The 53637-nt window shown below is 44.5% G+C and carries 44 protein-coding genes, 1 other RNA gene, 1 pseudogene and 1 riboswitch; of the genes and pseudogenes, 22 read left to right on the forward strand and 24 right to left on the reverse strand.

The window, feature by feature from the left end:
• Window positions 1-78: 78 nt before the first annotated feature.
• The 4 genes from csdE to AB4589_RS14910 all read right to left on the reverse strand — a co-directional run bounded on the left by csdE (window position 79) and on the right by AB4589_RS14910 (window position 3311).
• A complete protein-coding gene (csdE, locus tag AB4589_RS14895; RefSeq protein WP_009848361.1) occupies window positions 79-507 on the reverse strand; it encodes a cysteine desulfurase sulfur acceptor subunit CsdE in 429 nt (142 codons plus the stop codon).
• A 37-nt stretch (window positions 508-544) separates the two neighbouring features.
• Window positions 545-1354, reverse strand: a complete 810-nt coding sequence (tcdA, locus tag AB4589_RS14900; protein WP_102250040.1) for a tRNA cyclic N6-threonylcarbamoyladenosine(37) synthase TcdA — start codon at window positions 1352-1354, stop codon at window positions 545-547.
• 113 nt (window positions 1355-1467) lie between these two features.
• Complete coding sequence (mltA, locus tag AB4589_RS14905) at window positions 1468-2580, reverse strand: murein transglycosylase A (RefSeq protein WP_017101899.1); 1113 nt, start codon at window positions 2578-2580, stop codon at window positions 1468-1470.
• Between the two features lie 257 nt (window positions 2581-2837).
• A complete protein-coding gene (locus tag AB4589_RS14910) occupies window positions 2838-3311 on the reverse strand; it encodes a DUF2850 domain-containing protein (protein ID WP_102250039.1) in 474 nt (157 codons plus the stop codon).
• A 161-nt stretch (window positions 3312-3472) separates the two neighbouring features.
• Between AB4589_RS14910 and argA the strand changes: the two genes are divergently transcribed.
• Window positions 3473-4810: an amino-acid N-acetyltransferase gene (gene argA, locus AB4589_RS14915; RefSeq protein WP_135444946.1), complete on the forward strand. Its 1338-nt coding sequence runs from the start codon at window positions 3473-3475 to the stop codon at window positions 4808-4810.
• A 281-nt stretch (window positions 4811-5091) separates the two neighbouring features.
• The gene (locus tag AB4589_RS14920) at window positions 5092-5283 is read left to right on the forward strand and encodes a hypothetical protein (protein WP_009848356.1); all 192 of its coding nucleotides are present in this window, start codon (window positions 5092-5094) and stop codon (window positions 5281-5283) included.
• Window positions 5284-5384: 101 nt separating this feature from the next.
• Here the strand turns inward: AB4589_RS14920 and recD are convergent, their stop codons facing one another.
• The 5 genes from recD to AB4589_RS14945 form a co-directional block, all read right to left on the reverse strand.
• Window positions 5385-7610 (reverse strand): exodeoxyribonuclease V subunit alpha, encoded by a 2226-nt coding sequence (gene recD, locus AB4589_RS14925; protein ID WP_372100954.1) that lies wholly within the window; start codon window positions 7608-7610, stop codon window positions 5385-5387.
• Window positions 7610-11284, reverse strand: coding sequence for an exodeoxyribonuclease V subunit beta (recB, locus tag AB4589_RS14930; RefSeq protein WP_371709377.1), 3675 nt, complete (start codon window positions 11282-11284; stop codon window positions 7610-7612). Before recB ends, recD begins: the two co-directional genes overlap by 1 nt.
• A 260-nt stretch (window positions 11285-11544) precedes the next feature.
• A complete protein-coding gene (locus AB4589_RS14935) occupies window positions 11545-11706 on the reverse strand; it encodes a hypothetical protein (RefSeq protein WP_167851843.1) in 162 nt (53 codons plus the stop codon).
• A gap of 6 nt (window positions 11707-11712) precedes the next feature.
• Complete coding sequence (gene recC, locus AB4589_RS14940) at window positions 11713-15189, reverse strand: exodeoxyribonuclease V subunit gamma (RefSeq protein ID WP_372100957.1); 3477 nt, start codon at window positions 15187-15189, stop codon at window positions 11713-11715.
• A 127-nt stretch (window positions 15190-15316) separates the two neighbouring features.
• Complete coding sequence (locus AB4589_RS14945) at window positions 15317-16312, reverse strand: TDT family transporter (protein WP_017098030.1); 996 nt, start codon at window positions 16310-16312, stop codon at window positions 15317-15319.
• Between the two features lie 161 nt (window positions 16313-16473).
• On the opposite strand from AB4589_RS14945, the gene AB4589_RS14950 reads away from it, so the two are divergent.
• The 6 genes and pseudogenes from AB4589_RS14950 to dapD all read left to right on the forward strand — a co-directional run bounded on the left by AB4589_RS14950 (window position 16474) and on the right by dapD (window position 22070).
• The gene (locus AB4589_RS14950) at window positions 16474-17370 is read left to right on the forward strand and encodes a LysR family transcriptional regulator (protein WP_009848350.1); all 897 of its coding nucleotides are present in this window, start codon (window positions 16474-16476) and stop codon (window positions 17368-17370) included.
• A gap of 88 nt (window positions 17371-17458) precedes the next feature.
• On the forward strand, window positions 17459-17752 hold the full coding sequence (locus AB4589_RS14955; protein WP_004735185.1) for a YebG family protein: 294 nt from the start codon (window positions 17459-17461) through the stop codon (window positions 17750-17752).
• A gap of 153 nt (window positions 17753-17905) precedes the next feature.
• A riboswitch (Fluoride riboswitch) is annotated at window positions 17906-17989 on the forward strand.
• Between the two features lie 194 nt (window positions 17990-18183).
• Window positions 18184-18919: pseudogene (locus AB4589_RS14960) on the forward strand (iron-sulfur cluster assembly scaffold protein).
• A gap of 23 nt (window positions 18920-18942) precedes the next feature.
• The gene (locus AB4589_RS14965; RefSeq protein WP_372100959.1) at window positions 18943-19932 is read left to right on the forward strand and encodes a GGGtGRT protein; all 990 of its coding nucleotides are present in this window, start codon (window positions 18943-18945) and stop codon (window positions 19930-19932) included.
• A gap of 200 nt (window positions 19933-20132) precedes the next feature.
• On the forward strand, window positions 20133-20774 hold the full coding sequence (locus AB4589_RS14970) for a MarC family protein (protein WP_371709374.1): 642 nt from the start codon (window positions 20133-20135) through the stop codon (window positions 20772-20774).
• Between the two features lie 264 nt (window positions 20775-21038).
• Window positions 21039-22070, forward strand: a complete 1032-nt coding sequence (gene dapD, locus AB4589_RS14975) for a 2,3,4,5-tetrahydropyridine-2,6-dicarboxylate N-succinyltransferase (protein WP_371709373.1) — start codon at window positions 21039-21041, stop codon at window positions 22068-22070.
• Between the two features lie 98 nt (window positions 22071-22168).
• Here the strand turns inward: dapD and AB4589_RS14980 are convergent, their stop codons facing one another.
• Window positions 22169-22702 carry a DUF3332 domain-containing protein gene (locus AB4589_RS14980; protein WP_371709372.1) on the reverse strand — a complete coding sequence of 178 codons (534 nt, stop codon included), beginning with the start codon at window positions 22700-22702 and terminating at the stop codon, window positions 22169-22171.
• Window positions 22703-22947: 245 nt separating this feature from the next.
• On the reverse strand, window positions 22948-26874 hold the full coding sequence (purL, locus tag AB4589_RS14985; protein ID WP_371709371.1) for a phosphoribosylformylglycinamidine synthase: 3927 nt from the start codon (window positions 26872-26874) through the stop codon (window positions 22948-22950).
• 329 nt (window positions 26875-27203) lie between these two features.
• Here purL and mltF point away from each other — a divergent pair, with 329 nt between their 5' ends.
• Both mltF and AB4589_RS14995 read left to right on the forward strand, forming a co-directional pair.
• Window positions 27204-28772 (forward strand): membrane-bound lytic murein transglycosylase MltF, encoded by a 1569-nt coding sequence (mltF, locus tag AB4589_RS14990; protein ID WP_371709370.1) that lies wholly within the window; start codon window positions 27204-27206, stop codon window positions 28770-28772.
• Window positions 28773-29064: 292 nt separating this feature from the next.
• Window positions 29065-29199, forward strand: a complete 135-nt coding sequence (locus AB4589_RS14995; protein ID WP_010438952.1) for a hypothetical protein — start codon at window positions 29065-29067, stop codon at window positions 29197-29199.
• 61 nt (window positions 29200-29260) lie between these two features.
• Here AB4589_RS14995 and tadA read toward each other — a convergent pair whose 3' ends face one another.
• The 7 genes from tadA to AB4589_RS15030 all read right to left on the reverse strand — a co-directional run bounded on the left by tadA (window position 29261) and on the right by AB4589_RS15030 (window position 36227).
• Window positions 29261-29899, reverse strand: a complete 639-nt coding sequence (tadA, locus tag AB4589_RS15000; protein ID WP_065678527.1) for a tRNA adenosine(34) deaminase TadA — start codon at window positions 29897-29899, stop codon at window positions 29261-29263.
• A gap of 76 nt (window positions 29900-29975) precedes the next feature.
• A complete protein-coding gene (locus AB4589_RS15005; protein WP_372100961.1) occupies window positions 29976-31265 on the reverse strand; it encodes a hemolysin family protein in 1290 nt (429 codons plus the stop codon).
• Between the two features lie 236 nt (window positions 31266-31501).
• Window positions 31502-33064, reverse strand: a complete 1563-nt coding sequence (locus AB4589_RS15010) for an AbgT family transporter (protein WP_012603342.1) — start codon at window positions 33062-33064, stop codon at window positions 31502-31504.
• A 297-nt stretch (window positions 33065-33361) separates the two neighbouring features.
• Window positions 33362-33811: a prepilin-type N-terminal cleavage/methylation domain-containing protein gene (locus tag AB4589_RS15015; RefSeq protein WP_372100963.1), complete on the reverse strand. Its 450-nt coding sequence runs from the start codon at window positions 33809-33811 to the stop codon at window positions 33362-33364.
• Window positions 33801-35111, reverse strand: a complete 1311-nt coding sequence (locus AB4589_RS15020; protein WP_372100964.1) for a hypothetical protein — start codon at window positions 35109-35111, stop codon at window positions 33801-33803. The genes AB4589_RS15015 and AB4589_RS15020 overlap by 11 nt, the downstream gene beginning before the upstream one ends.
• The gene (locus AB4589_RS15025) at window positions 35108-35740 is read right to left on the reverse strand and encodes a PilW family protein (RefSeq protein WP_009848335.1); all 633 of its coding nucleotides are present in this window, start codon (window positions 35738-35740) and stop codon (window positions 35108-35110) included. The genes AB4589_RS15020 and AB4589_RS15025 overlap by 4 nt, the downstream gene beginning before the upstream one ends.
• A complete protein-coding gene (locus AB4589_RS15030) occupies window positions 35721-36227 on the reverse strand; it encodes a GspH/FimT family pseudopilin (RefSeq protein ID WP_372066145.1) in 507 nt (168 codons plus the stop codon). Before AB4589_RS15030 ends, AB4589_RS15025 begins: the two co-directional genes overlap by 20 nt.
• Window positions 36228-36278: 51 nt before the next feature.
• On the opposite strand from AB4589_RS15030, the gene AB4589_RS15035 reads away from it, so the two are divergent.
• Window positions 36279-36761, forward strand: coding sequence for a type IV pilin protein (locus tag AB4589_RS15035; RefSeq protein ID WP_009848333.1), 483 nt, complete (start codon window positions 36279-36281; stop codon window positions 36759-36761).
• A 171-nt stretch (window positions 36762-36932) separates the two neighbouring features.
• Here the strand turns inward: AB4589_RS15035 and dnaJ are convergent, their stop codons facing one another.
• The 4 genes from dnaJ to grpE form a co-directional block, all read right to left on the reverse strand.
• On the reverse strand, window positions 36933-38078 hold the full coding sequence (dnaJ, locus tag AB4589_RS15040; RefSeq protein WP_009848332.1) for a molecular chaperone DnaJ: 1146 nt from the start codon (window positions 38076-38078) through the stop codon (window positions 36933-36935).
• A gap of 284 nt (window positions 38079-38362) precedes the next feature.
• Window positions 38363-40276 carry a molecular chaperone DnaK gene (gene dnaK, locus AB4589_RS15045; RefSeq protein WP_009848331.1) on the reverse strand — a complete coding sequence of 638 codons (1914 nt, stop codon included), beginning with the start codon at window positions 40274-40276 and terminating at the stop codon, window positions 38363-38365.
• 337 nt (window positions 40277-40613) lie between these two features.
• The gene (locus AB4589_RS15050) at window positions 40614-41888 is read right to left on the reverse strand and encodes a dicarboxylate/amino acid:cation symporter (protein ID WP_009848330.1); all 1275 of its coding nucleotides are present in this window, start codon (window positions 41886-41888) and stop codon (window positions 40614-40616) included.
• Between the two features lie 388 nt (window positions 41889-42276).
• Window positions 42277-42858 carry a nucleotide exchange factor GrpE gene (grpE, locus tag AB4589_RS15055; RefSeq protein WP_009848329.1) on the reverse strand — a complete coding sequence of 194 codons (582 nt, stop codon included), beginning with the start codon at window positions 42856-42858 and terminating at the stop codon, window positions 42277-42279.
• Between the two features lie 143 nt (window positions 42859-43001).
• On the opposite strand from grpE, the gene nadK reads away from it, so the two are divergent.
• The 3 genes from nadK to bamE all read left to right on the forward strand — a co-directional run bounded on the left by nadK (window position 43002) and on the right by bamE (window position 46372).
• The gene (gene nadK, locus AB4589_RS15060; RefSeq protein WP_372100967.1) at window positions 43002-43886 is read left to right on the forward strand and encodes an NAD(+) kinase; all 885 of its coding nucleotides are present in this window, start codon (window positions 43002-43004) and stop codon (window positions 43884-43886) included.
• Window positions 43887-44180: 294 nt separating this feature from the next.
• Window positions 44181-45845 carry a DNA repair protein RecN gene (gene recN / locus AB4589_RS15065; protein ID WP_017098044.1) on the forward strand — a complete coding sequence of 555 codons (1665 nt, stop codon included), beginning with the start codon at window positions 44181-44183 and terminating at the stop codon, window positions 45843-45845.
• Window positions 45846-46012: 167 nt separating this feature from the next.
• Complete coding sequence (bamE, locus tag AB4589_RS15070; RefSeq protein WP_009848326.1) at window positions 46013-46372, forward strand: outer membrane protein assembly factor BamE; 360 nt, start codon at window positions 46013-46015, stop codon at window positions 46370-46372.
• A 199-nt stretch (window positions 46373-46571) separates the two neighbouring features.
• Here bamE and AB4589_RS15075 read toward each other — a convergent pair whose 3' ends face one another.
• Window positions 46572-46883: an RnfH family protein gene (locus AB4589_RS15075; RefSeq protein WP_009848325.1), complete on the reverse strand. Its 312-nt coding sequence runs from the start codon at window positions 46881-46883 to the stop codon at window positions 46572-46574.
• 3 nt (window positions 46884-46886) lie between these two features.
• Window positions 46887-47315: an SRPBCC family protein gene (locus AB4589_RS15080; RefSeq protein WP_004735157.1), complete on the reverse strand. Its 429-nt coding sequence runs from the start codon at window positions 47313-47315 to the stop codon at window positions 46887-46889.
• Between the two features lie 119 nt (window positions 47316-47434).
• On the opposite strand from AB4589_RS15080, the gene smpB reads away from it, so the two are divergent.
• The 8 genes from smpB to AB4589_RS15120 all read left to right on the forward strand — a co-directional run.
• The gene (gene smpB / locus AB4589_RS15085; RefSeq protein WP_004735156.1) at window positions 47435-47920 is read left to right on the forward strand and encodes an SsrA-binding protein SmpB; all 486 of its coding nucleotides are present in this window, start codon (window positions 47435-47437) and stop codon (window positions 47918-47920) included.
• A 66-nt stretch (window positions 47921-47986) separates the two neighbouring features.
• Window positions 47987-48353: a transfer-messenger RNA gene (gene ssrA / locus AB4589_RS15090) on the forward strand.
• Between the two features lie 179 nt (window positions 48354-48532).
• A complete protein-coding gene (locus tag AB4589_RS15095) occupies window positions 48533-49777 on the forward strand; it encodes an integrase arm-type DNA-binding domain-containing protein (RefSeq protein ID WP_372100968.1) in 1245 nt (414 codons plus the stop codon).
• On the forward strand, window positions 49767-50720 hold the full coding sequence (locus AB4589_RS15100) for a hypothetical protein (RefSeq protein WP_372100970.1): 954 nt from the start codon (window positions 49767-49769) through the stop codon (window positions 50718-50720). Before AB4589_RS15095 ends, AB4589_RS15100 begins: the two co-directional genes overlap by 11 nt.
• 175 nt (window positions 50721-50895) lie before the next feature.
• On the forward strand, window positions 50896-51204 hold the full coding sequence (locus AB4589_RS15105) for a helix-turn-helix transcriptional regulator (RefSeq protein ID WP_372100972.1): 309 nt from the start codon (window positions 50896-50898) through the stop codon (window positions 51202-51204).
• Window positions 51204-51692: a hypothetical protein gene (locus AB4589_RS15110; protein ID WP_372100974.1), complete on the forward strand. Its 489-nt coding sequence runs from the start codon at window positions 51204-51206 to the stop codon at window positions 51690-51692. Before AB4589_RS15105 ends, AB4589_RS15110 begins: the two co-directional genes overlap by 1 nt.
• Window positions 51680-51970: a hypothetical protein gene (locus AB4589_RS15115; protein WP_372100976.1), complete on the forward strand. Its 291-nt coding sequence runs from the start codon at window positions 51680-51682 to the stop codon at window positions 51968-51970. Before AB4589_RS15110 ends, AB4589_RS15115 begins: the two co-directional genes overlap by 13 nt.
• The coding region (locus AB4589_RS15120; protein ID WP_372100978.1) for a type IV secretion system DNA-binding domain-containing protein at window positions 51967-53637 on the forward strand (1671 nt) is incomplete at its 3' end. The genes AB4589_RS15115 and AB4589_RS15120, both read left to right, overlap by 4 nt.

Raw genomic sequence — 53637 nt, forward strand, 5'->3', positions numbered from 1 at the left:
AGCGAGTAGCGAGTAGCGAAATTATGTAGAGTTGGCGTTTAGCGTCAACCCTTTTTGTTTCTGTGTATCTAAGAAATGTTAAGCACTTAGCTCTTGGATTTGAGCAACAATCGCTTTTAATCCATTGCCGCGAGATGGGCTTAGATGGGTAATTAAACCGATTTGTTCAAAGTATCCATCGATATCGAACGCTTGAATCTGCTCTGATGTTTTTCCATCATACGCAGCCATCACTAATGCAATCAGACCGCGAACGATACGCGCATCAGAATCAGCACAAAAGCGCCAAACACCGTCGATATTTTGAGAAACCAACCACACTTGGCTTTCACAACCAGATACGACAACCTGTTCACTTTTCAGTTCATCAGGCATGCTAGGCAGTTTCTTACCCCACTGAATCACCTGGCGATAACGATCTTCCCAGCCGCTGAAAGTCTGCATTTTTGCGACAATATCATCACTGGTAATTTCTTTGCCGAATGGAAAGCTTGGGAATGTGGTCATTTTAATATCCAGTCGATTGTTAATTGAGAAGAAGACGTTACTTAGCGTGCTTTTGAACGATCTTTTCTACGATACGTGAAACCGCCACAAAACCAAAGGTAGCCGTGACAACCGTTGCTGCACCAAAACCCGTCGCACAATCCATTCGCTTTGGACCTTCTGCGGTTGCTTTCGCAGCACATACACTGCCGTCAGCTTGTGGGTACTTAAGTTGCTCAGTCGAGAACACACAATCGATACCAAACTTACGCGCAGGGTTCTTAGGGAAATTATGATGACGACGCAATGTGTCTTTCAATTTCTTCGCTAACGGATCTTGAATCGTTTTAGTCAGATCAGCCACTTTAATTTGAGTCGGGTCAACTTGCCCACCCGCGCCACCCGTAGTGATCACTTTGATTTTGTTGCTACGGCAATACGCCAACAACGAAGCCTTAGCTTTCATGCTATCAATCGCATCGAGCACAAAGTCGAACTCTTTCGATAGGTATTCAGCCTGATTATCAGGACCAATAAAGTCGTCGATCAGGTTCACTTTACACTCAGGGTTAATCAGCTTAACGCGCTCTGCCATCACTTCGATTTTACTCTTACCAACCGTGCCCGACATTGCGTGGATTTGACGGTTAATGTTCGTCACGCACACATCATCCATATCGATCAATGTCAGCTCACCTAAACCAGTACGAGCAAGCGCTTCAACCGCCCATGAACCGACACCGCCAATACCGATCACACACACGTGTGCTGCTCTAAGTATATCTACTTCACTATTGCCATACAGGCGACGAGTGCCACCAAATCGTTGGTCATAGTTTTCTGAAGCTGGAGTGGTCAATTCACGCATTGTTGCCGCCAATTTATTTCTGAGAAAAAGAAAAGAGTGCGTTTTATACGCACTCTTGAATTAAAAGTCTAGGGGATTAGCGATTCGCTTTCAATGCCCCATTTTATTGTTGTTTACTCGACCTTTTCAGGAGGCAAAGCCCAAGGCGCTTCGGTTGCGCTGCCATCTAGACCCAGCTTCCACACCCGACCAAAATGCTTGTAATGACCCGCTTCAGTTCCTGCTCGTGGGCCCATACCATGGTAGAGGTCCAAATGGTTTTGCTTAACCGCACCACCGGTATCTAAAACCAATAGTAGTCTTAGTTGGTGCGCGCCGCTCCAAGTACCATCAGCATTCAGTAACGGAACCTCAGCCAGGATAGGTGTTCCCATTGGTAAGATAGAGCGATCGCCCGCTACCGCCGCCATCGGTAATAGAGGAATGCCAGCGCTACCCATTACGGATAGATCATCTCTCGCGCTAAAGAAGACGAAAGATGGGTTTTGCTCAAGCAGTTCTTTTACCACTTCAGGATCGTTTACCAAGACCCACTCTTTGATAGCTTTCAATGACATTTTTTCGCGTGGCACTAAACCTCGCTCGATCAAAACACGGCCAATACTCACGTAAGCTTTATTGTTCTTACCCGCGTATGCAAAATACTGCAGCGTGTCATCATCTCCGAAATGCACAAAGCCGCTGCCCTGTACTTCCATCATAAATGGGTCGATACGGTTTGCTGAATAACCTAACTCAAGACCTTGGCCTTCTAATGCACCGTTGTAGATCTCTTCGCGTGTTGGACACTCTTTATCACACTCTGGAAGCCCATAAACAGGGAATCGGTATTCTTCGTTTGCTTCATGTCGCAGTTCCATTACAGGAGAAAAGTAACCCGTGAATAAAACATTACCTTGTTTATCACCACCACCTAATTGAGCAGTTTGAACGCCAAAATTAGCGAGTTCACTCGGCTCTCCACTCAGCACCGCCCATTCATTGAGTTGCTGATAAAGCGGCTCATAGATTTTAGCCATCGAAGGGGATTTAGAAACCACCATCTCAGCTTGCTCTGCAAATGCGGTGAAGTCTCTTGGTTTATTAGATTCAACCAAATCGACCTTATTTAAGGTTCGGGGAAATTCACCATCAAGGTGTTGTTGGGCAAGATCAGTGGGTTGAGCACAGCCAAATAAGAAAGAGGCAGCAACAAGGGGAAGCCATTTTTTAATCACAAGAGTCATCCTAAATATTCTATGCATCGAGGATGACAAAAACGATCAGATAACACAATCTTAGATTGTAAATGTTTACAATAATACCAATCACAGTAAGTAAGTGTTCAAAAATAGCGTAGGAAAAAATCTTGAGAACAAGGCAGCTCTTCTCGATAAGAAGTTTCGATAAGTAGTTATTCTACAATCAAAAATTCTAACGAAGTTATCGAGGTTTTTAACAAGCTAGGGTGACCAGTTATTTACTACGATTGGTATAAGATAACCTATCGAACTGAGTTATCTATATAACCTTTAAGGCGAAAGACTGGATTATAGTGATTATCCGATACAAGCATCATTTCTGTCTTATCAGAATTCGTTAGGCGAAAGCGATACGCTTTATTGCCTGCCTTATATTCGAAGTACTTACCATCAAAGTCAAAATGAGTCGATACAACCGAGCCACGTACTGACACACCATTATCATTCAATACAAACTCGTCCGCAGCATAACGAGCGACATCTTGCTCTACCCAAGTGCCATATAGCAGTGTCTCTGGTGTCACCGCATCTTGTACTCGAGAAAACACATCGGCGAACAAGGAAGCGACGGCAAACGAACCCACCAAAGCTAAAACCATTAAACTGCGTTCAATGAGCTTACGTCTCAATTTAGGTTTGTTGCGCTGCTCTGCTCCACTGTAGAGACCTTTTGCGATCTCATCAATCTTACTTTTTCTTACTGGATTTTTTTGCATTCGTTTACGACTCATAAGGATGCTGTACGCATTGTACACTGAGACAGTTTATAAAATGAAGCCTAGATGAGAATAGTTTGCGCTTCATTCCAAAAAGTTGTTGTTCAGATTTGAATTTAAATGCTAAATTATCGAATAAATAAACAAGGAAGGCTTATTCTGTGAAATTAAGAAGTACGGCGCTAGTCAAAGGCTTTAGGCAATCGACCCCTTATGTAAATGCTCACCGTGGTAAAACCATGGTGATTATGTTGGGGGGTGAAGCCGTTGCCGATAGAAACTTTGGCAACATTATTAGTGATATAGCCCTGCTTCATAGTCTTGGGGTTAAGATTGTTCTCGTTCATGGGGCAAGACCACAGATCAACCAACTGTTAGAGAAGCAAGACTGCCATACGCCTTACCATAAAAATATTAGAGTCACAGATGAATATTCTTTAGGTGTTGCAATGCAGGCGGCTGGACAACTGCAACTTGCGATCACCGCTCGTCTTTCAATGAGTTTGAACAACACCCCAATGGCAGGAACTCAACTGAATGTTATGAGTGGTAACTTCATTACCGCTCAACCCTTAGGCGTCGATGATGGTACAGATTACTGCCACAGCGGACGCATTCGTCGAATAGACATCGAAGGGATCAATCGCACCCTTGACCAAGGTTCCATCGTCCTTCTTGGGCCGATTGCCAGTTCAGTCACTGGCGAAAGCTTTAACCTGCTTTCGGAAGAGGTCGCGACACAAGTTGCTATCCGTTTGAAAGCCGACAAACTGATTGGCTTTTGTTCTGAGCAAGGGGTGACTGACGAAAGCGGTAATGTACTCGCCGAACTCTTCCCTAAAGACGCCAAGCAAATTCTTGAACGCTTAACGGAATCCCAGAACCCCGCCGAAGACATGAGCACCGGAACACTGCGCTTCTTGAAAGGAGCGATCTCCGCTTGCCGAGCAGGCGTGCCTCGTTGTCACTTGATCAGCTACAAAGCCGATGGCGCATTGATCCAAGAGCTATTCTCTTTTGATGGTATTGGAACCCAAGTGGTCATGGCGAGTGCCGAACAAGTCAGACAAGCTCAGATTGATGACATCGGTGGTATCTTTGACCTCATTCGCCCTCTTGAAGAACAAGGCATTCTTGTTCGTCGCTCAAGAGAGCAGTTAGAACAAGAAGTCCATCGTTTTACCATCATCGAAAAAGACGGTCTGATCATTGGTTGCGCTGCGCTATACGCTTATCCAGAAGATCACATGGCAGAGATGGCCTGTGTCGCCATTCACCCAGACTACCGAGATGGCAACCGTGGGCAGATACTGCTGGATTACATGCGTCATCAGTCCAAATCTCGTGATATCGACCAGATCTTTGTTCTTACCACACACAGCCTTCATTGGTTTCGTGAACAGGGTTTTTACGAGATTACTGTTGATGAATTACCAATGGAAAAGCAAGGTCTGTACAACTATCAAAGGAATTCCAAGATCTTAGCGTTAAATGTGTAAATTAAATTTGGAGTAAAATCTCACTTTAATAAGGAATCTATTGCAAATGCAATCGTTTCTCATGTGAGATTTATTAAATATGCACTTTCATTCACAGCTGTAATTGTATAGAATTTGCACGCTTTATGAATATCGACAAGCGTTTTTATTGGAATGCCGCCGAATGTTTAATCTATGACATTTAGGTGGTCACTGCACGGATTGCTATACCCGTTAACGATCAGCATGCTAGTAGTCATTAGTCTGCTCGTTAATATAAACAGCAAAAGAGCAACATTGATATGAGAACCATTGTTTGTAACTCGCTGCAAAGTTTTTGGGATATGGCTGATAACCAATTCTTAGAAGGGTTAGACGTACACTGCGTGTTCCCTGTGAGCGAAAATCTAAAAGAGTTTATTTTGAATTGCCAACCAAAATACAAGATAAACCATATATCGTTTACTCGAGCGTTTTTAGGTACTGATTCCTGATAACGTTCAGAGCAACCACGGATGGTTGCTTTGTGTATACGATTTACCCAGCTATTTCGTAGTTTTACTTCCAGTAACACCTCCACTAAAACCACTGACCGTCAGTTGGTTAGTCGACTTCCTAAACCACTCACTCGCTCTGTTTTTACCTTAATACCACGCTTCAAGACATTGGTATCACTGAGCATCATCAGTCGTTTCTTAGCACGCGTTATACCCGTATAGATAAGTTCTCGCGTTAAAATAGGGCTGAAGTCTGGCGGTAAGATCATTAAGGTCAGATCAAATTCACTGCCTTGAGATTTGTGTATCGTCATTGCATACGCGGTTTCATGATCAGGCACTCGACTTGGTAGTACAGCTTTTACACTGCCATCGGGCAATTCAAAGTACACCTTTAATCGAGGGGCTGAGTTATCATCAATTGAAGAAGAGCTACTTACATCAGCCTCAAGCATACAGATACCAATATCACCATTGTATAAACCTAAGCCATGATCATTGCGCGTTACCATTACTGGTCGCCCGTGATACCACAATTCATCGTTGTGCGGATTCACCAAGCGTCTTGCGGCAAGTGCCCTTTCGATTCTGTGGTTGAGGCCTTTAACACCAAAGTCACCTTCGCGAATGGAACACAGCAACCGACACTGGCTGAACAAATCGAGAACCGATTTCGCTCTCGCTTCTTGAGTTTCTAGCTCTTCCAATGGCACATTCATTCGGTTCAGATACGCACCATATTCATTAACTAAAGTACGTAGCATCAAGTTATAGCTGTCACTCGACAAGGGATGATTCTCAATATCCGCAAACCCTTTCGCAAACACTTGATCGACCTGATTAGCAGAGCCGTTATTGATCGCCTTTGCCAACTGTCCGATACCTGAACGTGCATCAAAACGGTAACTCTTCTGCAGCATACACAAACTATCGGCAATCGCAGGAGGGTTAGCCGATCCTGTTTTGACCTGTCTGGGTTTAGCTATCGCATCAAAGCCTGTCATTTCCGCAATCAAGTTACCTTGCGCTGTGCTGTAGCCTGTTGAATTAAACGAGCAGATATCACCCAACACGGCACCAGCTTCTACTGAAGCGAGCTGGTCTTTATCACCAAGCAGAATCAACCTTGCGTGTTCAGGGAGTGCATCCACCAGCTTATACATCATGGATAAGTCGACCATCGATGCTTCATCCACCACCAAGATATCAAGGTGAAGTGGATTACGTCGGTTGTGTCTAAACTCCGCTCGATTGGGGATCGCACCAAGTAATCGGTGCAAAGTGCTCGATTCCGTCGGTATGTTGGCCTTTACTTCAGGCGCCAGAGGTAATTGTTCAATCGCTTTACCAATCGACTCAGTTAAACGCGCCGCCGCTTTACCTGTCGGAGCCACCAGCTTGATCGTCGGTATTTTACCTTGGCTGAGTGATTGCTCGACCATCGCCGACAGCAACTTAGTTACCGTGGTCGTTTTACCGGTACCCGGCCCACCAGAAATCACCGCGAAGCGACGACTTAACGCCACCGCTGCCGCTACTTTTTGCCAGTTCAAACAGACAGATAACGGCACTAGACTATCCAGAACATCTAAATCGGTCACTTGTTTGGCTTGAACAATCGCTTGATCGATAGAACCCCAATCCAAAGCCTGTTCATCGACGATATCTAGATGGTCACACACTAACTGCTGACGTAATACCTGAGAGGTTTGTTGGTTTGCTTCAGCCTTGGTTAAGGCATTAAACAGGAAGTGATAACTGCGTGCAAAAAGCTGATTGAGCGTCTCAGTCAGTGCTTTTTTCTGCTCAATATTGAACTCTACTGGCTTACTTAAACGGTTTAGAGTTTCAGCCAACACAACTTCGTAGTTCCAATAACGCTGTAAGTAGACACGCTGCCCATCAAACATCAGCGGCTTAACGCAGTCATTAGTTGTTCCAACTAGGTTAGATGATTGCAGAACAGTCACCCAATCAATACCCAACAGTTTTTGGTTCAATTGCAGTGCCGTTTCACCGTACAAACCAAGCAACTGGGCTAGATCTGTCGTTTGTTCAGGGCCTGCCTTATGCTGCTGTATAAGCTGAGTACAAATATGCCCCTTGCCTAATTCATGGCTTACAACGCCAGCTAGAAACCCGATCTCTTGAGAATGACTCGTCGCTTGCTGAGCAATAAAACGGGCAAATTGATAATCCAACTGACGAATTGAACCTTTGTCCGCTAGGAACTTTAATACATTCATGAGCTGCTCAGGGATAAGTGAAACTGGCTTTAGCGTGTTCGCAGCTTCTGTACTGGTATTAGTGGTCGTTGTTGTCATTATAAAAGCCCCATCTGTCCAGTTTCATTGTCATTCAATTGTGCTGAACGTCTGTCTATCACTTTACCGTCAATCAATTGATCCATTTCATCGAGCAAAGCCAATGTAGGTTTCGCCGAGAAAATACCTTGTTGAGATTGGCCGTCCATTCCTCTTAAAAACAAGTAATAGACCCCACCAAAGTGCTGATCATAGCTGTAATCCGCAACGCGGCTGCGTAAGAAGCGGTGCAATGCCAACGCATAGATTTGATATTGCAGATCATAACGGTGGTCGGCCATCGCCGATTTCAATGCCTCACCATGGTAGACGGCAACATCATCACCTAAATGATTCGATTTCCAGTCGAGCACATAGTATTTACCTTGGTGCTCGAACACTAAATCGATGAAGCCTTTCAGCATGCCTTGTACTGTTTGGAAACCTAAGTCGCCCGCTTTAGCCGATAACGGATCATGATATTGAATGGTTTCATTCAGCTCAGATGCGGCCAACACTTCGATCGGCAACAAGAACTCCATTTCGACTAATCGTTGAGTTGAGCCTTTCTCGCTCAGCTTTAAGTTCTTTCCATCTAAAGCGGTGTTTAGCACCGTATCAACAAGCTGTTGAAGCACAGGTAGCCACTCTAACTCGTATTGCTCTGACTCTAATAAGTGAGTAATTACTTGCGTGTTATGTTCGCTGGTTGCTGGCTCAGTAAATTCAACATCCTCAAATAAGGTGTGCAAGAAAGTACCAGGGCGAGCGCCACGAGGGAACGTGAATATAGAACGTTCAGGTTCAATCAATTCCGACTCGTCTTGTTCATCAGCCGAATCAATATCAAAACCTGACACCTCAATCGTCGCATCATGGTTTGCGCCGTGACTGCCTTGTTTTACAAGCCCCGAGTAACTGGTGATTCGCCAAGCTCGGTCAATTGAAGCTTTAAGTTCACTAGCCTGTAAGTCGTCACTCACTTGCTCTGTTTGCACAAAAACTTGTTCGTGAGCGGTAGGCGTTTCAGACAGCAATACGCTTGAATTCTTACCCTCAATCGCTGACAGAGCTTGATGTAACTCAGCGATGCCTTGCTCTTGTCCATTTTGAACCAAGTAGCCCATGGCACTTAAGTGAACGCCGGTCGGCTCTTTGGTTGAACGCCCTTTACGTAAAGGAGCCATACCAATGAAACAACCGTAAACGGCACGAGTAAGCGCCACGTAAATCAAACGTAAGTCTTCCGCCAATCGCTCTTTGTCGGCTTGCGCTAAGGCACTGTCGCTACCCGTAATATCAAGCACTGTGGTATCTGATTCATGGTCGTAGAACTTACCTTCACTCGCTTCACGATAACTCGCCACGAACGGCAGGAATACTAGGTCATATTCCAAACCTTTCGATTTATGAATAGTGACGATTTGAACTAAGTTTCTCTCTGATTCAAGGCGTTGAATGTCGTCTTCACTGCCACCTAAACCATTTTGCGCATCTGATATCGCTTCTGCTAGCCAACGTAACAAGCCATAGTCACTGTCGAGCTCCTGCCTAGCTTGTTGCAACAGTTCGCCAATGTGCATCAAATCAGTGAGTGAGCGCTCACCATTTTCTTCTTCTAGTAAGCGTTCCGCGAGGTGCCTTTTACTGATCACGCTGCGAAGCATTGGTAATACGCCACGTTGCAGCCACAACTTACGATATTCTCGGAATTCGTTAACGACATTTTCCCAAACCACTTCATCGTTGTTGAGTTCATCCAATGATGCGGCATCCAAAGCAAACAACTCTGACGCTAAACTCGCACGCAATGCACGGTCATTTTCAGGCGTCAGCACCGCTTGCAGTAGGCGTTGAATGTCTTGTGCGACCAAGCTGGTGAACACGCTATCTCGGTTAGACAAATACACGCTCGCAATGCCTTGTTCCGACAACGCATTTTTAATTAGGCGACCTTCACTACCAGTTCGAACCAAGACAGCAATATCACCTGCATTCACGGCATGTTGTTTTTTACCGTTATCAAAATAAGCTTGCTCGTTTTGAGAAGCGGTCAAAATGGTTTGAATTTGACTCGCCGTCGCCTCAGCCATTGCTTTGTGATATTCGCCTTTCGGTAAGGGCTTGTCTTCCGCTTCTTGTAGCCAAAAGGTCAGTGCATGCTGGGTTTCTCCGTTCATCACCCATTGGCGTTTGTCGGCCGATGGGCTGGCTGCGACGGGAAAAAATGGAATGTCTTGGTCGTAGATAAACGGACTGTCCGAATTCATAAACACTTGGTTTACTGCACTGACCATATCAGCACTCGAACGCCAGTTAGTCCCTAAAGTGTAGTGAGCACTAACTTGGTTTCTCGCCTTGATATAGGTAAAGATATCCGCGCCACGGAAGCCATAGATAGCCTGCTTCGGGTCGCCGATCATAAACAGGCCGCATTGCGGGTTATCTAGGTAGATTCGGCTAAAGATACTGTATTGCAGCGGATCGGTATCTTGGAATTCATCGATCATCGCCACTGGGTATAAGGTGCGGATTCTCTCCACCAGCAGTGATTGCTCATCCACATCAATGGACGCGGATAACTGAGTCAGCAAATCATCAAACGATAACCACTGCTTCTGCTGTTTAGCTTTGGCTAACATGGTTCGACAATGAGTAATCGCATGTGCCTGCAAGGGGGCTTTCAGGTCTGCTGGAGAATTTAAGAAGTTCTCAATCGCTTCGAAAACGGTGTGCTGAGGTGCCGTGCCTTTCGGTGTTTTTTCAATCAGAGTAGCTTGAGAGAACTTCTCTAGTTTATCTGGAAACTGGTAATCGTGAGTGTCGCTCTGCGCCCATGCTGTTACCGCTTCTAACCAAGTCGGCAAAGACTTCTTAGTGTAGCTGCGCTTGTTCACATCTGAACCTGAAATCAAAGCCAAAAAGTCCGCTTCAGATTCACACCACAACGCCTTAAGTTGCTTCACTTTAGCTAGGTTTTGATTGTGCAGAGTTTGCAAGTCACCCGACATTGCTTCCACAGTTAGCTTTAGTGGAGAACCCGTCAGGTAGCGATTTACGTCAGCCAATAACGAAGCGGGAGAGCCCCAAATATTTCGCACTTCACCCGCCAGTTGAATTGGCAGCGGGTAAAACTGCTTACGCCAATAGTCAGCTACCACTTGCGCTTTCAGGTGACTTTCATCGGTCACAAATTCATTATCAAAACGGCTTCCAGACTCAAAGGCATTTTGAGTCAGCATACGCTGACAGAAGCCGTGAATGGTGTATACCGCCGCCTCATCCATTTGTCTTTCGGCATTGAGTAAGGTTTTCGCAGCACCAGCATGATCTTCGATGGCTTGTAACAAAGGCGCAATCACTGGGTCGTCACTTTGCCCACGTGCAAACGCGATACGTGCATCATGGATTCGAGCACGGATACGATCTCGTAGCTCTGCCGTTGCCGCTTCAGTAAAGGTCACAACCAAGATTTGGTCTACGGTTAGCGGCTCATGGTGTCGAGTGGCTTCAGTCAGATCACCTTGTGGAGCGGCCGTACCGTGCCCGAGCAGTAGGCGCAAATACAAGCCAGCAATGGTAAATGTTTTACCCGTACCCGCCGATGCTTCAATTAAACGCGCGCCATGAAGTGGAAACGTCATGGTATCGAGTGTTTTTGGAGCGATTACCTGAACACTGCTTGTGGTCGTCATGCCTTACTGCCTTTTGATAGATGAGTCTGTTAAAAATGTGACTATTGCTATAAATGTGACCTAGCGTGGAAAACGTCATTCAATTTACGTCCTACGCTAATTTGTTAATAGTTAGTGCGATCTCTCTCACGGATCAATTCAGATCGCCTCGCTACTATGCGCCCACGAGTTCAGGGGCGCGTACGAGTTTTGTACTTTACGGCGTTACTTTGAACCACAGAATAATGGTCCCTCTGACCTGTGGCCGTACAGCGAACGCCCTACACTAATAATGATTTACTGGCGGCCACTTTATTTCCTGTACCTTGCTTTTCTTCACCTTGATTCCCTTCATCTTGAAAGCAGGCATCCCAAATGCTGACCAGCGACTCTCTTTCGTTTTTCATTAATTCAGCGCACTCGCTATTGATCTTGTCGATCACAACCACTTACTCCTGATCTTCCAGATCGGCAGCAGCCAACCTTGCCGCCTGTAACACAAGCGTTGAATACATACGCGACTCAACAGCCAGCTCATCGTCCCACTTAGACCAAATACGTGAGATGTAAGTATCTCTCCCCTCACCCGTAAAGGCGAAGCTGTCATTAAAGGTATCGGCCATTTTCTTGAGCGACTTTTCTTCGTCATCGACCCACTTACCACGGCTAAAGCCCGCTTCAACGCCAGCCAATGCGGTTTTCGGGAAATAAGGCAATGGTGCAGTCATGCCTTGATAAAACAGTCGTACTAACTCAGCTAATATACTTTTCGCTTGCTGCGCATCGCCGATAGGCTGTAGCGTTTGGTGAACCACGCCCTCTTTTCTGTCGTAGCCAATAATATGGGTCGTTTTTCCGTGTCCCATGACTGCACAACATAGATGATCAATCCACGCTGCCAAATAATCTTGAGAGCGTACTTTACCGCTGCGGAAACGCACTAAACCCGATTGATAGTTTTGAGTTAACCATCCCATCAAACGAACAGGTTTACCTTCGCCTAACACATCAAGTTCGATATTCACTTCGAGATCTTGTTGCGGTGATCCGCTCACAAATCGAATTTCTTTGGCTAAGTCTTCCGCTTGAACACGGTTGGTTTCAAATTCGATATCACCAAAGGCGCCAACCGGTAATCTGCCCTGTGCTTTTTGCTCAGAGACAAACAATCGAACGGCTTCGTCTGCGCCTTCAGGGTGGTCTAGCAGCACTTGCAGTAATGCATCTTTAAGTTGGAAACTCTCTAAACCATTAAGTACAAATGGCTCATTGTCTTCCATCACAGGAAGTGGCGGCTCAAATACCACTTTTAGGCGGCGATTAAAGAAGTACTGCACTGGCAAACGCCAAAAACGCTGTAACTCAACCAAGTCGAGTTCTAACGGGTACGTCGCATCCAACAAATAATCATCCAATGCACGATTGAATTCACCACTGCGTTCACCGGAACGGTTAGCCGCAGGAAGCCACTCTTTGGCGTAACTCAGCACATGGCTCGCATCACCTTGAGTAAAAGCTGCGGGGCTGAACGGTGTCATGGTGTGTTCAAAGCTGATCGCTTGAGTCAGATTGATGCCTGAATCATCACTTGGTAACGCTTGGTCGTCACTCAAGCAGTAATTCTGCTGACAGTACTCTATCAACTCTGAAACGAGCACCGATGGCACTCGCTCGGTATTATCTTGAATTGAACGGCCGACATAGCTGATGTACAAGCATTCTTGCGCCGACAGCATCGCCTCTAAGAATAGATAGCGGTCATCATCACGACGAGAACGATCGCCCGGTCGTGTGCGTCCGTTCATTAGATCAAAACCTTCTGGCGGCATTGAGCGAGGGTAAACACCATCATTCATGCCTAACAAACAGACGGTTTTGAACGGAATAGAACGCATCGGCATTAAGGTACAAAAGTTAACTTGGCCCGCTAAGAAACGCTGGCTAATACGCGCGCCAGATAACTTATTATTGAGGTACTGATAGATAATGCTTGGCGACAACTCTTGTTCATACAAGGCATCATCAAGCTGTTCATTCAGTTGCGAAAGTGCATCGCGAATCGACTTAAGCACCACCTCACCTTCTAACTCAACAGCAAAGAAATCATCAATCATTTGCAGCAAGGTTTCACGCCACATATCGATAGATTGTGTTTCAGTTAGGCGTTGACGGTAATGGGCAATACGATCGATAAAGTGAGCTAACTTACCTGCAAGTTCGGCGCTAATGCCTTGAACTTCGTTATAAGCGGCAATCGGGGAGTGTTCAGTTTCAAATAAACCCGCAGAATCCGACATCGCATATCCTAATAACATGCGCTGAATGCCGAATAGCCAAGTGTTTTGCTCGGTCGCAGGTAGATCAAATTCTGTCGCCGTTGAAGCATCAACCCCCCAACGGATACCTGCTTCTTCAACCCATTGCTTGGCTTGCTCGAATTGAAACTCGTCAATACCAAAGCGTGCCATCATCGCAGGAATTTCTAACAGCTCTAGCAACTCAGAGGCTAAACAGCGCGTGTTTGGTAGCGCGACTAACTGCATGAAGGCGGTCAGAATTGGGCTTTCTTGGTCTGCGGTTCTATCAGAGATCGAGTAAGGGATATAACGCTCACCTGGAGCATTACCAAATACCGCCTGAATCGCTGGGCTATAAGCATTAATGTCAGACACCATCACGATGATATCGCGTGGTTTCAGAGTCGGGTTGGCATCAAACATCGCCAACAACTGATCATGAAGGACTTCAACCTCACGCATTGGGCTGTGACACGCATGTACGGTCAGAGAGCGATCGCCAAGCTCAACCACCTGTTTATGGTTGCTGGAATCTAAGATGTGGTCGTCTTGATGATCTTCTAACTGAAGAATATCAGCTTGCAATTGATGCAGCAGGTTATCCCTCTCAACATCAATAAAGAACTCATGCTCTTCGTTGTCTGATTGAGATAGCAAGAACAGGTTATCTCTGCCCAGCTTTCCCATAGACGCAAGTAAACTATTACCCACGGCTTGGCTGGTATGCAGTTCGTCTTCAACGTTGGCTTCAATGCCATCTTTCAATGGTGATACTTCGCCTTCTAGTTGAGGTAAACCATCAACCAACGCAAACTGCTTGCGACGCTGGGCTTCAACTCTTGCCAAATATTTACGGTCGCGAATATCGCCCCAGTAATGTTGGCAAGGGTTGGTAAACATCAAGTGCACATCAATCTGCTCGCCAAGTGCTTTCAACGCATCCATGTAACGAGGAGGCAGCGAAGAAATACCAAACACAAATAAGCGTTTAGGCAGATGTTGCAGTTGACCTTGTTGCTTGGCTAGCGCTTCAATAAAGTCGTGATACAAGTTGCCACGGTGATATTTAGATTGGCCTTGAGACAAGGTTTGCTCATAGAGTGCTTGCCACAAAATCGGTTGCCAAGGGTGCTCTTGCTGCCCTTCATCATCGACCAATTCAGCAACGGGCTCTCCCGCTTCCCACATCGCCATCCACTCTGGTCGATACACCAAGTAACCATCGAAGATATCGGCAATTTTCTCTGCCAATTGATACAACTTAGAGTCATCTTCATCATTTTCAAGATAACGTTGCAGAGGCAAGAAATCAGGGTGGTCAAGCTTAGCGGGTAGTAAACTCATCAACTTCCACGTCATCGCTTCTTTGTTAAAAGCACTGCGTTTAGGTACATCAGGAAGCACTTGGGTAAACATATCCCAAATGAAGGTTGCTGGAAGTGGGAAATCGATATTTGCTGCTACACCAAACTCTTTGGCGAGTTCCATCTTAAGCCATTGAGACATACCTGGGCTCTGAACCAAGATCTGCTCTTTTTCGAAAGGATTGGCTAAAGGATCACTTTTGATTAAGTGAACGAGAAGGATTTTTAAAGTATCGACTTTATTGGAATGGTAAACAGTAAACAAAGTGCACTCACGCTAATCTTGCCACAATATAAAGCCAGATTAGCATAAGTGCCGAGTTTGGATTAGGAATATAAGCTTATGAAATACTGAAAACTTAAGGTCCGTTTATCTTTTGAACTATTGATTCTTACAATCTACTGCCTACCGCACTTAGAACACGGTGAGGTTTGTAATTCATGTAATAACGAACCGCCACATAACCCACTACAAACGTTGCCACAATCAATTCTAGATAGGCTAGGTTGAAGACTTGATCCACATAGTGAGTTTCCACACCAACAGTTTGCATCCAAGCCGCCAATTTGAATAGCGCCGTTGCACCAATCACGATTGGGAATGTAAACGCCGCATAACCCGGGCTGAATGGCAGACGAAGTAGTTTGAAAAACGCGATGTAAATAATAAACGTCATCAACACTGCAATGCCAAAGAGTAACCCAATGATCACTGGCGAAGGATTTGCCGTCACCGTTAGGTAGCCTGCTAAAGATAGACTTGCTGGTGCCGCCATAATCGCAATGGTTGGTTTTGCTGCGTCAGGTACTTCATGAGAGAAGATCAAACGGTAGATCATAAGAGGTAGCATTACGGCATAAACCAATAAACCAAAGACTAAAGTCGCGTGAGCAACGGGTTCTAAGATCGGGTTACCTGAAAAAGAAACGTCTGCCACGATAATACCGATTGGTGGCACAAACCAACTTGGCACCATGTGGTGAATCTCAAAGTTTTTAGCTCTGTGGTATAAGAAGCTCACCAAGAACACAACATGTAACGCTACCGAAGCGAGCCACACAGCTTCTTGTAAGAATTGAGAGATCGGAGCCAACGAAGCAGACACCACCATACAACCCATTGCGAATGTGGGTACAACACTGCCGACAACAGGGTGAGCAAGGTCTTCACGTAATAAGTGGCCGTGAATCAAAAATTTCACAGCTAAAACAAGAAGCAATACCGCCGCAATACCAGCACTGACCCACTGCACCAAACCCGGTGTGTGCAAAATACCTTGTGCGACTAAAACACCATCCCAACACCAGCCTAAACTTGCAATTGCGAGTGCTAACCCTGCCATGGGAGTTGGAGCTCCTGTTAATCTATATTTAATACGTTGAATCATGTCAGCCTCTCTTAAACTTAATTCACTAAACTTGTGAACTCATCAGCTTGTTGAAGCCATAATACGCTTGCGCTTCGTTAAACAATATCCAATTATATATAACAAATGTTCATTAATACTGAACGATACCTTTCCACCAGCAGCGTAAAACTAGGAACCTGATGGCTAATATTTCAATCAAACAACTCAAAGTGTTTGTCACTATTACCCAGCATTCGACATTGACCGCAGCCTCTGAGGCTCTGTTTCTGTCTAAGGCCGCGGTCAGCATGGCGCTAGGCGAAATGGAGAAACAACTCGGTCACTCTCTATTTGACCGGGTTAATAACCGATTAATTCTCAATCAAGAAGGACAAAAGCTTCTTCCTTTGGCGGATGAGATATTACATCGTGCTGCTGGTATTGATGTTTTGTTCCGTGACGACCAGCCTTTAAGTGGCAATCTAAAGGTCGGTGCGAGTGACACAATTGGTAATCAGGTCGCACCGTTTATTCTGTCTGGCTTTCGCGAGCTAACTCAGCATCAAGATCAGAGCTTATTCATTTCAAACAGTGCGCTGATCTGCCAAAAGTTGGTGGATTATGAACTGGATATCGCGTTAATTGAAGGAAAAACACTCCATCCGGAGTTGATCTCTAGCCAGTTCAGTAGCGATGAAATGTGTATCATTGTTAGTAATCAACACCCTCTCAATTCAAAAGAAAAAGTGATTTTAAGCGATTTAGAAGATAGTCATTGGATTTTACGTGAGTCTGGTTCAGGCACTCGCGAGTTTTTCCTGCGTGCCGTCGCACCACGCATCGAACATTGGTATGAATCCTTTGAGCTCAACACGACTGAGGCGATCATCAATTCTGTTTCTGCCAATCTTGGATTCGCGTGTTTATCACGGCTGGCTGCGCAACGAGCAATTGACTCAGGCCGAGTGAAAGCACTCGATGTCCCACTCGACATGAAACGTCGATTCTGGATGCTGGTCCATAAAGACAAATATCAAAGCCCGCTACTGAAATCTTTCATGAGTTATTGTGAAGACTGGGCTACACATCAAGATTGAGGCCGCATTGTTAGGGCTCCAACTGGACTTTTAACATCAGGAACTGTATAAAAAGCCAGTAAAATTTATCAAACTTAGAGGATTAACCATGGCTGTTATCGTCAAGTACGTGGTCGAACGCAACGGAGAAGAGAAAATGACTTTTACCTCTAAAGCCGAAGCTGACGCATACGACAAAATGCTGGATATGGCTGATGAGCTTTTTGAACTATTAAGCAAAAGCGATTTAGTTGAAGATGAAGGCAAGCAAGAAGAGCTTGCAATGTACCTAGCGAAGAACAAAGAAGAAGTTCTTTACGCATTAGGTGCTAAGCGTAAACCAGCTCCGAAAAAAGAAAAGAAGCTTGAAGCTGTTGAAGACGCAGAAGAAGATGCCGCTTAATTAGCTGAAGTTTTCTAAAAACGTCAATAATGTCTCTAATCAGAGCTCGTTATTGGCGTTTTTTTATACTTATCGAAATATAATGAACTCTGTTTATAGTCGAAATCGCTCTAAACATTCGCTTGCACAAAAGTGTGATTAAGATCTAATCTATAGCCATCAGGTGATGGGGTTCCACCTAAGCTTTTGCTTCAACCGCCCGTTCTTTTGAACCGTGCTAATGACTCCTACAGAATCGAAAACAGGTAATACTGTTGGATGTATCGCTACTCCTCCATTTTGGAATGGACTTAGTCTATTAAGACCGAGCTTCATGACACCTTTGGATGATCGATACTCAAGATCTGTAGTGAATTAGCCGCACCTCTTCCAACACGTCCTGTTTTCTCAACGCCCTAGGTCTTAAATGGCTCTATCAGTGAGAAAACATTATGCACTACTCTTCAGAAATTCAATCAATGTGCCCTATTCAAAGGGGTGATCTTCACACTTCAGCGCCAATTCCAGTTGAAGGCGCCATGGTTAGCCCAAAAGATGTCATCGCTATTTCTGGTTTAAGCCATGGTTAGCCCAAAAGATGTCATCGCTATTTCTGGTTTAAGCCATGGCGTAGGCACTTGTGCACCACAACAAGGTGCAGCAAAACTAACGCTGAACGTAAAAAACGGCATCATCGAAGAAGCGCTAATCGAAACGATTGGTTGTTCAGGCATGACTCAATCAGCCGCGATGGCAGCCGAAATCCTCACAGGAAGAACCATTCTTGAAGCTCTAAATACTGACTTGGTGTGTGACGCTATTAACGTAGCCATGCGTGAAATCTTTCTGCAATTCGTTTACGGTCGAACTCAATCCGCATTCTCTGAAGGCGGCCTAGAAATTGGCGCAGCATTGGAAGACTTAGGTCAAACACAACGTAGCCAAGTAGGCACCAGCTATTCAACCTCAGCAAAAGGCGTTCGTTACCTAGAGCTTGCAGAAGGCTACGTGACCAAGCTTGCACTTGATGATCACAGCGAAGTGATTGGCTACGAATATCTCAACCTCGGCAAAATGATGAAGGCGATTAACCAAGGCATGCCAGCTAATGAAGCTGCTGACCTTGCGACGGGGACTTATGGTCGCTTCGATGAAGCCGTTACCACCATTAACCCACGCCAACACTAATTTTGCCAATTTAGAGGAAAGATATGATGAACACTCAATTTAATGAATCGGTAACTCGCGTATTGGCAGAAATGAACTTCGACTCTTTAGAGCAAGCGAACCAATACTGCAAAGCCCACAACGTTGATCCAAAAGCCTTGGTGATGGACACCCAGCCTATCGCTTTTGAAAGCGCTGCCGATGCTTATATCCTTGGTTCAGCACTGGCGCTATTTCGCAAAGCCACCAGCGCAGAACAAGCAGCGAATATCATTGGCGAAGGCCTTCAAGCATTCACCAAACCCGGCAGTGTTGCAGAGCAACGCCAAGTGGGTATCGGCCACGGCGCATTGGCTGCGCGTCTTCTCAATGAAGAAAGCCACTGCTTTGCTTTCCTTGCGGGCCATGAATCTTTTGCTGCTGCAGAAGGTGCGATTAAAATCGCACTCAACGTCAACAAATCACGTCACAACCCATTGAAGGTAATACTCAATGGTCTAGGTAAAGATGCGGCTTACTTAATTTCTCGCATCAATGGTTTTACCTATGTTCGCACTCAATACGATTACCAAACAGGTGAGCTTGTTGAAACAGAACGCCGCCGCTTCTCACAAGGCCCTCGCGGAGAGATTTTGTGTTACGGCGCTGATGATGTACGTGAAGGCGTGGCAATCATGCACAGAGAAGAAGTGGATGTGAGTATTACGGGTAACTCAACTAACCCAACGCGCTTCCAACACCCTGTTGCAGGTATCTACAAAGCAGAACGTACTCGCCAAGGTTTACCTTACTTCTCAGTTGCTTCAGGCGGCGGTACAGGTAGAACATTGCACCCAGATAACGTGGCAGCAGGCCCTGCGTCTTACGGCATGACAGATACTATGGGCAGAATGCACGCTGATGCTCAGTTCGCAGGTAGCTCTTCTATCCCTGCTCACGTGGCAATGATGGGCTTCATCGGTATGGGTAACAACCCTATGGTCGGTGCGACGGTTGCATTGGCTGTAGCAGTAAGCGAATCTCAACACGCATAACGACAACGTTGAGCGCCACGATCTATCCATAGAATAGAGTCCGTTAACTGAGAAACAAGCAATAACAGACGACCAAAACTCTACACCTATCACTAAAACCAAACAGCCAGCCTTATGCTGGCTGTTTTTTATTCACACTTGCTCTACTATCTATTTCTAATAATTATTTGTATTTAACTGCATCTTTTCAAAGGAATAATATGAAAGAGCTCATCATTCATACCATTACCGTGTTCATGGGCTTTTTTGCCATCATGAACCCAATAGCTAATACGCCAATTTTTCTTGGATTAACCGGTGACAATGACAGGGAAACCGTCAAATCGATCGCTTTCCGTTCAGTGTTTATCGCATTCATCATCGTCAGTACTTTTGCACTCTCTGGCAAACTGATCTTTGAACTATTTGGTATCACACTTTACGCACTTCGCATCACAGGTGGCATTTTGGTCTTTTTGATTGGCTTCCACATGCTGCAAGGTGATTCAACACACGCCAAAGCAAAAGAGAAAGTGAACTCAGACGCCCAGAAAGACGCAGCTCTAAGTATCGCCGTCTCACCACTTGCAATGCCAATTCTCGCTGGCCCCGGCACCATTGCCACTGCGATGAACTTTGCCAGTACCGAGGGGGTCTATGAAACCATCATAACCATCGTCGCTTTCGGCCTACTATGTACCCTAACCTATGTCTTATTTGTATTCGGCGAGCGATTTGTTAAAGCTGTCGGACCAAGTGCATTGAACGTGATAACCCGAATGATGGGTTTAATACTCGCCGTTATCGGTATGCAGATGTTGATTGAAGGGATTGAGCAGGCTTATAAAGCGCTATTTATCTAAAGAGTGTTGTTCATTTAAAGAACGTTGGTTATCTAACTTTGATATCAAATTTTGTTGAATTGCATCATTTTCTCATTGCAGAAAACTATCTCCAGAAAGACAAGCAATATCATTTTACAGACTTTATCCCGATGCGCCCTTTCATAACGAGGGCGCTCTCTTTATGATGAACGCAATTAAATTAACTTTGCTAACGGCAGCGCTTGTTATTCGAGCCGCTGTTATGAAATAGCAAAATCAAGACTCAACACATGGAGATTCAACATGGCTTACTTTTCACTAGCCTTCGGTACGGCAACCAAAAACCGCGACAATAAAATCATTGAAGCGTTCTTCCCTAACCCACTTCTAAACCCAAGCGACGCTCTTGTTGCGGCTGTTGGTGAAGTTGCAGGTTACACTGAAGGCAACCAAGCTATCGAAATCTCTGCTGCACAAAGCGCAGAACTAGCGAAAGCATTCGCAGCAAACAACGATGCAGCAAACGCATCTTTCGCAGAAAAAGCAGCAGCATCTGAGCAACCTCTTGTTCTTGTTGTTCTTGCGACTGACGAGAAGCCAGCATCAGTTGCTGAAGGCTTCCTTAAGTTGCAACTGATCTCTAACCGCCTAGTTCAACCACACGGTACGGTACTAGACGGTATCTTCGGTCTACTGCACAACATCGCATGGACTAACGAAGGCCCTATCGATCTTCCTGAGCTGGCTGAGCGTCAAATAGAAGCTCGCCTAGCGGGTCGCGCTCTGTCTGTAGATTGCGTAGACAAGTTCCCTAAAATGGTGGATTACGTGGTACCAACAGGTATTCGTATTGCTGACACTTCTCGTGTTCGTCTTGGCGCACACGTAGGCGAAGGCACAACAGTAATGCACGAAGGTTTCATCAACTTCAATGCGGGTACTACTGGCGTGAGTATGGTTGAAGGCCGTATCTCTGCGGGTGTTGTTGTGGGTAACGGTTCAGACATCGGCGGCGGCGCTTCTATCATGGGTACTCTGTCGGGTGGCGGTACTATGGTTATCTCTATCGGCGAAAACTGCCTACTAGGCGCAAATGCGGGTCTTGGTTTCCCAATGGGCGACCGTTGTACGGTTGAGTCAGGTCTTTACGTGACTGCGGGTACTAAGGTTCGCATGTTAGATAAAGAAGGCAACGAAGTAGAAATCATTAAAGCTCGTGACCTTGCTGGCGTTTCTGACCTTCTGTTCCGTCGTAACTCGATTACTGGCCAAATTGAATGTCTAGCGAACAAGTCTGCTGTTGAACTGAACAGCGAGCTACACAGCAACAACTAATCTACGCACTAGATGCTAAATTACTAGATACTAAAAAACACGAAGCCGCTGGAGGTAAATCCAGCGGCTTTTCTTTTATCTATATAAAACGGAAAGCGTTACACTTTCTCGGCAGCTAACTGCTCAAGCGCTTGAATAGAGGTTTCTGATACTAACGTACCATCCATGTAGTAACTGACCTTATCACCATCGCGTACGCCTAACAGCACCGCTTTTTGACCATCATTGTAAGTAATATCCATACGAATGGTATTCTCATCGATTTGTTTCATCTCACCCCATTCGATCTGACGATTATTAAAGCCAAGTGGGGCTTCTTTTAGTGAATCGTCTAGGCTGTCGTTCACATCAATCATGGTATCGACTTTACTATCGAAGATATGAGGCGCGCCTGTGAGTGGGTTTTTCCCCGCCCAGAATTCGATCGAGTTAAACACGATGTAATCGGCTGCGAATGTTAAAGCGTAAACGGGAGCAAGCAAGAAGTTGACCCCAGCACGAGCGTAACGGTTATCTACAACCTCAACGTTGAACTTCATTAATTTCCCAGTAACGGCATTACTACCGACACACCCAGCTAACGACATGACAATCGCTGCCACTGCAACTGCTTTTGTGATTGTTGTTTTCATAGATCCCTCTTATGCCACAATGATTGATTCGGTTTTTGCATAGCCAAACAGCAGTCTTCCTGTTCACGTACAGAAATTCATGGCCTAACAAATTGATTCCATAACATTTAGCGTAGTGGAGTTTTTTAGAACAGCAAACGTTAATTGTTTCGCTCTGGTTTCTAAAGAGTTGCCAATAAAAAAGCGCAGACCTTTCGGTCTGCGCTTTTATTAGTTTTTAAAACTATTCGGTTTTGTGAACCAGATTAACCCACATTCTTACGTGCGTTTTGGAACATACGCATCCAAGCGCCATTCTCGCCCCAACCTTCTGGAGACCAAGAGTTAGCAACCGTACGGAATACACGCTCTGGGTGAGGCATCATGATAGTCACACGACCATCAGTAGTCGTTAGACCTGTGATAGCGTTTGGCGAACCGTTCGGGTTATTCGGGTATTGCTGCGTTTGGTTACCGTTGTTGTCAACGTAACGTAGGGCAACTGTACCTGAGTTTTCAATCGCGTTTAGGTGGTCGTTGTCACGAACTTCTACGCGGCCTTCACCATGAGAAACCGCGATTGGCATACGAGAACCTTCCATACCATTGAAGAACACAGAATCTGACTTCTGAACTTCAACGAGGCTGAAACGTGCTTCAAAACGCTCAGATTCGTTGCGAACGAAACGTGGCCAGTACTCAGCACCAGGGATTAGCTCGCGCAGGTTAGACAACATCTGACAACCGTTACACACACCTAGAGAGAAAGTATCTTCACGCTTGAAGAAGTTTTCAAATTGGTCACGAGTAGAGTCGTTAAACAGAACCGACTTAGCCCAACCTTCACCAGCGCCCAGTACATCACCGTAAGAGAAACCACCACAAGCAACAAGGCCGTTGTATTCTTCTAGTACCGCTTGACCCGTTAGGATGTCGCTCATGTGAATATCAGTCGCTTCGAAACCTGCGCGGTCGAATGCTGCTGCCATTTCAACGTGAGAGTTAACACCCTGCTCACGTAGAATCGCCATTTTAGGCTTAGCGCCCGTGTTGATGTAAGGAGCAGCAATGTCTTCATTTACGTCAAAGCTTAGTTTCACGTTCAGACCTGGGTCTGAGTTGTCTTTCTTCGCTTCGTGCTCTTGGTCTGCACAGATTGGGTTATCACGTAGACCTTGCATCTTGTGCGTCGTCTCAGCCCAGATAGTACGTAGTTCAGTACGGTTACGTTGGATTACAACGTCTGCGCCTGACTTTATCACTACTTCGTCTGATGCTTCCCCTTCACCAACAACGCTGCCAATCACATGTGAACATGCTTCTAGGCCATTTGCTGCAAGAGTAGAAAGAACTGCGTCTAGGTCGTCGTTACGAACTTGGATAACTGCACCTAGCTCTTCGTTGAAGAGTGCCGCAAGCGTATCTTCGCTGTTCTCTGATGCAGATAAAAGCGCTGCAATATCAGCATTAACACCACAGTGACCTGCGAACGCCATTTCAGCTAGCGTTACGAATAGACCGCCATCGCCTTTATCGTGGTACGCCACAACTTGGTCGTTTGCTACAAGCGTTTGAACGCCTTCGTAGAAACCTTTTAGTTGTGCTGCATTGTCTACGTCTGCTGGCTTGTCACCAAGCTGCTTGTAAACTTGCGCTAATGCCGTTGCGCCCATACGGTTTTGGCCGTTACCTAAGTCGATAAGAACTAGGCTTGTATTACCCTTGTCAGTACGAAGCTGAGGAGTTATCGTCTTACGAACGTCTTCAACACGTGCAAACGCAGTGATAACAAGAGATAGCGGAGACGTTACTTCTTTCTGCTCGCCGTTCTCTTCCCACTTAGTCTTCATCGACATTGAGTCTTTACCCACAGGGATAGTTAGACCCAGTGCCGGACATAGCTCTTCACCGACTGCTTTAACCGCTTCGTAAAGACCTGCATCTTCACCAGGGTGACCCGCTGGAGACATCCAGTTAGCCGACAGTTTAATGTGTTTAATATCGCCGATATTAGTCGCTGCGATGTTAGTGATTGCTTCACCAACCGCTAGACGAGCCGATGCGCCGAAGTCTAGCAGTGCCACTGGCGTACGCTCACCAAGAGACATCGCCTCACCATGGTAAGAGTCGTAGCTTGCTGCTGTTACTGCGCAGTTTGCTACAGGAACCTGCCATGGGCCAACCATTTGGTCACGAGCTACAAGGCCTGTTACCGAGCGGTCACCGATAGTGATAAGGAATGTTTTCTCCGCCACTGTTGGTAGGCGAAGAATACGGTCAACCGCTTCGTTTAGTTCGATACCAGAACGGTCAATCGCTGGGTTGTTTGCTTTTAGCGTTTTCGCGTCACGGTGCATCTTAGGCGTTTTACCTAATAGGATGTCCATTGGCATATCGATTGGCGTGTTGTCGAAGTGAGAATCTTCAAGTTTAAGATCTCGTTCTTCAGTTGCTTTACCAACCACTGCGTACGGTGCACGTTCACGTTTACAAATCGCATCGAATGTTGCCATGTCTTTATCAGCAACCGCCATAACGTAACGCTCTTGAGATTCGTTACACCAGATCTCAAGTGGGCTCATGCCCGGCTCATCGTTTGGCACGTCACGTAGGTTAAAGATACCGCCACGCTCGCCGTCGTCTACTAGCTCAGGAAGTGCATTCGAGATACCGCCCGCGCCCACATCGTGGATAAATGCGATTGGGTTCGCATCACCAAGCTGCCAACAACGGTCGATAACTTCCTGACAACGACGCTCCATCTCTGGGTTTTCACGTTGTACAGAAGCAAAATCTAAGTCTTCAGAAGAAGAACCAGAATCCATTGAAGATGCAGCACCGCCACCAAGACCGATATTCATTGCTGGACCGCCAAGAACGATTAGGCTTGCACCTACTGGGATCTCTTTCTTCTGAACATGATCATCACGAATGTTACCTAGACCACCAGCCAGCATGATTGGCTTGTGGTAACCACGTACTTCTTCACCTGCGTGAGAGTTTACTTTCTCTTCGTAAGTACGGAAGTAACCTAATAGGTTTGGACGACCAAATTCGTTGTTGAATGCTGCGCCACCAAGAGGGCCTTCAAGCATGATATCCAAAGCAGTAACGATACGGCTCGGCTTGCCAAAGTCTGTTTCCCAAGGTTGAACGAAGTTCGGAATTTTCAAGTTAGATACAGAGAAAGCAACCAGACCCGCTTTTGGCTTACCGCCAATACCAGTTGCGCCTTCATCGCGGATTTCACCGCCTGAACCTGTTGATGCACCCGGCCATGGAGAGATTGCTGTAGGGTGGTTGTGCGTTTCAACTTTCATCAAGATATGTGTTTTTTCTTGGTGGTAGTTGTACTGGCGAGTTTCTGGATCTGGGAAGAAACGACCCACTTCAGAACCTGTCATTACCGCTGCGTTATCTTTATAAGCAGACAGAACGTGCTCTGGTGTCGTTTCAAAGGTGTTCTTAATCATCTTGAACAATGATTTTTCTTGCTTAACGCCATCGATAGTCCAATCAGCGTTGAAGATCTTGTGACGACAGTGCTCTGAGTTCGCTTGTGCAAACATCATTAGTTCGATGTCAGTCGGGTTACGACCTAGCTTCTCGGTGAAGCTTTCAAGAAGGTAATCAATCTCATCTTCTGCAAGTGCAAGACCTAGGGTAACGTTTGCTTTTTCAAGCGCTTTACGTCCGCCAGTTAATAGGTCAACTTCCGCATAAGGAGCAGGCTCAGCCACGGTAAATAGTGCCGCTGCCGATTCGAAGTCAGTGAAAACCACTTCCATCATACGGTCGTGCAGGATTGCTTTCAGCTCAACAAGTTGAAGCTCAGAAAGTTCAGCAGAGGTTTCAATGTAGAAAGCAGTACCGCGCTCTAGACGTGACACTTTAGCCAGTCCACAGTTGTGTGCGATATCTGTTGATTTTGAAGACCAAGGCGAGATAGTGCCCGGGCGTGGCGTTGCAAGCAGCAGTAAACCTTCAGGTTCATGCTCTTCAATCGTTGGACCGTAAGTCAGTAGCTTTTCTAGCTTCTCAACTTCAGACTCATCTAGGTCTGCCGTTAGATCAGCAAAGTGGGCAAACTCAGCGTAAATACCTGTTACAGGTAAGCTTAATTCACGACAAAGCTCTAAAAGCTTGTTAACACGAAACTCAGATAGAGCTGGGGAGCCACGCAAAATTCTCATGTGCTTAGGTCTCTTATGCAGTTGATTAAGGTAGTATTGGAATAAATTCAGTGGGTTATAGGAACAACCTAACTGTTTTCTTCGAAGCTATTCCCGAAGGTTGCCAAACCTATGCCGATTCCACCTCTTCAATGCGAGCGCATTATAAAGCATTTCTTTTTGTGACGTAACACCAAAAGCAACCGTTTGCGTGATTTTTTTTATCTTTATGCGTAAATGGTACTTTTGCTGCATTTATCAGCACTTTTACAACTGTTTAAATAAACCTGCTTTGCCAGCCTTGCGGGGTTTGGTATAAAGGGGCTTCCACTTTTCGAGATTTCATTTTGATGCCTAAATTTACGCTCATCTTTTCGTCTAAGTTCCTTCTGCTCGCCATTGCCCTAATTGGGTTGGCTGGATGCCAGATTGAGTCAGAACCTAAAAGTGTCCTTGAGCAGATACGAGAGCGAGGCGTTCTTCGCGTCGGCACCCTAAATAACCAGCTCTCTTATTACATTGGTCCCGATGGCCCTGCTGGTTTGGATTACGAGTTAGCTCGTGAATTTGCGCAGGAGCTTGGTGTACAGCTTGAGATTAAACCCGCTTACCGTTTATCCGGCCTATTTCCAGCCTTAAAGAAAGGCGAGATCGATCTTATCGCGACAGGATTAACGCAAAACAATAACCTGACACGCGCTTATCGCGCTGCGCCCGCCTATTACTATGTAAGCCAGCAAGTGGTGTATAAAAAAGGCCAGTGGCGCCCAAGAAACCTTCAACAACTGATCAAGTTCGAGAATAAGCGTCAAGCTGATTTCGTAAAAGCACAAACTGAATCAGAAGAGCCGGCATCTACCGAAACATTGACGCCATCTTTAGTGGTAGTGAAGGACTCACATTTTGAGCCAACGCTAAAACAGATCCAGAACAAGCACGATGACTTTATCTACGATGCAATAGGTAATGCTGACATCAATGACCTGCTAAAAGAAGTGTCGACTGGTGAACGCTTGTTTACTGTTGCGGACTCGATTGAGCTGTCACTCGCACAACGTTTATACCCAGACGTAGCCTTGGCTTTTGAACTTACAGAAGACCAACCGATCTCTTGGTATTTACAGAAGTCTGAAGATGAAAGCCTTTATGCGCTGCTGATTGAGTTTTTTGGTAACCTAAAGCAGTCTGGTGAGCTCGCTTCACTGGAAGAGAAGTATATTGGCCATATCGGCACCTTCGATTATGTCGATACTCGTGCCTTTATCCGCGCATTGGATAGCAAGCTGCCAAAATGGTCTCCACTGTTTCAGAAATATTCGCAAGAATTTGATTGGCGCTTGATTGCTGCTTTGGCATACCAAGAGTCACACTGGAATCCTGTCGCACGCTCTCCAACCGGTGTTCGAGGCATGATGATGTTAACGCTACCAACTGCGAAGAGCGTTGGTGTGACCAATCGTCTCGACCCGAAACAGTCGGTACAAGGCGGGGTTGAATACCTGCGTCGTATCGTGAATCGAGTACCCGACTCAATCACTCAACACGAAAAGATCTGGTTTGCGCTTGCCTCATATAACGTAGGTTACGGGCACATGATGGATGCTCGTCGCTTAACCAAAGCACAAGGCGGTGATCCTGATGCTTGGGGTGATGTGAAAGACAGGCTTCCTCTGCTAAGACAGAAGAAGTACTACAGCAAAACTCGTTACGGGTATGCGCGTGGTGATGAAGCAAGGAATTACGTTGAGAACATTCGCCGTTATTATCAGAGCATTATTGGCCATGTAAATAAGCGTAATAAAGAGGAAGAAGCGAGCCTTGAAGGTTTGGTCGTTATCCCACCTCTAGAGGTATCAGATGCTGAATCAACAATCAGTGAAACTGAATCCGCAGTGAACGACGCTGAGTCTTCCAAATAAAAGAAAAAGAGCAATGCCATTTAGCATTGCTCTTTTTTATTGCATCACGATAAATGACCAAAACAAACAAAACGCCTGCGATATCCAGTGTGTCATATTGCAGTAACAATCGAACTTTATAACGTCACACCATAAGCGACATAATGCTCTGTTGCATTCAACTCTTAGCCATCACGATAGTGGTTCAGAAAGCTAGCGCTAAGTTCGTGGCGGAGCTTATAAACAAATAACCACTATAATTAAAACTGAAGTCATACTTACAAAGCCAGACGACAAATAGGAAATCGTTGAAATGATGAAGAACAAACTGAAATCGAAACGCCTTGATAAGACCGTTGCTGCCAACCGTCGTAAGCGTATGCTTTCAAATAATAAGAAGAAGATCATTTGGCGCAACCGTGCTTTCATGCAGATGATTGCTGAGTAAAAGTAATGACCAACTAAGTTTGCTTGGCACTCTTATGATTGAGAGTGCCGAAAGATCGCTGCTATTTTTTGTTACAGACCTTGTTCTTGTTACTGACCTTATTATTGTTACTTGCCTTATCGGATTCTAAACGCTGCTCTTCCTGCAAACGCTCAAGCTTTCGCTTCTCTTTGATCTCTTTTCTACGGCGCTTAAAAAACGCCTGTAATTGTTCACGACACTCTTCCTCTAACAAACCATGCTCAACATCGGCATAGTGGTATGAGGCTTGGCTTTCAAAGAGATTCAATACCGTACCCGCCGCACCCGCTTTTAAGTCTGGAGCACCAAACACAATGCGCTTTACTCGGCTGTGTAATAAGGCACCCGCGCACATTGGGCACGGTTCTAAGGTGACATACAAGGTGGTATCAAGTAAGCGATAGTTTTCCAAGGCTTGACCTGCTTTACGCAAGGTTTCGATTTCTGCATGTGCGGTTGCATCGTGGCAGCCAATCGAGCGGTTCCATCCTTCAGAGATAACCTCCCCATCTTTCACTAGAACAGCACCAACGGGAACCTCTCCCTCTTTTTCTGCTTGCTTAGCTACCTCGATGGCGCGTCGCATGAAGATTTCATCTTGAGGGCTGAATTGATGGTCTGACAAAGGGAGCTCCAGAAAACAAAGGATAAAAACGAAAATAGGTATGCGGTGAAGCATACCTAATCTTCGTGATAATGAACAATAAAGAGATAAGAGGCAATGAACAATCGCCGCTTACTGATTAGGCGGATCGCTAGCTATTGGCGCCTTCTATATCATCGGCTATTTGCGTCGCTTTGATACTCACAATGCGATTGTTCTCAACAGAGATAACTTCAAACTGCCACTGCTGGTATTGAACAACTTCACCTGCATCAGGTAAGCGCCCTATTAACCAAGTCACTAGGCCATTCAACGTTTGGAAGCTCTCGCTTTCCCCCTCAAAATCCGACAGCTCTAAGCGGTTTTTCAGTTCACTGATAGGAATCAATCCATCCACCAGTAATCCATCTTCCACTTGCTCTGTCCAAAGATCTTTAGGGTTGTTCGATAACTCACCAGCAATCGCCTCTAGGATATCGTAATGAGTCACAAGGCCTTGAACATCGCCATATTCATCAACAATGAATGCCATCTCTGTACCCGACTCTTTAAAATAGCCAAGCAGACGTAAAGCCTTCATCGATTCTGGAACATAGATCGGAGAGCGAGATAGCCCCATGATCACTTGAATATTTAACTTGCCCGCCTGATTCAATAAGGCTTTGGCTGACACCGTACCGACCACTTTATTTAGGTGGTCTTGGCACAATGGAAACACACTATGCTTTGAACTGCGCAGCTTTTTAAATATCTGCTCAACCGGTTGGCTAATATCCAGAAAGTCGACGTCTCGACGTGGCGTCATCAACGAGCTCACCAAACGGTCATCAAGCTGTAAGATATTGCGAATCATCTCTTGCTCGCCACGTTCAATCACACCAGATTCCGAGCCTTCTTTCACGAGTGCATGAATATCATCTTCCGTCACACTGTCTTCTTCGCCACCACGTCCCATTAACTTGAGAATACCTTCCGTAGAAGCAGACAACGCAAACACAAACGGCGTCGCAATTTTAGATAACCAGAAGATAGGCAGCGCGACTAGCACAGCAATGTTTTCAGCTTGAGATTGAGCAAAACGTTTTGGTACTAGCTCACCTACAACAATCGCGAAGTAAGTAATACCCACAACGACTACCGTGGTAGACAGGATATTCGCTTGTGTTGGATCGAGTCCCCACAGTTCAAGTTGAACGGCCAGTGGAGCAGAAAGCGTCGCCTCACCCACAATACCGCTGAGTAGGCCGATTACCGTAATACCGATTTGAATGGTTGAAAGGAAGCGGGTTGGATTTTCTTTGAGCTCAAGAGCAACCTGAGCGGAGCGATGTTTTTCGGCTAAGCGTTTCAGCCGACTATTCTTTGCTGCTACCAGTGCAATCTCTGACATGGCAAACAGACCATTTAAAACAATTAACCCTACTAAAAGCAGAATCTTCATGTGGCTTGGATTTCCTAAATTTACCGGCCAACAATCAGCCGTAATCCGGAGTATAAGCTGAGTGCCTTTCTTTTGGATATAGAAAGTTTTGAATATAAAAAGTTTGGGATATAAAAAGTCTTTGCTATAAAAATCTTGGATAAAAAAAACAGAAAAAAATAGCAAAAAAAAGCCCGCACATTTCGGTGCGGGCTTCGATGATTTTATCTTACTAACTTTTGCTTCTATTACTTATCTTACATTGTGTAAGTGTAAGGAGCTTGGATACCTAGCGGGATACCAAGAGCCCAGTAACCTAGCAAGAAGATAGACCAACCGATTAGCATAGCAATCGAGAATGGCATCATTAGAGAAGCTAGAGTACCGATACCTGTCGACTTAACGTAACGTTGACAGTAAACAACAACCAGTGGGAAGAACACCATCAGTGGAGAGATGATGTTAGACACTGAATCACCTACACGGTAAGCCGCTTGAGATAGCTCAGGAGAGATACCTACAACCATTAACATAGGAACTAAGATAGGACCAATCAGTGCCCACTTAGCTGAAGCTGAACCTACAAGAAGGTTAACTGAAGCCGTTAGTAGAATCATACCAACAACCGTTGCTTCACCAGGAAGATCCATTGCTTTCAAGCCTTCAGCACCGTAAAGCGCCAGCATAGTACCGATGTTTGATTGAGCAAATGCTGATAGGAACTGAGCACAGAAGAACGACATTACAATGTATGCGCCCATCGTTGCCATCGTCTCAGACATTGCTTTGATAACATCATTACTATTCTTGAAGGTACCCGCTACACGGCCGTAGACGATACCCGGAATAATAAACAGGATGAAGATCAGAGGAACGATAGACTTCATTACTGGTGCTGAGAACGCCGTTAGTTCGCCTTCTGGTGAACGAAGTGCTGAGTTTTCAGGCATTAGAGCCGCGATAAGCAGACCAATACCGGCAACCATTGCCCAACCAGCGAATTTGAATGCTTTAGATTCAATGGCTGTAAACGTACCTAGATCAGGTGCTTGTTCTGCATCTTCATCGACAGGCGTATTAGCAAGACGAGGCTCGATGATTTTCTCTGTAACGTACCAACCAATTGCCACAATTAGAATTGAAGACAAACCAGTAAAGAAGATGTTCGCTAGAGGGTTGATCACGTATGCAGGGTCAAGAACGTTTGCCGCTGTTTGAGTGAAACCTGCGAGTAGCGGGTCAATACCTGAAGGAATGAAGTTCGCTGAGAAACCACCGGATACACCAGCAAACGCTGCTGCAATACCCGCTAGAGGGTGACGACCCGCTGCGTGGAAGATGATACCGCCAAGAGGGATTACTAGAACGTAACCTGCATCTGCTGCTGTGTGAGACACGATAGCAACAAGAATTAGCATTGGCGTTAGCAACTTAGCTGGCGTGAAGTTAAGCATCTTCTTAAGGCCAGTCGTAATGAAGCCTGAAGAGTCAGCAACGCCAACACCTAGCATAGCAACAAGTACGATGCCTAGCGGTGCGAAGCCTGTGAACGTGGTAACCATATTCGCTAGGAAGCTAGCAAGCGCTTCACCAGTAAGTAGGTTGTTTACTTCAAGAGCAGCACCCGTTTGAGGGTTGATTAAGTCGAATGAAAGATTCGATAAAAGTGCAGATGCTACCCATACAATAACTAGAGCCCAGAAGAACAGAATTGCTGGATCTGGAATTTTGTTGCCGGCGCGTTCAATGAAGTTTAGAAAGCGGTCCATACCACTGATCTTCTCAGTCGATGGTGCTTTTTTTACGGCTTGGTTACTCATTGTAACTCCATATGTGATGTTGTTTGTTTAGGCCTAATATAAGTTTTGACCATGGCCTATTGGTACAGCACATATTCTATTAAAGTCGCTGTTAAAAAGCACAAGGTTCCACATCATTTTCCATAAATGGAGACATATTTTGCAAAAATACTGTACAACAGCAACAATATAAAAACACAAAAAACACCATTCCATATACAGAGTTTTAACTGGCACGTAAACAATGTCCGAGGAGTGAAAACTACCAGTAAAGGAGAAGCGTAGGGCTTGGCATGCAGTAAACGTTTGCTTAATAGATCAATCAAACTCACTGTATTTGGAGAGCATAGTTTCGAGGTGAATGCTTTGCGCACGGTTCATGCGATCTCGCCATGCAACAGTCACCGTAATGTTTTTCAAAGCGTGAGACAAGGCACCACTGGCATTTGTCACCTCACAGCTCATCGTATACCCAGAGCCCGACAAACCAGATAAAGGATCCGAACTTGTCGCATTGCGACAGTAGTCCGCTTGATTGAGATCCGTAAAAAGGATTAACCCTACAGCTCCCCCCACATCCGATACACGAGTTCGATAATACTCCACCTGCCTTTCGGCAAAGTGAAGCGCTTCTACACTGTGCAGCGCGTAATCCGATTTTTGTTCTGCATAGACCTGTAGCTTAACCAACCCTAGCGAAGCGATACCGATCAATAGAAAAGAGATCAGGACCTCTATCAAGCTAAAACCTGAATGTTTATAAGTCATTCCATGATCCCTTTTTCCATTGGGCTTTCAAAGGAACACTATGGGGGTTGTATTCACCTGTGTAATCTAAGTTAATCGAACCTTGAATTGTCGATAACCCACCAACTGAATCAAAGAACATCCCTCCCTTGGGGAAAAAAGAAGCAAATCCAATATAAACCGAATTGCTCTGCACTAAGCCGGCGATAGGTATCGTATTTGGAACTTTGGCCCATAAGCCGCTCAACAGGTCCGTATCAACATCAGGGGAGGCTGGTTCGTCGTATATACTCATATCATTTAGGTGATAAAAGGAACCATCAAACACACTTGCATTACCGTTCGCAACGATGCCATCTTGAATCACTAATGAACGTGGAGTAATAACACCGGGGATAGGTTCTACCACATTAATTGGTGGGTGATAGACCACGCAATCACCGATCACCCACACCTTATCTTTGCCACTAGTAAAGGCGTTATTAATCGCTTGGCTACACTTATTACCTTGATACTTCCCATTGAATAAATCAATGTGCTTGGGGGGAGATGCAGTCCTGTCAATGAGGTCAATCACATGATAATCACGCTTAATCTGGTCAATATTTTCTGGCGTTTTAGATACCCCAAAGTAATTAGAGAAAGTATCGATGGCTGGGTCAAATTTGAAATCTGATTGAAAAGCATTTGAAGGCAATGACCCAACTGAATCAATGGTTGCATTGCGGTTAATATCGGTTGTCGGTTGGCAAGACTCAAAGGTAGGGAAAGGAGGGAGACCGCCCGTAGGTGTGATTGTCTTTAAACGCCCGCCGCCTTGGTTTTTATAGATCACACTATCTAAGAACCGAACAGACACACATTCGTTGATACCACCGACCGCAGTAAGACTAATATCTGGGGTAATATCGATATTGTGATCAGAAATAAACTCCAAACTCGAATTGGTTTGCATCGCCCCTAGCCCCGACGAATTGTTAAAACTTATCTCTTTGTTGAGAGATAAATAGTGAGCACTCGACACCAATATATTCGGTGTTAGGTTATCTGATTTCAACGTAAGGACTTTCGACTGCTGACAGTGATTCATTAAATCATTGGGAATAGCCGTGAGATCATTTTCAGCTATATAGGTAAAACCACACTCCAACCCAGCCTCCGCGTTCCAATGAGCTTTGCGAAATTGAACTTCATTCTGCGCGACCTTAATTTGATGAAAAACACTGCGATAGGTGCCCAAAGTAACAATTAAAGCACTCAACACTAAAACAGATGTGATTAACAACGTAGCTACTCCAGCTTGCTGCTTTACCGAGGTCATTGCCAATTCCTTTGCTTAACGGTTATAGCGACGCCTTTAGAGATCCCAGCACTCGGAATTGACGCAACAATATTCAAATCAGTGAGCGTAGTGCTCACCCCATTTTTGCTCAACACTTGTGAGGATATTGATAAATCGTCGACGGAAATAATGCTATCGTCGAAAAGTGAGTAGCATGAGGTAACTTGATCATGGGCTAAAATGTTCCCTGGAGTAAGAACGCCCTTTTCACAGACTTTCAATCGAGTCCCCTCCTTTTTATAAACGATATTCCTGTAATTTTTTCCGTCAGTTGATCCCTCTTTCAAATAGACGAACCCCACCTCAACACCACCGCTAACATGAATCGTATTAACGGCATCTAATAGCTTCAGGGATTCACCATTTGAACCATCGTAGCCTGCTCGTTGAATATCTTCTTTCATTACCTGCATCGTGCTCGTAAGGTTTTGCAGCAGCAATAGCTCAATGCCTTTATCTTTGGCTATTCTGTGCCCCGTCATAAATACGCTGCCGATAATAGCAATCGCGAATACACCAATAACGGAGGTGACCATCAGTTCAATGAGAGATGCGCCCTTTTGCTTTCGCAAGCTTCTACTGCGGGCCTTAGCAAGCATAGTAACCATACTGATCGCCTGATTCGCCGCACACTTTAATTCGCCCAGGAGGGCTAGATAGTTTAATCAAAAGCCGGTCGGTTGAAGCACTTTTAGGAGCCAAGTAAATCGTACCTCTGGCAGGCCTTCCTCTTACACTTTCAAAGCTGATTTTTGAGCCTGTATAGTTATGAGAAAACGATAAATCTCGAAACGGTTCTCCCGACAACATCAGCAATGTATCACCAGACAGATCTTCCGTAGGCTTCAACCATACTGTCCACTCCCCCGTAGATTGCTCTTCATTTTTAGCCGTCGAGAAATGTACCCAGAGTTTTTGATTTCTTTTCACAGACTCAGACTTTGCCTGTACTAAGAAACCATTCAACTCCCCAGCAAGGCGCTGTATCTTGACTGTTTGGGTGACTGAACTAAAACTCGGAGCAGCCGTCGCTACCAATATCGACAGTATCGACACTGTTATTAACAGCTCTAATAAAGTAAACCCGCGAGTCATTTCCCAAATTCCTATGTAATCAGGTGCGTAAGCATGTTTAATCTTGCACCGATGCTACCACCCGAGAAAAATGGACAGGGTTATGAAAGGAAACTACTCGTGAAGATTCGAATAAAAAGATGTAACAACAACAATTTAAGTATGAAAGGAATGACACTGATCGAATTATTGATCGCTGTTGCCATTGTAGGAGTACTCAGTGCAATAGCTTATCCAAGCTACACAAGCCATGTTTTAAAATCGCATCGAATGACAGCGATAGGAGATATGGCAAAAATCCAACTTGAACTTGAGAGTGCTTACGCCGGAAATTATGCCACGGCTGCTGGAAACATAGTTTCTGGAGGGACGTGCTCGTTTTGCGATACCGATACAAGCAGGTATACACTAACAATTTCGGCTAGCAGTACCTCATACTCCATTCAAGCTGAACCACACGCACCACAGACAAATGATGACTGCTTAGACTCACCGACTGATATTCTGGAGTTACATCACTCAGGTGTTTCAGAGCCTCAAGCGTGTTGGAAGTAACAAGAGGAGACACTAAAGCCTCTAGGGGGTGATCTGAAAATTTCGATTATTTTTGCTATGAGCTTCTTTTATACCAATCAATAAACACAAATCTTCAGACACAAAAAAACCTGCTACATGAGCAGGTTTTATTTTTTATTAGTAACTTAAGCTACCAAATCACTGAACTGATTACTTAGTTAGGTCATCGAAGAAGTTTTTCACGCCGCTGAAGAAACCTTCAGACTTTGGCTTGTGCTTGCTTGCCGCTTCACCACAACATGTTTCTTCGAATTCACGCAGTAGTTCTTTTTGACGAGAGCTTAGCTTAACCGGTGTTTCAACCACTAGTTTAACGATTAGGTCACCCACACCGCCGCCACGAACGCCTTTCACGCCTTTGCCACGCATACGGAACATACGGCCCGTTTGTGTTTCTTCTGGCACTTTAAGGTTTACACGACCATCGAGTGTTGGAACTTCAACTTCACCACCTAAAGCAGCCATAGAGAAGCTTACTGGCACTTCGCAGTAAAGATTGTTGCCGTCACGCTCAAAGATATTGTGCTCTTTTACGTGTACTTGTACGTACAAGTCGCCAGCTGGAGCGCCGTGCTCCCCTGCTTCGCCTTCACCAGATAGACGAATGCGATCACCAGTATCAACACCTGCTGGGATCTTAACGTTAAGCGTTTTCGTCTTCTGTTTGCGACCTTGACCATGACATGAGTTACATGGATCTTTGATGATCTTGCCTTTACCATTACAAGTAGGACAAGTCTGTTGAACCGCAAAGAAACCTTGGCGCATTTGTACCTGACCGTGGCCATGACAAGTACCACACGTTTGTGCAGAAGAACCCGCTTTCGCGCCGCTACCATCACAAATGTCACATTCAACAAGTGTTGGTACTTCAATCTCTTTAGATACACCACGAACGGCTTCTTCTAGAGAAAGCTCCATGTTGTAACGCAAATCAGAACCACGTTGTGCACGCGCTTGACCACCACCACGACGACCGCCGCCGAAGATATCGCCAAATACGTCACCGAAGATATCGCCGAAGTCACCTTGCCCACCGCCGCCGTAGCCGCCGCCACCCATGCCACCTTGTTCAAAAGCTGCGTGGCCGTATTGGTCGTAAGCTGCTTTCTTTTGAGCATCGGTTAGGATCTCGTACGCTACTTTTACTTCTTTAAATTTGTCTGCTGCGCTGTCATCACCCTGGTTACGGTCTGGGTGGAATTTCATCGCTAAGCGTTTGTACGCTTTTTTAATATCGCGCTCTGATGCATCGCGGCTTACGCCTAATACTTCGTAAAAATCACGTTTTGACATGTTCTAGGTCACCAAAATAATTGCTACTGCCGAATGATCACTTCAGCAGTCTGTGTATCAATCTAGATAAAAGTTCTGTCGGCTGAAACGCCGAATAAAGCTATTATCTAGATCGACAAGTCTAAATACAAATTTACGGGCGTGAGAGTTACCTCTGACGCCCGCAATAATAAGTCTTTGAGACAAATTTCTAAGCAGATAGCTTGAGCTCTAGGAGGAAGCGCGGAGCCTACGTTAGTAGGTAAGCACTTCCGACAACGAAATCAGGCTACTCTGCAACGAAATTATTTCTTGTCTTCTTTAACTTCTTCGAACTCAGCGTCTACCACATCGTCGTCTTGCTTAGGTTGTTCACCAGCGTCAGCACCAGCTTGTTCAGCTTGAGCTTTCTGTTGAGCAATTTCCATTAGCTTTTGAGCTGCTTGCATAAGTTCTTGAACTTTAGCGTCGATAGCTTCTTTGTCGTCACCAGACTTAACTGATTCTAGAGCTTCGATAGCTGCTTCGATTTTAGCTTTCTCGTCTGCAGGTAGAGCTTCACCAGCTTCTTCTACTTGCTTCTTAGTGCCATGAATCATTTGGTCAGCTTGGTTACGTGCAGTTACTAGCTCTTCGAATTTCTTGTCAGCTTCTTTGTTAGCTTCTGCTTCTTGAACCATTGCTTCGATCTCTTCCTCAGACAAACCGCCTGATGCTTGGATAGTGATCTTCTGCTCTTTGCCTGTCGCTTTATCTTTAGCAGATACGTTCAGGATACCATCAGCATCTAGGTCGAATGTTACTTCAACTTGTGGCATGCCACGTGGTGCTGGTTGGATACCTTCTAGGTTGAACTGACCAAGAGACTTGTTGTAAGTCGCTTGCTTACGCTCACCTTGAAGAACGTGGATAGTTACTGCGCTTTGGTTGTCTTCAGCTGTAGAGAACACTTGATCCGCTTTAGTAGGGATAGTTGTGTTTTTCTCGATAAGCTTAGTCATTACGCCGCCCATCGTTTCGATACCGAAAGATAGAGGAGTAACGTCTAGAAGAAGAACGTCTTTAACTTCACCAGCTAGTACACCACCTTGAACAGCAGCACCCATTGCAACAGCTTCGTCAGGGTTCACGTCTTTACGTGGCTCTTTACCGAAGAATTCAGTTACTTTAGCTTGAACCATAGGCATACGAGTCTGACCACCTACTAGGATAACGTCAGTGATTTCGCCTACAGATAGGTCAGCATCTGCTAGAGCAACTTTTAGTGGCTCAAGAGAACGTTGAACTAGGTCTTCAACTAGAGACTCAAGCTTCGCGCGAGTCACTTTGATGTTCATGTGCTTAGGACCAGTCGCATCTGCAGTAACGTAAGGTAGGTTTACGTCAGTTTGAGTAGTAGAAGAAAGCTCGATTTTCGCTTTTTCTGCTGCTTCTTTAACACGCTGCATTGCTAGTGGATCAGCTTTAAGGTCGATACCTTGCTCTTTCTTGAACTCATCTACTAGGTAGTTGATCATGCGGTTATCGAAATCTTCACCACCAAGGTGAGTATCACCGTTAGTTGAAAGAACTTCGAAAGTCTTCTCGCCTTCTACTTCATCGATTTCGATGATAGAGATATCGAATGTACCACCACCAAGGTCGTATACAGCGATAGTGCGATCACCACCTTGCTTGTCTAGACCGTAAGCCAGAGCAGCAGCAGTAGGTTCGTTGATGATACGTTTAACATCTAGACCAGCGATACGGCCAGCATCTTTCGTTGCTTGACGTTGAGCATCGTTGAAGTAAGCAGGAACAGTTACTACTGCGCCAGTTACTTCTTCGCCTAGGAAGTCTTCAGCTGTTTTCTTCATTTTCTTAAGAACTTCAGCAGATACTTGAGGAGCAGCCATCTTTTGGCCTTGCGCTTCAACCCATGCATCACCGTTATCAGCTTTAACAATGTTAAAAGGCATGATTTCGATATCGCGTTGAACTTCTTCATCTTCAAAACGACGACCGATTAGACGCTTAATCGCGTATAGCGTGTTTTGAGGGTTAGTAACAGCTTGACGTTTCGCAGGTTGACCAACTAGCGTCTCGCCTTCAGTGTATGCGATTACCGATGCTGTTGTGCGTTCGCCTTCAGCATTTTCTAATACGCGTGGTTTGTCACCGTCAAGAACAGCAACACAAGAGTTAGTAGTACCTAAATCAATACCAATGATTCGACCCATCAGGCTTTCTCCGAATAAATTCTATTTAGTTTTTTGCTATACCCACTATGTGGGGGGTAGTAATCAGGGATTCAACCCTAATACACAAATTTAAGTGCAAATGTAATTTGCTTTCGTATGCACCATAGATAAGGGCTCACGAATCCTTTTCAAGGGGGATACTGGATTTTTTCACATTTATTTTGATAAAAGGAATGGTTAGACACGAATACATATCATTACCTTCACATAAGCCCAGTAACTGGGATTATCACCCAATAAAAAACGGAGCCATTTGGGCTCCGTTTGTCTATTCAGGCTTTCCACTTAGATTTCATCTATAGAGGAAAATCTCTGATTACGCTTCTGCTTTCTTTAGCTCAGCTTCTTCGTTTGTTTCAACACCGATTTCGCCTTCAGACTTAGCAACGATAGTGTTAACCGCTGTATCACCTACTACGTTAGAAGAAGTACAGAACATATCGTTGATACGGTCTACCGCAGCAATGATAGCTAGACCTTCTGGTGGTAAACCTAGTTGGTGCAATAGAACACCGACCATTACAACACCACCACCTGGAACACCACCAGCACCGATAGACAGTAGCAAGATAGTTAGACCCAGAGTAAAGATGTCAGCCGTGTTGATTGGTTGACCGAATGCGTTTGCTACGAACATTGTCGCGAGTGCGATGTAGATAGAGACACCAGACATGTTCATTGTCGCACCCAGTGGTACACCGAAGCCTGCCACAGATCTTGATACACCAAGTTTTTCAGTTAGAGTGCGCATTGTTACTGGGATAGTCGCGTTCGAACTTGCCGTCGATAGTGAGAAAAGGATTTGCTCACGAGTTGCACGTAGGAATTGCTTAGGCGTAATACCTGTCGCGATACCAACCATCATTGGGTAGAAGAAGAAAATCCAGAACACTAGCATCGCAACAACAAGCGCTACGTAGCCCGCTACAGACATAAGTGTCTCGGCGTTCAGTGTCGCACCTAGTTGAATCATCAGAGCGAATACACCAAATGGTGCCAAGCTCATTACCAGGCCGATAAGCTTCATCATGATTTCGTTAGCCATCTTGAACGTTTTGATCGCTGGACCGCCACGTGAATCAAGAGCCTGAATAGCAAGACCAGTCAAAATTGCCATGAAGATGATCTGTAGCATGTCGCCGCTTGCAAACGCCTGAACTGGGTTGCTAGGAACGATGTTCACAACAAGAGAGAAGATATCTGGAGTTTCAGTTGTTGTTAGTTGAACTGTCTCAGAGATCGTTCCGGCTAAATCTGCACCAGCACCCGGTTGGAAAATAAGGCCAACAGTTAGGGCTGCAGAAATCGCGATGATGGTGTTGATAATGTAAAGAGCAAAAGTTTTACCACCTAGGCGACCGAAAGAACGGATGTCTTTCAATTCAACAATTCCGCAAACGATAGATACGTATACCAGTGGAACAACCAATAGTTTGATCAAAGAGACAAACATACCACCGACACCTTCTGCTAGACCTAGCAGGTAAGTATCAAATACTGCAATACCGTTGAATAGGTACTGAATAGCAGTACCAATAAGTAGGCCGGCAAACAAGCCTACAAAAATCTTACTTGAGAGCGATTTGTCCATCGTTCTTCTCCAGTTTGTTGTGTTTGAAATTTGTACTTTTATAGTTATATATGCGAGTTAAATCGCTATATCGCAGTGGATTTTACATACAAAGATAACAATTAAAAGCATTTATTTACAAAAACATTACAAGTGTGACATCAAAACATTTCTTCATTAACAACCAGTTTCATAATATAAAACTCTAAATCATTGTTCTGGGTAATATAAAAGGAACAACATTCTTAATGCGGTTTTGATGACTATCTACGTGGGTTCTCAAGTTATAGGCACAAAAAAAGAGAGGCATATGCCTCTCTTTTCATTTTACGTAAACCAGTGATTTATTTTGTCGCCGCGACTTACTCAGTCAATGCGCGACTCAATCACTTGGCAGCGTAACACGTCATTACTTAGCAACCATAACCATCGCAGGGCGAACCACACGACCGTTTAACTCGTAACCTTTTTGCATTACGAACATAACCGTGTTTGATTCGTGATCTGGACTTTCTTGGATAGACATCGCTTGGTGGAATTCAGGGTTGAACACTTCACCTTCAGGGTTGATCTCTTTAAGACCAAACTTAGCAACTGTGTCTACGAACGTTTTGTGCGTTAGCTCAACACCTTCAAACAGTGGCTTAACCACTTCGTTTTCAGCATCTGCCGCTTGCATTGCACGCTCTAGGTTGTCGATGACAGGAAGTAGACCTTCAGCAAACTTGTTCAAAGCGAATTTACGCGCCTTATCAATTTCTTGCTCGCTACGGCGACGCATGTTTTCAACTTCAGCTTTTGCGCGAAGAACAGAATCTTGCTGCTCTTTCACTTTAGATTCGCTAGAAAGTAGTGCAGCTTCTAGTTGAGCGATTTTTGCTTCTTGCTCATCAACAGACTCTTCATTTAGCTCAGCTTCTTCAACTTTCTCAGCTTCAGCAATGATTTGATCTAGCTCTTCTTCCGTTACTTTGTTTTCTTCGTTGCTCATGATCTCTCCAGAATTCGTTTTCAATGCAAGTGACAGGTGTGTTTGCACCCCAAATTGATATAAAACACTCGCATAGACGTTCAACTTGCCTTTATTATGGGGATGAAGAATTTTGATTCAAGCCTAATTCGTTTGGAAACGTTATGAAAAAGCCATTTGAAGTCATCGCCATTATTGGTAAACCTCGAGATCAGCAAGCAATTCAGACTCATAGAGAGCTCTATCAGTGGTTAAGTATTGAGGGTTATCAAGTGTTTGTGGATGACAGACTCGCTACAATTTTAGACGATATCCCACAAGAACATTTTTCTAGCCTAATTGAATTAGGTAAACGCGCCGATCTCGCCATTGTGGTGGGTGGTGACGGAAATATGCTCGGTGCCGCTAGAATCTTGTCACGTTTCGATATTTCAGTGATTGGCGTAAACCGAGGTAACCTAGGTTTCCTTACCGATCTTAATCCTGAAAACTTCCAGAGTGCGCTTACTGATGTACTCAAGGGTGAATTCATGGAAGAAGAGCGCTTCTTACTTGAAACTGAAATTCATCGTCATGGCCAAATAAAAAGCCATAACGCCGCACTCAACGAAGCAGTACTTCACCCCGGTCAAGTCGCACATATGATCGAGTTCGAAGTGTATATCGATGACAGCTTCGCCTTCTCACAGCGTTCTGATGGCTTGATCGTCTCAACACCGACAGGTTCAACCGCCTATTCGCTTTCTGGTGGTGGTCCTATCCTGTCATCAAGTTTAAATGCAATTTCATTAGTACCGATGTTCCCACACACCCTTTCAAGCCGCCCACTGGTAGTGGATGGAAAACGTCGTATCAAGCTGATCGTATCGCCTGATAACCGCGGAACTCAGGAAGTGAGCTGCGATGGTCAAATCTCGCTACCGGTTTCTCCTGGTGATGAGATCCACATTTACCAAAGCCCGAATGTACTCAAGCTGATCCACCCTAAAGACTACAACTACTACCATGTTCTGCGTAACAAACTAGGCTGGTCGAGTAAGTTGTTCTAAAAGAATAAAAGCGCCAGTGGTAACCGAAAATTTGAAAGGCTGACGACATTCGTCAGCCTTTTTTATTGCCCATAGAAAGCCCGTAGGCTCTCGCTTCTCTGCAATTCCTTATACCTCCACTCCCGACAGGGAGGAACAACTGAGTTGGGAATCTACTGCGGTTTCAGTGATCTACGAACAACCTCAATTCTGAGATCTGTCGCAAAAAATTTTCACCTGCTGACTTTACTGTATAAAGAAACAGTATATACTGAGCTTATATACAGTATTGTTCAGTTATACAGGTAAATAAAAATGCTGGCTCATCTAAGTGTTAATAATTTCGCTATTGTTAAGTCTTTACAGCTAGAACTCTCTAAAGGCATGACAACAATCACCGGAGAAACTGGTGCGGGTAAATCTATCGCTATCGACGCTTTAGGCTTGTGTCTTGGAGGAAGATCTGATGCAGGAATGGTTCGACAAGGTGAAGAAAAAACCGAAGTCAGTGCCGCTTTTTTACTTGAGAACAATCTGCATGCTACCCGCTGGTTAGAAGACAATGAACTGCTTGATGGCGGTGAATGCATCCTACGCAGAACCATCTCTAAAGAAGGTCGTTCTCGCGCATTCATCAACGGCAGTCCCGTGCCTCTTTCACAATTAAAATCGCTTGGACAGCTGTTGATCAACATTCATGGTCAACACGCGCACCATCAGTTGATGAAAAGCGATTACCAAATGGCCATGCTTGATCAATACGCAGGTCACTTGAACCTATTGAAATCGACACGTAATGCTTACCAAGCCTGGCGACAAGCCGATAACCACTTGAAAGAGTTACGTGAAAATAGCCAGCAAAACCAAGCTCAAAAACAACTTCTTGAATACCAAATCAAAGAGTTAAATGAGCTGTCTATTGGGGAGGAAGAATATGAAGACCTCGAACAAGAGCATAAGCGCCTCTCCAATAGCGGAGAACTGGCCACAACCTGCCAACAAGCTATCGAGCTTATTTATGAAGGTGAAGAAGTTAATGCGCTTGGTATTCTGCAATCGGCCAATAACTCCTTAATTCAGTTAGCGGAGCTAGATGAAAGATTGGCTGAGTTACCAAACTTATTGTCTGAAGCCATTATTCAGATTGAAGAAACCAACAACGAGTTAAGAACATACCTAGACAGCATTGATGTTGATCCCGGTCGTATGGCTTACGTTGAGGAGCGTTTCTCTAAAGTGATGTCGATGTCTCGTAAACACCACGTATTACCTGAAGAACTGTATAAGCACCATCAAGACTTACTACAACAAGTTGAAGCGCTTGATTGCTCTGATGAAAAATTGGAAGAATTGGCAAACGAGGTAGAAAACCAATACCAGTCGTTCGTGGCTAAATCAGAGAAGCTTCATAAATCTCGAACTCGTTACGCAAAAGAACTCAACAAGCTGATCACGCAAAGCATGCATGAACTGAGCATGGAAAAAGCGCAGTTTGCCATTGAAGTAAACAACACCAACACACACCCTTCTCCATTAGGTATGGATAACGTGACCTTCATTGTTTCGACCAACCCAGGTCAACCAATGCAGCCCATTGCTAAAGTGGCTTCTGGGGGCGAGTTATCACGAATCTCACTAGCGATTCAGGTGATCACAGCGCAAAAAGTGGATACACCAAGCCTGATTTTCGATGAAGTCGATGTGGGTATCAGTGGACCAACCGCTGCGGTTGTCGGAAAAATGCTACGTAAGCTGGGCGAATCTACGCAAGTTATGTGTGTAACGCACTTACCTCAAGTGGCAGGTTGTGGACATCAACAACTGTTCGTTGCAAAGAACACGAAATCAGGTAAAACCGAGACTCAAATGCACACGCTTGATGAACAACAACGCGTTTCAGAGCTTGCTCGACTGCTTGGTGGCAGCCAAATTACCGAATCGACGCTTGCCAATGCAAAAGAGTTATTAATCGCAGCATAGGTTACATATTCAGCAACTTTCTGATAATTTACCGAAAATTCTTGGCAATTTTGCAACTTAATTCAAAATTGCCAGTCATAACAAGCTCAAAGCGCAAGGAGCTTTTTACTTCTTGCTGGAGCTTGTTTATTATCAGGCAGTATTTTAGCGAAGAAAGATCTCAAACTATGCGAATTAAAAAGTGGTTAGTTGCAGTTCCACTTGCACTAACAATGTTGACCGGTTGCTCTCTACTAGAGAAGTTGGTTTATCGAATTGACATCAATCAGGGTAACTATGTTGAACAAGAAGCTGTCGATCAGCTCAAGTTTGGCATGACAAAAACACAAGTTCGTTACGTTATGGGCTCACCTATGCTTATCGAAAATGGCTACCCAGATACGTGGTACTACATTTACCACCACCAAAAAGGCCATAACGACCCTATCCAGAAAAACCTTGTCGTGAACTTTGATGCCACTGGCACTCTAGTAACGATCAATGGTGATTTTGAAGCCAGTGATGAGTTCTTCGAAAGCCTTCGCTAGCTTTCAGTCAACAAAGCTCTCAGCTGATAAAGCTTTCCAGTCGACAAAACTATCAGTCGACAAGGTATGAATCGCAAAAGCCTGCTCACATGAGCAGGCTTTTTAATATCTGCTAACAAATTAGCTGCGTGTCTAACCAACAGGCACAAAAAAGCTCGCCAACATTGCGAGCTCTCTTCTTAGTCGAATTTTTTTAGCACTACGATTTAGCTGCGGCTGCTTTCGCTTGCTCAGCACGCTTACGGCGGATCTCTTTTGGATCGGCTAACAGTGCTCGGTAGATTTCGATACGATCTTTATCGCGAACCGTCGCATCTAGCTTAACGTTGCGGCTGAATACGCCAACCTTGTTTTTTGCTAAGTCGATCTCTGGGTACAATTCCAAAACGCCAGACTGCGCAATGATCTCTTCAACGGTCGCGTGCTTGTTTACTACTAAAGTAAACACACGCTGTTCATGCGGAAGTGCAAACACAACCTCTACGTGGATCATATCCGATTCAATAGTCATGGCTTAGTAGACCTGTTTCGCGCGTTGAGTAAAAGCACTGACCATATTACTCGTCAGCTCATTGAAAACCTTACCAAATGCCATTTCAATCATTCGGCTAGAGAATTCAAACTCTAACTTAAGCTCAACCTTACACGCTTGCTCATCGAGCGGAGTAAAATACCAACCACCCTGCAGCTTTTTAAACGGGCCGTCCACCAGCTCCATCAAGATCTCAGCGCCATCCGCTAAGCGGTTCGATGTGGTAAATGTTTTGCTGATACCCGCTTTAGAGACATCAACTGAAGCTACCATAGTTGAATCTGAAGATTCGATCACACGTGAACCAGAACACCCTGGCAAAAACTCGTGATAACGAGCAACATCATTGACCAAGCTGAACATCTGGTCGGCACTAAACGACACTAATGCTGAACGAGTAACCTTTGGCATATAGACTCCTGTTAAAGACAGCGTTACATTAACACAAACTGCAATTTTAATTGTATTGGGCCAGAGCGCAAATAAAAAGGATTCCCCAACTAGGGTGCAATCCGTATAATGAGGCCATTATGGCAAAGAATAAATCAAAATCAAAAGCCGGTAGTAATACCATTGCGCTTAATAAGAAAGCTCGCCACGAATATTTCATCGATGATGAGATAGAAGCGGGGCTTGAGCTACAAGGCTGGGAAGTAAAATCCCTACGTGAAGGCAAAACCAATATCGCAGAAAGCTACGTCTACATCCGAGACGGCGAAGCATTCATCAGTGGTATGACGATCACTCCGCTAACTCAAGCGAGTACTCATATCGTGGCGAACCCAACACGCATCCGTAAACTACTAATGTCGAGAAAAGAACTCGACAACCTTATCGGTCGTATTAACCGTGAAGGCATGACACTTGTCGCAACCGCACTTTACTGGTCTCGCTCTTGGGCGAAGATTAAAGTTGGCGTAGCGAAAGGTAAAAAGCTGCACGATAAACGTACTGATATGAAAGAAAAAGATTGGGCGAGAGATAAAGCACGAATTATGAAGAGTAATTTGCGTTAATTTTAAGCACTTAAACGCACAGTGCTAGACAGGCAAAGCTTTTCTGGTACTATGCAAATAACACTTGGGGCTGATTTAGGATTCGACAGGAATTTTGAAGTCTGAGGTGCATGCCGTGGGGCGGTTGGCCACGTTAAAAGCCGCAAAAAAATAGTCGCAAACGACGAAAACTACGCACTAGCAGCTTAATAACCTGCTCAGAGCTCTCTTACCCTAGCTTCCGCTCGTAAGACGGGGACCAATAAGAGATCAAACCCAAACTAGCTAGCGCGGATTCTCCCACCTGAGAGGAAAAGCGCGAATAACAATTCAGGTTAGCCTTTAACTAGCGTGTCGGTTCGCAGGTTGCTGGTGAAATTAAAGATCGACTAAGCATGTAGTACCAATGATGAATGATTTTTGGACGCGGGTTCAACTCCCGCCAGCTCCACCAAACGTTTGGAACGGGACATCTCAGGATGTCCCATTTTTGTATCTAACGCCTTGTAAAACCTACTTTCACTTACTTCAATATGTCTCACTAGGAATCGCGGAATCTTAGCGTTAATGTCACACTTGATGTAACATCAAACTAGCAAGTTTAAGCTAGTGTTACATAAAAAGGACATGATTATGGCTAAACAGGTTAAGCCCTTGTCGGCTACAGAGGTCAAAAATGCCAAATGCCGAGAAAAAGAATACTCCCTCTGCGATGGCAATGGACTATATCTAAGACTTAAGCCCAATAATTCAAAAAACTGGGTTTTCAACTATACCCACCCTATCACGAAAAAAAGGAAGAATATCGGTCTAGGTTCCTATCCTGATACAAGCTTAGCCAACGCTCGAGAAAAAGCAGCAGCATCCAGAGAACTAATAGCCCAAGGGATCGATCCGAAGACTCATCGTGATAATGAACTAGTCAAAGAGCAGATTAAAATCAGTAACACTCTCAAAGCTGTTGCTGCGACTTGGTTTGACGTTAAGAAAGGGTCGGTAACAGAAGATCATGCGACCGATATATGGCGTTCTTTAGAGCTACATATATTTCCAAATCTAGGTAACTTGCCAATTTCAGACATTACGGCACCAGTTGCAATTAAGACCTTGGGCTACCTTCAATCCGAAGCAAAACTCGACATGCTCAAACGAGTTTGCGCTCGGTTAAACGAAGTAATGACATTTGCAGTTAACAGCGGTTTACTCGAATTTAACCAGCTAGCAAATATCAGAAAGGCTTTCAAACAACCGAAATCTACTCCAATGAAAGCTGTACACCCAGATCAAATGGGGTTTGTAATGCGAAAGATGTCAGAATCAAATATGACTCATATTACACGCTGTGCTTTCGAATTTCAGTTACATACCTTAGTCAGGCCTAACGAAGCAGCATTAGCTGAATGGGATGAAATCGACTTTGCTAAAAAGTTATGGGTAATCCCTGAGAGCAAAATGAAAAAAAGCAAAGCTCACAGAATTCCGTTATCTGAAGCTAGCATCTCCATTCTTGAACAACTGAAACCTATATCATTTGGCAAAAACCGATACGTATTCCCAGCTCACTCCAAAGCAAACCATCACATCAATAGTCAAACAGTTAACAATGCGATTAAAAATGCAGGCCTCAACGATTATCTAGTAAGTCATGGCCTTAGATCGATTGGTAGTACATTGTTGAATGAGCAAGATGATTACGACTTCGATAAAGATGCTATAGAGGTTGTTTTATCACATGTAGGCACAGATAAAATTCGGATGGCATACAACAGAGCAGAGTACGTAGATAAGCGACGACCTATCATGGATTACTGGAGCCAATTTATTCTAAAAGCATCAAAGAATCACTTCACTATCGCTAGAGACACTAATGAAAGTTAAACATAAAGATTACTATTATTCACTGGATGAAGACACGATCCCTTCATTGGAAGAGTACCTACTAACCAACTCGACACGGATAGCTGAAGAGCGAACTCTATCGCATGATTGTGCAGCAAAAGCACTTTTATTAATCGGCAATGTACTCCGTGAATCTTTTTCTAATCTTGATGACTATTCAGACAGAATTAATGACAACCTACCGTTACCCCACCTATTCATTAAATCAGGTTTACAACTTTTAGCAGCTTCAACAAAAAAAGACCAAGAGGATGCCGTCAAGGTACTCACTGATGGTCTTGGTTTAACAGCGGACAATAGAAGGAGGCTAATATCTCCTGCAACAGCTTTCGATGAAACGGAAGCGATAAAAAAGACCGAAGACTTAAGTCAAAATGAAGCGTTCAATGCTGTGGGCGAGAAGCTTGGAACATCTAAATCAACAATACTAAGGAGGTACTATGAGCATAAGGAAAATGTCAAAACATACTACTCTCGTTTATGCCAAGAACTTAATCTACTTCCAGATGACAACTTAAGAGAATCTTGGGAGCAAGGTAGATATAAACCAATTGAAGATCGTTACTTTAAAATTAATGAATGCATTAGACGGTGCCTATATCCTGAACAATGTGGGGGTTATATCAATGTTGAAGAAGATCATCTTTACTTCACTAAGATTTATAATGGCATAATACAAAATATTGAGTACCGTACTTTTGAAGGCATGCATCAAGCAACCATTGCTTATTCCGAAGGAGATAAAACGTATCAAGATTTCTCCATTCAGAAATACTTCAGGTACCACCATGAGCAACATGGCAGTTTGAGCGATAATATTGACAAGGTAATCAATAAGCTAAAATCAACCTATGACCATGATGCCATTTTCAACCGCTCACTTGAAAAATTTGAAGAGCTAGCAGAGAAAAAACGCTCCTAATTGTTGATTAAGTTAGAGCCGTAGACACTTTTTTAGCCTCTACGGCAAAAAATAAAAACTTTTATATCAATAACTTGATCGTGCCTCACTAGAAAACCTCAAAAGCCCCCCTCTTTTTTGAATAAAGTTCTTAGTTATATGCTTTCTGTAAATGAACAGTAAAGGCATATTACAAATGAACAGCCACATTAAAATAGAACGAAAAAAACAAGTACTTTCTCGAATCCCTTTCTCGAAAGCAACATTGCACAGGTATATTAATCTAGGGAAATTCCCTCCATCAATCCCTCTAGGTGCGCGCTCTGTTGGCTTCTTAACACATGAAGTCGACGCGTTTATCGCAGCACTAGCTACAGATCAAGATTTAGAAACCTTAGTTGATACACTCATGGAAGAGAGAAGGCATTTAATATCAACTCCACTCTTCCATCACAAATCACCTCCATCTAATTATTCAAATGTCCCGAGTAAGGAGAGTAAATAATGAAGACTTCTACTCGACGTAAAATGTACTCACGACAAATAATTGAAAACCATCATCAGGAGCTTGAATATGTCTTTGAGGAACTATCTTACGAGGTTTCTTACATACTAGCAGGGGCAATTGTAGTCGCTGAAGATGAATACAATTTCCATGTTGATAATTCAATGGTTCCTGATGTTGTATCTGATGCAGTTAAGCACCTAATTAACCAAGGTCACTACAGCCCAATTTGTCATCAAATGCCTCTTGTTTTGAGAGCAATACGCATTTATCGCAAGAACACAGTACCTGAGCTTAGAGGATATCAGACCCTTTGCACTGGTAGTGATAGCCAAACACCGCCCACTCAAACAAATCGCGGCGGTATATCAAAGATCTGGCCGCTAGCAGCTCTGCTAGCGAAGCTTAATCGAAGTCGACTCCAAAGACTCTCACTACTACCGCTAGCAATGCTAGCCGTCATTGGGGGTGTTCTATGGCTGAGCTAACTGGTAAAACAATTGGAATAAGACTTCCCCCAGCACTCGACGCGAAGGTTCTGAGAGAAGCAGATAGAACGGGACAAACAAAAACTGAAGTCATCAGAGCTGCAACTGTCCGACAGTTTGACCAAGAACCTATAGAAGTTCTTATAAAGCAACTTGAATTAAAACTACTTCGAAAAACTTTCGAGATTAACTGCGAAATTGTCGGATTAACGGAAGATCAGAAAGCAGAAGCAGTTATAAATATCAATCTTGCACTTGGTCAGGAGGTCTTATTATGAGCACAAAAGAGCTACCACCCTCACAACCTTATCAGGATTGGGGAGTCATCATTTTATCAACACTTTGTTTGACAAGCGTTCTAACTATGTTGGTAATTTGTATAAGCTGGGACTGGTTTACAACGTGGGCACCAATTGAAAAGCACCTTAATATTTGGATAGACATCATGGCTGGTTTCTATTCAAACGATAACTCGATATGGCAAGCATATCGAGAATATCTAGTTAGTAACAATCTAGAGGTTGATTTCATCGCACACACTCTACTTCCCTTAATCGTGGCATTTTCGACAAGTATTATGCTATGCATGAACACTTTCTATGTGTTAGGTGGAAAAACTGTAGAAAGACACGTTGCAGGCTCAAAGAGGCTCGATGGCAAGCAAGCTAACAGGCATGCGAAACAACAGTTATCACTAGAAATTAAAGGCGGTGCAAAAAAAGGTCTACATATCCATCCCTGTATACAAATAACTCAACAATCTGAAATTGGTAACATCCTTATAACTGGTCAACCTGGTTCAGGGAAAACTGTGATAATTTGCAGTCTCTTGAAGCAAATTATCACAACTAAACAAAAAGTTTTTATTTTCGATGCAAAGCAAGAGTACACGGAAAAATTCTACTCTAAGAACCAGAGCTTACTGATTGCTCCTTGGGACAAAAGAAGTGTAATTTGGAATATATCTGAAGATATGAAACATGATAGTGCCCCTTCTCGATTCGCAGAGCACATCATTTCAGAGACAAAAGATCGAATTTGGAGTGAATCAGCAAGACTGATACTTGTAGGGATCATTGAATCACTGAAAGCCCGCAGTGCGCCTTGGGGTTGGCTTGAGCTATACCACGCTCTTAACGTTAGTGAAGTAAACTTAAGAGCTACGTTAAAGCAACATTCCCCAAAAGCCATGCGATTTGTCGAAGAGAACAATCGTACAACACAAAGCATCCTCATTACTATGCAGAGTGAATTGGGCTGGATTGAATCGCTTGCTAAGGCTTGGCCAAAATCATATATGAGCAAATTTTCAATTCACTATTGGGTAAACAACTGCAAAGCTAAGCCGACACTGATACTTCAAGCTCATCAAAAATATCCATCTGTAGGTAAACCACTATTCCATTCATGTATGAGCATGATGGTTGATGAACACCTGTCGAGCCTAAAGAGTAAACGATGTTATTTAGTCGTTGATGAACTAGCTAACCTACCAAAATCAAATGCGTTGTTGCGCTGGATAGAGTTAGGTAGAGCGCAAGGAGGGCGTACAATTGCAGGAACGCAAGCAATCTCTCAGCTAAGGTCAATTTACGGGAATGATACCACTAACTCATTAACTAGCATGTTCAGTAACCTAGTTACGTTGAAGATTGGATCAGCAGGAGACACAGCTGAATTTATGTCTAAGGCTCTGGGACAAAGAGTTGTTGAGAGACCACAAACTCAAAGCTCAAAAGCAACAACTGCAAGTTGGCAAAAAGTTACATACCCAATAATTTACCCATCAGACCTAACTCAGTTGCCCAACCCGAATAAAAATGGAGTTGTAGGCTTTCTAACGATAAACGGCTGGAGCGCAACATATCGTTTGGTCTGGCCATATCCAGAAACGCCAGCCATCGCCAAAAAAGAAGTAAGTGCAACTGTCAACGCCAGTTTAAAA

Source organism: Vibrio sp. 10N.222.49.A3, from assembly GCF_041475145.1.
GTDB lineage: Bacteria > Pseudomonadota > Gammaproteobacteria > Enterobacterales > Vibrionaceae > Vibrio > Vibrio tasmaniensis_A.

Excerpts from the sequence above, each read along its gene's own strand:
- AB4589_RS15100 (WP_372100970.1), top strand. The coding sequence starts at position 49,767 with ATGAAAGTTAAACATAAAGATTACTATTATTCACTGGATGAAGACACG.
- tcdA (WP_102250040.1), bottom strand. The coding sequence starts at position 1,354 with ATGCGTGAATTGACCACTCCAGCTTCAGAAAACTATGACCAACGATTT.
- AB4589_RS15015 (WP_372100963.1), bottom strand. The coding sequence starts at position 33,811 with ATGACTTATAAACATTCAGGTTTTAGCTTGATAGAGGTCCTGATCTCT.
- AB4589_RS15020 (WP_372100964.1), bottom strand. The coding sequence starts at position 35,111 with ATGACCTCGGTAAAGCAGCAAGCTGGAGTAGCTACGTTGTTAATCACA.
- AB4589_RS14970 (WP_371709374.1), top strand. The coding sequence starts at position 20,133 with ATGAAAGAGCTCATCATTCATACCATTACCGTGTTCATGGGCTTTTTT.
- AB4589_RS14910 (WP_102250039.1), bottom strand. The coding sequence starts at position 3,311 with ATGCAAAAAAATCCAGTAAGAAAAAGTAAGATTGATGAGATCGCAAAA.
- AB4589_RS15010 (WP_012603342.1), bottom strand. The coding sequence starts at position 33,064 with ATGAGTAACCAAGCCGTAAAAAAAGCACCATCGACTGAGAAGATCAGT.
- AB4589_RS15005 (WP_372100961.1), bottom strand. The coding sequence starts at position 31,265 with ATGAAGATTCTGCTTTTAGTAGGGTTAATTGTTTTAAATGGTCTGTTT.
- AB4589_RS14955 (WP_004735185.1), top strand. The coding sequence starts at position 17,459 with ATGGCTGTTATCGTCAAGTACGTGGTCGAACGCAACGGAGAAGAGAAA.
- AB4589_RS14920 (WP_009848356.1), top strand. The coding sequence starts at position 5,092 with ATGAGAACCATTGTTTGTAACTCGCTGCAAAGTTTTTGGGATATGGCT.
- purL (WP_371709371.1), bottom strand. The coding sequence starts at position 26,874 with ATGAGAATTTTGCGTGGCTCCCCAGCTCTATCTGAGTTTCGTGTTAAC.
- dnaK (WP_009848331.1), bottom strand. The coding sequence starts at position 40,276 with ATGGGTCGAATCATTGGTATTGATTTAGGTACTACTAACTCTTGTGTT.
- dapD (WP_371709373.1), top strand. The coding sequence starts at position 21,039 with ATGGCTTACTTTTCACTAGCCTTCGGTACGGCAACCAAAAACCGCGAC.
- AB4589_RS14965 (WP_372100959.1), top strand. The coding sequence starts at position 18,943 with ATGATGAACACTCAATTTAATGAATCGGTAACTCGCGTATTGGCAGAA.
- AB4589_RS15030 (WP_372066145.1), bottom strand. The coding sequence starts at position 36,227 with ATGACTCGCGGGTTTACTTTATTAGAGCTGTTAATAACAGTGTCGATA.
- AB4589_RS15075 (WP_009848325.1), bottom strand. The coding sequence starts at position 46,883 with ATGACTATTGAATCGGATATGATCCACGTAGAGGTTGTGTTTGCACTT.
- AB4589_RS15115 (WP_372100976.1), top strand. The coding sequence starts at position 51,680 with ATGGCTGAGCTAACTGGTAAAACAATTGGAATAAGACTTCCCCCAGCA.
- smpB (WP_004735156.1), top strand. The coding sequence starts at position 47,435 with ATGGCAAAGAATAAATCAAAATCAAAAGCCGGTAGTAATACCATTGCG.
- AB4589_RS14950 (WP_009848350.1), top strand. The coding sequence starts at position 16,474 with ATGGCTAATATTTCAATCAAACAACTCAAAGTGTTTGTCACTATTACC.
- AB4589_RS15095 (WP_372100968.1), top strand. The coding sequence starts at position 48,533 with ATGGCTAAACAGGTTAAGCCCTTGTCGGCTACAGAGGTCAAAAATGCC.
- dnaJ (WP_009848332.1), bottom strand. The coding sequence starts at position 38,078 with ATGTCAAAACGTGATTTTTACGAAGTATTAGGCGTAAGCCGCGATGCA.
- mltF (WP_371709370.1), top strand. The coding sequence starts at position 27,204 with ATGCCTAAATTTACGCTCATCTTTTCGTCTAAGTTCCTTCTGCTCGCC.
- AB4589_RS14945 (WP_017098030.1), bottom strand. The coding sequence starts at position 16,312 with ATGATTCAACGTATTAAATATAGATTAACAGGAGCTCCAACTCCCATG.
- AB4589_RS15025 (WP_009848335.1), bottom strand. The coding sequence starts at position 35,740 with ATGGTTACTATGCTTGCTAAGGCCCGCAGTAGAAGCTTGCGAAAGCAA.
- tadA (WP_065678527.1), bottom strand. The coding sequence starts at position 29,899 with ATGCTTCACCGCATACCTATTTTCGTTTTTATCCTTTGTTTTCTGGAG.
- AB4589_RS15050 (WP_009848330.1), bottom strand. The coding sequence starts at position 41,888 with ATGGACAAATCGCTCTCAAGTAAGATTTTTGTAGGCTTGTTTGCCGGC.
- csdE (WP_009848361.1), bottom strand. The coding sequence starts at position 507 with ATGACCACATTCCCAAGCTTTCCATTCGGCAAAGAAATTACCAGTGAT.
- recN (WP_017098044.1), top strand. The coding sequence starts at position 44,181 with ATGCTGGCTCATCTAAGTGTTAATAATTTCGCTATTGTTAAGTCTTTA.
- AB4589_RS14995 (WP_010438952.1), top strand. The coding sequence starts at position 29,065 with ATGATGAAGAACAAACTGAAATCGAAACGCCTTGATAAGACCGTTGCT.
- AB4589_RS15105 (WP_372100972.1), top strand. The coding sequence starts at position 50,896 with ATGAACAGCCACATTAAAATAGAACGAAAAAAACAAGTACTTTCTCGA.
- AB4589_RS14980 (WP_371709372.1), bottom strand. The coding sequence starts at position 22,702 with ATGAAAACAACAATCACAAAAGCAGTTGCAGTGGCAGCGATTGTCATG.
- AB4589_RS15110 (WP_372100974.1), top strand. The coding sequence starts at position 51,204 with ATGAAGACTTCTACTCGACGTAAAATGTACTCACGACAAATAATTGAA.
- bamE (WP_009848326.1), top strand. The coding sequence starts at position 46,013 with ATGCGAATTAAAAAGTGGTTAGTTGCAGTTCCACTTGCACTAACAATG.
- nadK (WP_372100967.1), top strand. The coding sequence starts at position 43,002 with ATGAAAAAGCCATTTGAAGTCATCGCCATTATTGGTAAACCTCGAGAT.
- mltA (WP_017101899.1), bottom strand. The coding sequence starts at position 2,580 with ATGACTCTTGTGATTAAAAAATGGCTTCCCCTTGTTGCTGCCTCTTTC.
- grpE (WP_009848329.1), bottom strand. The coding sequence starts at position 42,858 with ATGAGCAACGAAGAAAACAAAGTAACGGAAGAAGAGCTAGATCAAATC.
- AB4589_RS15035 (WP_009848333.1), top strand. The coding sequence starts at position 36,279 with ATGCTACCACCCGAGAAAAATGGACAGGGTTATGAAAGGAAACTACTC.
- recD (WP_372100954.1), bottom strand. The coding sequence starts at position 7,610 with ATGACAACAACGACCACTAATACCAGTACAGAAGCTGCGAACACGCTA.
- recB (WP_371709377.1), bottom strand. The coding sequence starts at position 11,284 with ATGACGACCACAAGCAGTGTTCAGGTAATCGCTCCAAAAACACTCGAT.
- AB4589_RS15080 (WP_004735157.1), bottom strand. The coding sequence starts at position 47,315 with ATGCCAAAGGTTACTCGTTCAGCATTAGTGTCGTTTAGTGCCGACCAG.